The sequence below is a fragment of the Pseudoalteromonas rubra genome (genome assembly GCF_000967655.1).
Classification (GTDB): domain Bacteria; phylum Pseudomonadota; class Gammaproteobacteria; order Enterobacterales; family Alteromonadaceae; genus Pseudoalteromonas; species Pseudoalteromonas rubra_A.
This window is the reverse complement of sequence record NZ_JXYA01000020.1, coordinates 1-57,671: the sequence shown is the minus strand read 5'-3', so window position 1 is coordinate 57,671 and position 57,671 is coordinate 1. Positions and strand designations below refer to the sequence as shown.

At 47.1% G+C, this 57,671-nt stretch carries 46 protein-coding genes and 1 tRNA gene (1 of these 47 running past the window's edge); 43 read left to right on the top strand and 4 right to left on the bottom strand.

Features of this window, described 5'->3' with window-relative positions:
• Together TW77_RS09880 and TW77_RS09875 are read left to right on the top strand one after the other, a co-directional pair.
• A protein-coding gene (locus TW77_RS09880; RefSeq protein ID WP_046004818.1) for an NADP-dependent oxidoreductase crosses the window boundary here: on the top strand, window positions 1-165 show its final stretch. It extends 768 nt beyond the left edge of the window; 165 of the gene's 933 nt are visible here — the last part of the coding sequence; the start codon falls outside the window, past its left edge; its stop codon occupies window positions 163-165.
• Between the two features lie 207 nt (window positions 166-372).
• On the top strand, window positions 373-1,275 hold the full coding sequence (locus tag TW77_RS09875) for a DMT family transporter (RefSeq protein ID WP_046004817.1): 903 nt from the start codon (window positions 373-375) through the stop codon (window positions 1,273-1,275).
• Between the two features lie 54 nt (window positions 1,276-1,329).
• On the opposite strand, the gene TW77_RS09870 is transcribed toward TW77_RS09875, so the two are convergent.
• Window positions 1,330-2,250, bottom strand: a complete 921-nt coding sequence (locus TW77_RS09870) for a manganese-dependent inorganic pyrophosphatase (RefSeq protein WP_046004816.1) — start codon at window positions 2,248-2,250, stop codon at window positions 1,330-1,332.
• Window positions 2,251-2,478: 228 nt separating this feature from the next.
• Between TW77_RS09870 and TW77_RS09865 the strand changes: the two genes are divergently transcribed.
• Both TW77_RS09865 and TW77_RS09860 read left to right on the top strand, forming a co-directional pair.
• Window positions 2,479-3,672 carry a cation:proton antiporter gene (locus tag TW77_RS09865; RefSeq protein ID WP_046004815.1) on the top strand — a complete coding sequence of 398 codons (1,194 nt, stop codon included), beginning with the start codon at window positions 2,479-2,481 and terminating at the stop codon, window positions 3,670-3,672.
• Window positions 3,673-3,770: 98 nt separating this feature from the next.
• Entirely contained in the window at window positions 3,771-5,477 is a 1,707-nt protein-coding gene (locus TW77_RS09860) for an alkaline phosphatase (protein ID WP_046004814.1), read from the top strand.
• Between the two features lie 167 nt (window positions 5,478-5,644).
• On the opposite strand, the gene TW77_RS09855 is transcribed toward TW77_RS09860, so the two are convergent.
• Window positions 5,645-8,632: a bifunctional diguanylate cyclase/phosphodiesterase gene (locus TW77_RS09855; RefSeq protein ID WP_082078898.1), complete on the bottom strand. Its 2,988-nt coding sequence runs from the start codon at window positions 8,630-8,632 to the stop codon at window positions 5,645-5,647.
• 444 nt (window positions 8,633-9,076) lie between these two features.
• Between TW77_RS09855 and mraZ the strand changes: the two genes are divergently transcribed.
• From mraZ to lpxC, 16 genes are all read left to right on the top strand, one after another.
• Window positions 9,077-9,535 (top strand): division/cell wall cluster transcriptional repressor MraZ, encoded by a 459-nt coding sequence (mraZ, locus tag TW77_RS09850; protein WP_046004813.1) that lies wholly within the window; start codon window positions 9,077-9,079, stop codon window positions 9,533-9,535.
• A gap of 21 nt (window positions 9,536-9,556) precedes the next feature.
• On the top strand, window positions 9,557-10,492 hold the full coding sequence (rsmH, locus tag TW77_RS09845; protein WP_046004812.1) for a 16S rRNA (cytosine(1402)-N(4))-methyltransferase RsmH: 936 nt from the start codon (window positions 9,557-9,559) through the stop codon (window positions 10,490-10,492).
• Entirely contained in the window at window positions 10,492-10,812 is a 321-nt protein-coding gene (ftsL, locus tag TW77_RS09840; protein ID WP_046004811.1) for a cell division protein FtsL, read from the top strand. Before rsmH ends, ftsL begins: the two co-directional genes overlap by 1 nt.
• Window positions 10,809-12,623 (top strand): penicillin-binding transpeptidase domain-containing protein, encoded by a 1,815-nt coding sequence (locus tag TW77_RS09835; RefSeq protein ID WP_046004810.1) that lies wholly within the window; start codon window positions 10,809-10,811, stop codon window positions 12,621-12,623. Before ftsL ends, TW77_RS09835 begins: the two co-directional genes overlap by 4 nt.
• Window positions 12,613-14,103, top strand: a complete 1,491-nt coding sequence (locus TW77_RS09830; RefSeq protein WP_046004809.1) for a UDP-N-acetylmuramoyl-L-alanyl-D-glutamate--2,6-diaminopimelate ligase — start codon at window positions 12,613-12,615, stop codon at window positions 14,101-14,103. Before TW77_RS09835 ends, TW77_RS09830 begins: the two co-directional genes overlap by 11 nt.
• Window positions 14,100-15,503 carry a UDP-N-acetylmuramoyl-tripeptide--D-alanyl-D-alanine ligase gene (locus TW77_RS09825; protein ID WP_046004808.1) on the top strand — a complete coding sequence of 468 codons (1,404 nt, stop codon included), beginning with the start codon at window positions 14,100-14,102 and terminating at the stop codon, window positions 15,501-15,503. The genes TW77_RS09830 and TW77_RS09825 overlap by 4 nt, the downstream gene beginning before the upstream one ends.
• Window positions 15,497-16,579: a phospho-N-acetylmuramoyl-pentapeptide-transferase gene (gene mraY / locus TW77_RS09820; RefSeq protein ID WP_046004807.1), complete on the top strand. Its 1,083-nt coding sequence runs from the start codon at window positions 15,497-15,499 to the stop codon at window positions 16,577-16,579. The genes TW77_RS09825 and mraY overlap by 7 nt, the downstream gene beginning before the upstream one ends.
• Window positions 16,580-16,601: 22 nt before the next feature.
• A complete protein-coding gene (gene murD, locus TW77_RS09815; RefSeq protein WP_046004806.1) occupies window positions 16,602-17,927 on the top strand; it encodes a UDP-N-acetylmuramoyl-L-alanine--D-glutamate ligase in 1,326 nt (441 codons plus the stop codon).
• The gene (gene ftsW / locus TW77_RS09810) at window positions 17,921-19,096 is read left to right on the top strand and encodes a cell division protein FtsW (protein WP_046004805.1); all 1,176 of its coding nucleotides are present in this window, start codon (window positions 17,921-17,923) and stop codon (window positions 19,094-19,096) included. Before murD ends, ftsW begins: the two co-directional genes overlap by 7 nt.
• Window positions 19,093-20,157 (top strand): undecaprenyldiphospho-muramoylpentapeptide beta-N-acetylglucosaminyltransferase, encoded by a 1,065-nt coding sequence (murG, locus tag TW77_RS09805; RefSeq protein ID WP_046004804.1) that lies wholly within the window; start codon window positions 19,093-19,095, stop codon window positions 20,155-20,157. The genes ftsW and murG overlap by 4 nt, the downstream gene beginning before the upstream one ends.
• Window positions 20,158-20,195: 38 nt before the next feature.
• Window positions 20,196-21,605: a UDP-N-acetylmuramate--L-alanine ligase gene (gene murC, locus TW77_RS09800; protein ID WP_046004868.1), complete on the top strand. Its 1,410-nt coding sequence runs from the start codon at window positions 20,196-20,198 to the stop codon at window positions 21,603-21,605.
• Entirely contained in the window at window positions 21,602-22,510 is a 909-nt protein-coding gene (locus tag TW77_RS09795) for a D-alanine--D-alanine ligase (protein ID WP_046004803.1), read from the top strand. Before murC ends, TW77_RS09795 begins: the two co-directional genes overlap by 4 nt.
• Before the next feature lies 1 nt (window position 22,511).
• A complete protein-coding gene (locus TW77_RS09790; RefSeq protein WP_046004802.1) occupies window positions 22,512-23,291 on the top strand; it encodes a cell division protein FtsQ/DivIB in 780 nt (259 codons plus the stop codon).
• On the top strand, window positions 23,288-24,523 hold the full coding sequence (gene ftsA / locus TW77_RS09785; protein WP_046004801.1) for a cell division protein FtsA: 1,236 nt from the start codon (window positions 23,288-23,290) through the stop codon (window positions 24,521-24,523). Before TW77_RS09790 ends, ftsA begins: the two co-directional genes overlap by 4 nt.
• Window positions 24,524-24,543: 20 nt before the next feature.
• On the top strand, window positions 24,544-25,758 hold the full coding sequence (gene ftsZ, locus TW77_RS09780; RefSeq protein WP_046004800.1) for a cell division protein FtsZ: 1,215 nt from the start codon (window positions 24,544-24,546) through the stop codon (window positions 25,756-25,758).
• A gap of 96 nt (window positions 25,759-25,854) precedes the next feature.
• The gene (lpxC, locus tag TW77_RS09775) at window positions 25,855-26,778 is read left to right on the top strand and encodes a UDP-3-O-acyl-N-acetylglucosamine deacetylase (RefSeq protein ID WP_046004799.1); all 924 of its coding nucleotides are present in this window, start codon (window positions 25,855-25,857) and stop codon (window positions 26,776-26,778) included.
• Window positions 26,779-26,814: 36 nt separating this feature from the next.
• Here lpxC and TW77_RS09770 read toward each other — a convergent pair whose 3' ends face one another.
• Window positions 26,815-27,300: a DUF721 domain-containing protein gene (locus TW77_RS09770; protein WP_046004798.1), complete on the bottom strand. Its 486-nt coding sequence runs from the start codon at window positions 27,298-27,300 to the stop codon at window positions 26,815-26,817.
• 429 nt (window positions 27,301-27,729) lie between these two features.
• On the opposite strand from TW77_RS09770, the gene secA reads away from it, so the two are divergent.
• The 6 genes from secA (at window position 27,730) to TW77_RS25150 (ending at window position 37,680) form a co-directional block, all read left to right on the top strand.
• Window positions 27,730-30,438, top strand: coding sequence for a preprotein translocase subunit SecA (gene secA, locus TW77_RS09765; RefSeq protein WP_046004797.1), 2,709 nt, complete (start codon window positions 27,730-27,732; stop codon window positions 30,436-30,438).
• Window positions 30,439-30,514: 76 nt separating this feature from the next.
• The gene (gene mutT, locus TW77_RS09760) at window positions 30,515-30,922 is read left to right on the top strand and encodes an 8-oxo-dGTP diphosphatase MutT (RefSeq protein WP_046004867.1); all 408 of its coding nucleotides are present in this window, start codon (window positions 30,515-30,517) and stop codon (window positions 30,920-30,922) included.
• 40 nt (window positions 30,923-30,962) lie between these two features.
• Window positions 30,963-33,032 (top strand): M13 family metallopeptidase, encoded by a 2,070-nt coding sequence (locus TW77_RS09755; protein WP_046004796.1) that lies wholly within the window; start codon window positions 30,963-30,965, stop codon window positions 33,030-33,032.
• A gap of 175 nt (window positions 33,033-33,207) precedes the next feature.
• A complete protein-coding gene (locus TW77_RS09750) occupies window positions 33,208-35,793 on the top strand; it encodes a family 20 glycosylhydrolase (protein ID WP_046004795.1) in 2,586 nt (861 codons plus the stop codon).
• A gap of 198 nt (window positions 35,794-35,991) precedes the next feature.
• Complete coding sequence (nagP, locus tag TW77_RS09745) at window positions 35,992-37,278, top strand: N-acetylglucosamine MFS transporter NagP (RefSeq protein ID WP_428838744.1); 1,287 nt, start codon at window positions 35,992-35,994, stop codon at window positions 37,276-37,278.
• Window positions 37,279-37,530: 252 nt separating this feature from the next.
• The gene (locus TW77_RS25150) at window positions 37,531-37,680 is read left to right on the top strand and encodes a hypothetical protein (protein ID WP_156158644.1); all 150 of its coding nucleotides are present in this window, start codon (window positions 37,531-37,533) and stop codon (window positions 37,678-37,680) included.
• A gap of 143 nt (window positions 37,681-37,823) precedes the next feature.
• Here TW77_RS25150 and TW77_RS09740 read toward each other — a convergent pair.
• Window positions 37,824-37,899, bottom strand: a tRNA-His gene (locus TW77_RS09740).
• Between the two features lie 186 nt (window positions 37,900-38,085).
• On the opposite strand from TW77_RS09740, the gene TW77_RS09735 reads away from it, so the two are divergent.
• The 17 genes from TW77_RS09735 to TW77_RS09655 all read left to right on the top strand — a co-directional run bounded on the left by TW77_RS09735 (window position 38,086) and on the right by TW77_RS09655 (window position 57,635).
• On the top strand, window positions 38,086-38,901 hold the full coding sequence (locus TW77_RS09735; protein ID WP_046004794.1) for a mechanosensitive ion channel family protein: 816 nt from the start codon (window positions 38,086-38,088) through the stop codon (window positions 38,899-38,901).
• A 21-nt stretch (window positions 38,902-38,922) separates the two neighbouring features.
• Window positions 38,923-39,723 (top strand): DUF481 domain-containing protein, encoded by an 801-nt coding sequence (locus TW77_RS09730; RefSeq protein WP_046004793.1) that lies wholly within the window; start codon window positions 38,923-38,925, stop codon window positions 39,721-39,723.
• 115 nt (window positions 39,724-39,838) lie between these two features.
• Entirely contained in the window at window positions 39,839-42,454 is a 2,616-nt protein-coding gene (locus tag TW77_RS09725) for an SLBB domain-containing protein (RefSeq protein ID WP_046004792.1), read from the top strand.
• A gap of 92 nt (window positions 42,455-42,546) precedes the next feature.
• A complete protein-coding gene (locus tag TW77_RS09720) occupies window positions 42,547-43,497 on the top strand; it encodes a Wzz/FepE/Etk N-terminal domain-containing protein (RefSeq protein ID WP_046004791.1) in 951 nt (316 codons plus the stop codon).
• A 17-nt stretch (window positions 43,498-43,514) separates the two neighbouring features.
• Entirely contained in the window at window positions 43,515-44,504 is a 990-nt protein-coding gene (locus TW77_RS09715; RefSeq protein WP_046004790.1) for an exopolysaccharide biosynthesis polyprenyl glycosylphosphotransferase, read from the top strand.
• A 152-nt stretch (window positions 44,505-44,656) separates the two neighbouring features.
• Window positions 44,657-45,934 carry an oligosaccharide flippase family protein gene (locus TW77_RS09710; protein ID WP_046004789.1) on the top strand — a complete coding sequence of 426 codons (1,278 nt, stop codon included), beginning with the start codon at window positions 44,657-44,659 and terminating at the stop codon, window positions 45,932-45,934.
• Window positions 45,931-46,872, top strand: a complete 942-nt coding sequence (locus tag TW77_RS09705; RefSeq protein WP_046004788.1) for a glycosyltransferase family 52 — start codon at window positions 45,931-45,933, stop codon at window positions 46,870-46,872. Before TW77_RS09710 ends, TW77_RS09705 begins: the two co-directional genes overlap by 4 nt.
• 1 nt (window position 46,873) lies before the next feature.
• Window positions 46,874-47,941: an EpsG family protein gene (locus tag TW77_RS09700; protein WP_046004787.1), complete on the top strand. Its 1,068-nt coding sequence runs from the start codon at window positions 46,874-46,876 to the stop codon at window positions 47,939-47,941.
• Window positions 47,934-48,983 (top strand): glycosyltransferase family 4 protein, encoded by a 1,050-nt coding sequence (locus TW77_RS09695; protein ID WP_046004786.1) that lies wholly within the window; start codon window positions 47,934-47,936, stop codon window positions 48,981-48,983. The genes TW77_RS09700 and TW77_RS09695 overlap by 8 nt, the downstream gene beginning before the upstream one ends.
• A 3-nt stretch (window positions 48,984-48,986) precedes the next feature.
• Window positions 48,987-49,724 (top strand): glycosyltransferase family 2 protein, encoded by a 738-nt coding sequence (locus tag TW77_RS09690; protein ID WP_046004785.1) that lies wholly within the window; start codon window positions 48,987-48,989, stop codon window positions 49,722-49,724.
• Window positions 49,725-50,640: 916 nt separating this feature from the next.
• Window positions 50,641-51,831, top strand: coding sequence for a UDP-N-acetylglucosamine 4,6-dehydratase (locus tag TW77_RS09685; RefSeq protein ID WP_046004784.1), 1,191 nt, complete (start codon window positions 50,641-50,643; stop codon window positions 51,829-51,831).
• Between the two features lie 12 nt (window positions 51,832-51,843).
• Window positions 51,844-52,998, top strand: coding sequence for a LegC family aminotransferase (locus tag TW77_RS09680; RefSeq protein ID WP_046004783.1), 1,155 nt, complete (start codon window positions 51,844-51,846; stop codon window positions 52,996-52,998).
• A gap of 2 nt (window positions 52,999-53,000) precedes the next feature.
• A complete protein-coding gene (gene neuC / locus TW77_RS09675) occupies window positions 53,001-54,155 on the top strand; it encodes a UDP-N-acetylglucosamine 2-epimerase (RefSeq protein WP_046004782.1) in 1,155 nt (384 codons plus the stop codon).
• A gap of 7 nt (window positions 54,156-54,162) precedes the next feature.
• A complete protein-coding gene (gene neuB, locus TW77_RS09670; protein ID WP_046004781.1) occupies window positions 54,163-55,233 on the top strand; it encodes an N-acetylneuraminate synthase in 1,071 nt (356 codons plus the stop codon).
• Entirely contained in the window at window positions 55,226-55,876 is a 651-nt protein-coding gene (locus TW77_RS09665) for a NeuD/PglB/VioB family sugar acetyltransferase (RefSeq protein WP_046004780.1), read from the top strand. Before neuB ends, TW77_RS09665 begins: the two co-directional genes overlap by 8 nt.
• Window positions 55,873-56,931, top strand: coding sequence for a nucleotidyltransferase family protein (locus tag TW77_RS09660; protein WP_046004779.1), 1,059 nt, complete (start codon window positions 55,873-55,875; stop codon window positions 56,929-56,931). Before TW77_RS09665 ends, TW77_RS09660 begins: the two co-directional genes overlap by 4 nt.
• A gap of 2 nt (window positions 56,932-56,933) precedes the next feature.
• Window positions 56,934-57,635, top strand: coding sequence for a cytidylyltransferase domain-containing protein (locus TW77_RS09655; RefSeq protein ID WP_046004778.1), 702 nt, complete (start codon window positions 56,934-56,936; stop codon window positions 57,633-57,635).
• Window positions 57,636-57,671 lie beyond the last annotated feature (36 nt).

Here is a 57,671-nt window from a genome sequence, read left to right as displayed (position 1 = left end):
TTGGTCATGCCAGATGGTGATCAGCTTGCACACATCGGCACCTTAATTGACAGTGGCGAGATTAAACTTCCCGAGATTGTTGAAATGCCCTTTGCTCAAATCGCACAAGCTCATGCTCGCTCAGAAACGGAGCATGTCCGGGGCAAAATTGTTATTCGAATCTAATACCAATTTCACTTAATACCTGCTCAATTTGAGGGAGCAAATATGGCGCTAACGGTGTTAAAAATTTCTTATTTAGAACAACTAAATAGCAAAATTTTTGCCTTGTTATCCCCCTATTTTCTTGCCTCAAAATAGAACACTTAATTAAGCAAATTGGTATAACATGCAAGCCTGGTTGGTTACCCTAACCAATAAAAGGAGTGTTTGATGAAGTCTATAATGATGTTGATAGCGTGCGGATTGCTGTGGGGATCCCAGTATACCTTTAATGCTGTTGCGCTGGAGAGTATCCCGGCACTGTGGATAGCCGCGTTGCGTTCTGGTATCGGTGCGCTGGTACTGATTGTTGCCTGTTATTTTCTGGGTTTAAAGCGTGAACCCGGACACTGGCGTTTGTTGTTTGTCATTGGCTTGCTGGAAGCCACTTTACCATTTCTGCTCGTGGCCTGGGGGCAGCAAACAACGGCAGCTGCGCATGCCGCGGTCATTACGGGCATGAATCCTCTGCTGACGATTTTACTTGCCCCCTTATTGCTCAAAGACAGTGAGTTTAGCGTTAAAGGGGTTGTGTGTGGCCTGATTGGATTTGCCGGCTTGTTGTATTTATTTTTACCCCAGCTGCAAACGCAATCGACCTCTCAGTTTGTGGGAGCTGCGGCAATTTTTATTGCGGCGCTGAGCTTTGCCCTGAGTCTAATCCTGGTCAGAAAGCTTGCACATCTGCACCCTGTGGTTGTGGCTCGTGATGTGATTGCGATTTCTGCTGTGCAGTTACTGCCCCTGGCTGTGTTATTTTCGCCACTGGATGTGGCACAAATCAAACTAGACGCAGTACTCGCCAGTGGTTATCTCGGGGTGTTCTGTGGTGGAGTCGTGTATATCTTGTTTATGCAGCTGATCATGAGCAAAGGGCCGGCTTTTGCCTCATTCAGTAATTATCTGGTGCCAACCGTGGGGGTGCTATTATCTTATCTCATCAGCGATCAGGTATTTGACGCGCGGCTCCCGGTTAGCCTGGGCATCATCATGTGTGCCATTTTTGTTTACCAGTATCAGGGTAAACGTGATAACAAGAAAGAAAATGCATCGTCTGCCTTGCAGAGCAGCTAAAAACAAAAAAGCCCTGACAGGAGCAGGGCTTTTTCTGAGGTTTATCAGCCAGGTTTATGCGAATGCATCTTGCAGTGGCGGAACAACCTGCTTTTTACGGCTTAGTACGCCATCCAGCCATACTCGGCTATTTTCAGGGGTAACCTTATAGGCTTTGGCGACAATGCTTTCGTCGTCAGAAGCGATCAGCATTTGTGAGCCTTCTTGCATGATGTCGGTGAGTAGCAGTAATACTGAGTGACGGCCACCTTCTTCTTTCAGCTTAGCAATGTCAGCTTCCAAGTCGGCTTTGATGTCGTCGAATACAGACAGGTCGATCACTTCCAGCTGGCCGATACCAACCAGGTTGCCGTTCATGTTGAAGTCTTTAAAGTCACGCATTACCAGGTCGCGTGCCGGTGTGCCTTCAACCGCGGATTTGACTTTGAACATTTCCATGCCCAGTGCTTTAAAGTCTTCGATGCCGGCAATTTCAGCCAGTGCTTCTACACATTTAATGTCTGCTGTCGTGCAAGTTGGTGATTTGAAGATCACTGTATCGCTCAGGATGGCACACATCATCAGGCCTGCAATCCCTTGTGGGATTTCTACGCCATAAAAGTCGTACATCATTTTAATGATGGTATTGCTACACCCTACCGGACGGATCCAACACTCAAGCGGCGTTGAGGTAGTCAGGTCGCCCAGTTTGTGGTGGTCAACCACGCCAACAACAGTAGCCTCGTCGATGTCGTCTGGCGCTTGTGTTTTCTCTGTATGGTCAACGATATAGACTTCTTCACCGGCATAGCTAAGCTTAAGCTCCGGGGCTTCAAAGCCAAAGCGCTCCAGAATGAACTGGGTCTCGGGAGAAACATCGCCCAAACGTGTTGGAACTGCTTCTTCACCGATCTGGTTCTTCAGGTAAGCCAGTGCAATTGCACCACAAATTGAATCTGAGTCTGGGATCTTGTGTCCCACTACATACATTGCCATTGACGGTTCTCCAAAAAAATTTGTCGCCATTCTAGCAAAAATTAACCACAAGAAAACAGCATAAGCTGGGCTAATCGCAGCTTTTTCATGTGCCGCATAACATCCGCTTGCGCTCTGAGTTGTTATCCCGAATGTAACTGCAAGCTATCCGGGTATTTTCTTTGCTCTGTTAATACTGCAAGCGTAGTATAAAGTGGTCTTTGTTTAACTTAGCCAAGGAGGCGTTAAGTGGAAAAAATCTATCTGGTGCTGGCCTGGCTGGGGCTGGCCATTTTTTTATATTCCATTGCTATTCGTCAGCTGCAGCGGGCGGAATTTACCGGGCCGATGTGGTTTGTGCTGTTTGGCTGTGCCCTGGGTTGGTATTTTCAGGATTCACTGGCGCTGCGGCTGGAAACGCTGCGTGAGTTTTTGCCGCTGGTAGAATTGATCCTGGCCATTTTTTTGTTCTCTGATGCGGCAAAAACTCGTCTCAGAGTGCTGCTGCACTCCTATCAACTGCCGCTGTTACTGTTGCTCGCGCTGCCATTAACCATGGGGTTTGCGGCATTTGGGGCATATGCGCTGTTGGCTTTGCCCTGGCTAAGCTGTTTTATTCTGGCGATTATGCTGACACCCACCGATGCGGCCTTATGTCAGAGCTTTATTCAGCAAAAGCAGGTACCGGCTAAGCTTCGCGAGGCCATTAATGTGGAAAGTGGCCTGAATGATGGTTTATGTGTGCCGGTTTTTCTGTTCTTACTCAGCAGCAGTCTGTATACCCAGCAGCCCGCGCAGCGCTCTCTGGGAGCGCTATTTTTGCAGGAAGTCGGCCTCGCACTGGTTGTTGCATTAGTGTTAACTGCTATCGCCATTTACCTGATAAAGTTGACCTATCGTCATCACTTCTTTGCCGCCAAGAGCAGTCCGTTTTTGTTTATCGGGATTGCCATTGCGGTGTTTTCCGTTACGCAATTAGCTGGCGGCAGCGGCTTTATCGCGGTGTTTATCAGTGGCTTGTTGTTTGACTATGGTTTTCGTGATGCCCTGAAAGACAAACTCATTGAAGAAAGTGAGCACATTGCTGACCTGGCGGCTTATATTCTGTGGGTGATCTTCGGGATCAGCGCCAGTGTGCTGATGTTCACAACATTTGACTGGCTGGTGTGGGCCTATGCCCTGCTGGCAGTGGCTGTGTTCCGCTTCTTTCCTGTGATCTTACTATTACTGGGCACCCGGCTAAATTGGTACGAGCGAGTGGTGCTGGCCTGGTTTGGGCCAAAAGGTTTGGCGTCGGTGGTGTTAAGTCTGATGCTGCTGGGTTCTGAACTGCCAGACAGTCTGCTGATCACTAAGATCACGGCAGCCACCGTCTTACTGAGTATCTTTATCTTTGGGGTGAGTGGCCATCTGGCTGGCGCTTTTTTGATGAAAAAACAATAGTGCAATAACACAAAGTGTAATCCGGCTGAAATAAAAGAGTCATCAAGTGTCCCTAAACTGTGCCGCGGCTCAGATGATTACGTTTTAGGAACACTACAATGAAAAAAAAGCTATTAGCAGTGGCGGTATCTGCCGTCTTATTGACCGCATGTAATGATGACGATACCAAAACGGTAGAAGTCGTAAAAGAAGTTGAGGTTGTTAAAGAGGTTGAAGTTGCGCCTAAGCCTGTTACTCAGGTGAAGAATGTTATCCTGTTGATTGGAGACGGGATGGGCGCACAGCAGGTTGGATTACTTGAAGAGTATGCACGTCGTGCACCCAATTCTACGTATAACAATAAAAACAATGAAACCGCGCTGTCTAAACTTGCTGCCGGTGGTCATCTGGGTTTATCACTAAACGCACCACATGGCGAAAATGGCAAGCTGGTCGTTGACTCAGCCTGTTCAGCAACACAGCTGGCAACGGGCAAAGCCGCTGGCTCTGAAATGATTGGTCTGGATGACCAGGGTTATGTGATTGAAACCATTCTGGAGAAAGCTAAGAAAGCAGGCAAAGCAACAGGTCTGGTCTCTGATACGCGCCTGACTCATGCTACGCCAGCTGCCTTTGCTGCACACCAGCCTCACCGCTCTTACGAGCCGGAAATTGCCGTTGAAATGGTTGAAAGTGGCATGGTCGATGTCATGCTTTCTGGCGGAGCGCGTGCATTCTTACCTGAAGTGCTAAAAGCGGCGAAAGCCGAAGGTGCCTCAGAGGAAATTAAACAAAAAGCGGCTGAAGTTAAGCAGCAAATGGCTGCTCTGGGCATGCCTGAAAAGTCATATTCAGACTCAAAACGAAAAGATGAACGCAATGTTGTGGTAGAGGCAAAAGAGCAGCATGGCTATGAGCTGGCCTTTGACAATGCACAACTGAGTGCACTTAAAGGTGACAAAATCCTCGGTTTGTTTGCGAAGTCAGGTATGGCAGATGGGATTGCCTATAAAGCATGTAAAGCGGATAACAGCTGTACTCAGCCTTCTTTAAAAGACATGACACTGAAAGCGCTGGATATACTGTCTAAAGATGAAGACGGTTTCTTCCTCATGATCGAAGGTGGTCAGATTGACTGGGCAGGTCACGCGAACGACGCGGGCTGGATGCTCAATGAGCTACTGAAGTTTGACGAAGCGGTAGAAGCTGTTCATGAGTGGGCTAAAGAGCGTACCGACACTTTGGTTGTTGTGACTGCTGACCACGAAACAGGTAGCTTTGGTTTCAGCTATTCAAGCCACAACAAACCAGACGGTGTTGACCTGCCGGGCGACGGTATGCGCGGTAAACAATACAAGCCTAAGTTTAATTTCGGTGGTCTTGAATTACTGGATACGCTGTACGCACAAAAAGGTACCTTCTACGATGTGATTGGCCATGTAAATGGTGACTATGACTTCAGCAACTCAACGGATCAGGACTGGCAAGATGCCATCAAAATGTACACGCCGTATGAAGTCAGCATTGACGAAGCCGCTCGCATGAATGAATTTAAAGGCTTCAATAGCGACAATGTACCGCTGCCTAAATTTGATGACTTCTCTGACTTCTATGTGTACGGCACTGAAGACTATACAGCCAAAGTTGGCCGCATCGTGGCGAAACAGCAAAACGTAGTGTGGGGCACTGGTACACACACAGCTGCACCTGTTCCTGTCTACGCGTTTGGTCCGGCTGGCGTGACTGAGCAGTTCTCAACACTGCAACACCATGTCGACATCGGCACTAAGATGATTAAAGCGCTGGGCCTGGCAGAGGCTGAGTAAGACAGGTTTTTAAGGATAATCCATAATAACTAACATAAAAGATCTGCCGATCTTATTTAGGCCACAGCCAAACTGTGGCCTTTTTTGTTTTGAGCTGAAGGCGAGAAAAAGCTGTTCAAATACAAGTGCATGGCTCTGAGTGTTGGGTTGGTTAAAATGTGACACTCCTAACTGTTGTACAACAAAGCCTCTAAATCGGCCAGGCTCATAGGCTTGGCATAAAAATACCCCTGACCATAATCACACCCAGCTTGTTTGAGCAGCTCATGCTGCGTAGCGGTTTCAATGCCCTCAGCAATGACCTTAAGCCCTAGCTGATGTGCCATCATGATCATGGTTTCGCACAGTACCAGGTCGTCTTCGTTGTGTTCAATGCCATCAACAAAGCGTTTGTCTATCTTGATCAAGTCGGTGTCCATTTGCTTAAGATAAGCCAGGGAGGAGTAACCGGTACCAAAGTCATCCAGCGCAATTGAAAACCCTTGCTGGATGAGCTGACCAAGGCGTGCCTGACTGCGGCCTTCTCCTTGCATCATCAGGCCTTCGGTGATTTCAATGACCACGTCTTCGGGTTGCAAATTGGCGTCGTGGAGCTGTTCTTGCCACTTCAGCAGGCTGGTGTGTTTGGCGTTAAACTGCACTGGCGATACGTTCAGACTGATCTGGAACGCACCATGGCGTTGTTGCAGGTGGCTGAGTGTTTGCAGCGTTTGCTGGAAGGCAAACTCTCCCAGTTGATGGATCAGCTGGGTCTCCTCAGCAAGGGGTATAAAGTGACCCGGGCTGATCATCCCCTTGTCTGGATGCTGCCAGCGGATCAGGGCTTCGGCTTTGTGGATCTGCCGGGTTTGCATGGTCACTATCGGCTGATAGTACATCACAAATTGTGCGTCGGTTAATGCCTGACGCATGTCTCTGAGCATAACAAGCCGCTGCTCATTTTGCTGGCGCAGGGCCGAGTCAAAGCAGGCATACCCATTGCGGCCCAGGCTTTTTGCCTGGTACATGGCTTGATCGGCGGCCTTCAGTAACAGCTCGCTGCTATCACCGTCTCTGGGGCTAAGCGCAATGCCAATGCTGGCGCCTATCTGACAATGTTCACCTTCGAGGATAAAGTCTTGCTTAAATACCTTCAGGACACGCTCCGCCAGTGAAATGGCGTGCGCTTGCGTGCGACAGTGCTCGCAGATAATCACAAACTCATCGCCACCGATCCGCGATAACGTCAGGCCGGGTTGTTCCAGAGACTGCAGCGCTTTGGCAACCTGGGCCAGTAGCTGATCGCCATAATAATGCCCTAAGGTGTCGTTAATATCCTTAAAATGGTCGAGATCCAGCAGCAGAATGGCCAGCGATGTGCCAGGTGTTTCAAGCAAGGTATTGAGATGCTTTTTCAGGCTAGTCCGGTTGGGCAGATCGGTCAGTGAGTCATAGTGGCTTTGTCGCCAAAGTTGCTCATCTTTGCGTTTGTTGTCGGTAATATCCGTAAAAATGGCTACTCTGCGGTAGGGCGCGCCTTGCTCGTCATAAACTGTATCTATGGTCAGCCATTCGGTATACAGCTCACCATTTTTGCGTTGGTTAACTATCTCGCCCTGCCAGCGGCCGGTGTCGTTGAGTGCATGCCACATCTGGCGGTAAAAGTCGCGGTCGTGTTTGCCTGAGTTGAGAATCGCGGTGGTTTTTCCAATGGCCTCCTGCGCACTGAATCCGGTCACTTCAACAAATGCAAGGTTAACATCCAGGATATAACCATGTGCATCGGTAATGACCATGCCTTCACTGGAGTTGTTATATACCAGCGCCGCCAGATTCAGTGCTTCTTCCTGGCGCTTGCGGTGGCTGATATCTCGGATCACTATCACAGCTTCTTCGCCGTGGCTCATGCCCTGAACACGCACCTCATAGCCCTGCTGATTCTCGCCCTGGGTATATTCCAGCAGCAGCTGAGGCTGCTCTTTAAGGAGTGTTAGCGCAACCCGGATCCGTTTATGAATATGGTGTGGAAACAGCTCGCTCAGCGTATTGCCTTGTTGCACCAGGTTACCGTGTTTAGCCAGTACCTGCCCCTGTGTATCGACGCGCAGGTAGCTGTCGGGCAGCGCCGACAGCAGAGTTTGCAGTTCTGTGTGTTTATGGGTTAACTGTTGCTCGGTTTGCAACCGCACTTTGGCCATGTTTTCAAAATGTTCCCCCAGCACGGCCAGTTCCTGTGGCATGGTGTGGCGGGTGAGATCCAGTGTGCGTCCCTGTGCCAGGGCTGCAATGGCTTGCCTGAATTGCGTTAAGGGTAGCAGCAGGGTTTTGTTGAGACGATAACGGGCCAGCCAGATAAGCAGGCACAGCAAGATAAAAAAGCTGCTTAAAACCAGCGCAAAGTGGCGCTGCGTTTGTTGCCAGGCCGCTTCAAATGGGAAAGCGAAATAGATGCTCAGCTCACCGCGCGCGGCCAATAAAGGCAGGCGAATATACACATAGTGGTGACCATTGGCATCATTGAGTAGCACCGCCTGCTCGCTCAGACTCGCTGGCCAGTCTGAGCTAACAGCTCTGCCCAAAGGCTCAGTACTGTATGGGTATTCGGCGACAATCGCACGGGTGTGATCGGCAATCATCACGCGGGTGCCCTGAGGCAGCGTGAGTCTGGACAGTGAGCGGCTCCAGTGTGACAAGCGTTTCACGGCTATGATCACCATCACCAGCTGACCATGCTGATAAACCGGGTGGGCAAAGTTGAGTGTGGCACTGTCGATACTTCTGTCATGCTGATATTCACCAATACTAAAGGTGCCCTCATCGATTGCCTGCTGAAAGTAGGGGCGATCGGCAATGGAGATAGGGCCCGATATCTTAGATAAAGAGCAGGTGACGTTACCATCAGGCTTGGCCAGACCAAAGTTGGCAAAGCTGGGCGACAGATGCTGTGCATTGGACAGCAGTTGTGGGCAGCGACCACCATGGTGTTGCAAATTGTCTGGCTGATAGGCCAGTTGTTGCAGCAGCGTTTGTGTGGCGGCCACTTCGGCATGTTGTAATGTGGCAACCTGATTGGCATACATCAGGGCCTGTTGCTCCTGTAGTTGTAGCATGTTGCTGCGCTGCGCGAACAACAGAGCCAGGATCAGCAAAAAGCCAGGCAGACTGAGTATGAGCATCAATCGGTAAAATCGCTGTTTTATTGATATTTCTTTAATAATAAAAACTCGCCTGGGTTTAAGGTGGCGGCATGATACAAGCGCAGCGCGCTTTAACCAACCCGTTTAAGCTAAATACTAGTCGAGAGTTATTAATTTTTCGGCTTTTTGGTAACACCCCGGCGCGTAAAAATTTCATGAATGAAATATTCCACAGTTATCAAAAAAGGGACGCTTTTACGTAAAAAGATCCCACATTATTTGTCTGCCCACATTTTCCCACCGAATTCATGGAGTTCCGCAAAACCCGCGATTTTTCTGGCCTGTAGGCGAGTCAAGCCGTGTGATCCAACTTGACAAAAAGGCTTGTCAAGCCCTAGACTGTCATCCTGTGGGAAAATGTGGGTTAGAGTGGATCAAATTGGATCAAAGATTGGCTAATCGTATCAGGCCGAGCGGGTAGTTATGTTCCGCGGCGCAAGCTCATTGAGCCTGGATGACAAAGGGCGTTTTTCGATACCAACCCGGTATCGCCAGCCGCTGCTGTCTGAAGAACAGGGGGCCGTGATCTGCACTATTGCGATCAATGAACCATGTCTGTGGCTTTATCCATTGTCTGAGTGGCGCGAAATTGAATCCAGATTACAACGACTATCCAACACCAACCCCAGAGTCAGACGCTGGCAGCGCATGCTTTTAGGACATGCGGAAGAATACCAGCTCGACAAAAATGGTCGAATTTTACTGGCGCCCACGTTGCGTGCCCATGCTGGCCTTGGCAAAAAGCTGATGCTGGTCGGATTGCTCAATAAATTTGAGATCTGGGACGAAGCACGCTGGTATGAGCAAATGCAGGCCGATACCGAGATTGAGCGCAGTGGTGACGTAGAAGCGTGCCCTGAGCTGGATGACTTTTCTTTATAACTGGGGTGAAAACCAAATTTTATGGCGACAGAATGGCAACATATTTCAGTGTTGATGGCTGAAACGCTGGATGCATTGAATATCCAACCCGATGGCACTTATATCGACGGTACATTCGGCCGTGGTGGCCACTCGGGTGAAATACTTAAGCGGCTGAACGAGCAGGGCAGATTACAGGCCATTGATCAGGATCCGCAAGCGATTGCGGCGGCACAGAAGTTCGCCGATGATCCGCGTTTTAGTATTGCCCACAATCGCTTTTCGCACATTGAGAGTGTCGCCCGTGATGCCGGTCTGCTGGGCAAAGTTGATGGTATCTTACTGGATATTGGCGTGTCTTCACCTCAGCTTGATGACGCCGAGCGTGGCTTTAGCTTTATGAAAGATGGCCCGCTGGATATGCGCATGAACCCAACGGCTGGCCGCAGTGCCGCACAGTGGCTGGCAGAAGCCGAGCTCGAAGACATGGTGTTTGTGATCAAAAAATACGGTGAAGAAAAATTTGCCCGCCGCATTGCAACTAAGATCATTGAAACCCGCGAGCACACAGAGATCACCTCGACCAAGCAACTGGCAGATCTAATTGATGAAGCGGTGCCGGTCAAAGACAAGCATAAGCACCCGGCCACGCGCACCTTTCAGGCCATTCGCATTTACATCAATAGTGAGCTTGAAGAGATCCAGACAGCATTGCAGGCCGCACTGGCGGTATTAAAACCGGGTGGTCGTCTGGTGGTGATCTCCTTCCATTCACTGGAAGATCGCATTGTGAAACAGTTTATTAAAAAACAAAGTAAAGGGGAGGCTGTGCCACGTGGTTTGCCGCTGACAGACGCGCAGCTTAAGCAAAACCTGACACTGAAGGCGGTGGGTAAAGCCATTAAACCCAGTCAGGCTGAAATCGATGCCAATCCGCGTGCGCGCAGCTCGGTGCTGAGAATTGCCGAGAAACTGTAATGAAAAAGCATCAGCGTCAGCCCAAGTTATTTTTAGAAATATGCCAGTTACTACTGGCTAATAAGCTGACGTTTGTGTTGCTGGCGTTGACTTTAGGGTCGGCGCTTGCGGTGGTGCAGGTAACACACCTGACCCGCCAGCAGTTGATAGAGCAGGACAAGCTATTACAAAAACGGGATGAACTGGACCTGGAATGGCGCTACTTGCTGGTTGAGGAAGAGTTTTATTCTCAGCATGCACGTATTGAAGAAGTGGCCAGAACCCAGTTACAGATGAAGCGGCCAACCAGTAAAGAAGAGCAGGTGATCGTACTACCATGAGCCCGGCGAAAAAGACTTCTGTTAACTTAATCAGCTGGCGCTTTGCGCTGGTCAGTGTGATGCTGGTGTTGGTTTTTGCCGCATTGATCGCCCGTGCTGCCTATTTACAGGTGATTGAGCCCGACAAAGCCCGCTCTGAAAATGCCAAGCGCACAGTGCGGGTTGAAACCGTGCGGGTGCAGCGCGGGATGATCTTTGACCGTAATGGCAAAGAGCTGGCAGTCAGCGTGCCTGTGGTCAGCGTCTATGCCGACCCCAAAGCGCTGGATAAGGCATTGACTAAGAAGGTGCTGAGAAAGGCGCGTCGCAATGGGGAAGATTCTCAGGCGCTGGCCGATAATGCCGCCGAACTCAGTGCCCGTAAACAGGCTTTTTATCAGGATGAAGTACGCTGGCGTGAGCTGGCCGATGTGCTGCAAATCAAACAACAAAAAATAGACAAGCGCCTGCGCGACAATCCCGCGCGTCGTTTTGTGTATTTAAAACGCCAGGTAACGCCCGCGGTGGCCAACTATATTCGTCAGATGCGCCTGCCAGGGATCCATTTGCTCGACGAGTCTAAGCGGTATTATCCCAATGGTGAGGTGACGGCCCATGTACTGGGTGTGACCAACATTGATGGCATTGGCATCGAAGGCATTGAAAAGCTCTATGACAAGGCGCTGACAGGCACCGAAGGACGTCGCACTATTCGTAAAGATGCTCAGGGGCGTGAGGTTCAGGTGCTGGCAGAGGAAGAGCGGGTTGAGCCGGAAGACGTTCACCTGAGTATCGACTTGCGGATCCAGGCGATTGCCTATCAGGCGTTAAAATCGGCGGTGCTGACTTATCAGGCCACTTCAGGTTCGGCCATGGTGGTGGATGTGCACAGCGGTGAGATCCTCGCTATGGTCAACAGTCCGAGCTTTAATCCCAATGATATGAGTGATGCGGCGCCTTATAAGCGTCGTAACCGGGCCATTACCGATCTATTCGAGCCGGGGTCAACTTTGAAACCGTTGGCTGTGTTGGCAGGGCTAGATCATGGCGTTATTCAGGCGGATGACACCATAAATACCTACCCAGGCTGGATGCGCCTCAATGGCGGACTGGTTAAAGACGAGCGCAACCACGGTGAAATGACCTTGCGCGAAATTCTAAAGATATCCAGTAACATGGGCGTGGCTAAAATTAGTCAGATGCTGCCCAAAGAGTATTTTGTTGGCCTGTATCAGCAAGTTGGTTTTGGCGAAGACACCGGCACTATGATGATCGGCGAAAGCTCTGGCCTGTTTTATCCCAACCGCCGCTGGTCAGATTTTGAAATCGCCACTTTGTCTTATGGCTACGCGGTGTCGGTCAGTACCGCTCAGGTGGCCCGATTGTATGCGACCTTTGGCGCTGGTGGTATTTCTCGTCCGCTGACCATTATGAAGCAAAATGACCCCGTGCCGGGTGAGCGTTTGTTCCGTGAAGAAGATGCCCTGGCTGTGGTGGAAATGATGGAGTCGGTCTTTGAAAAAGGCGGTACGGCATCGAATGTGATTGTGGATGGTTACCGGGCCGCGGCGAAAACCGGTACTTCAGAAAAGGCCATTGCAGGCGGATATGGTGACGAATATGTGGGCTATTTTGCCGGCGTTGCACCGGTCAGCGATCCTCGCCTGGCCGTGGTCGTCATGATCAATGAACCCGGCGGGGATGTGTATTACGGCGGACACACGGCGGGGCCGGTGTTTGCCGAAATTGTTTCTAACGCACTGAGAATTTTAAATGTGGCACCGGACAAAGATCGGGTTGCTTATTTAAAGAGGCCGGATAATGACTCGTGATTTGAGCCAGGCACTGGCTGACATTGGGGTTTCACACCCAAGTATAGAGATTAACGCGTTGCGCCTGGACAGCCGAGAAGTGGGTCCGGGCGATTGCTTTATTGCGCTACGGGGTCATCAGCAGGATGGTGGCCAGTATGTAGGCTCTGCGCTTGAGCGTGGTGCGGCACTGGTACTGGCCGATGAAAACTGCGTTGTTGATGTGCAAGACTCACGGGTTGTCTCACGGATTATTAAGATCCGCGCACTGGCCGACAAAGTGGCCATGCTGGCTGCGACGTTTTATGGCGAGCCAAGCCGCGCGATGACGCTGGTAGGTGTAACGGGCACCAATGGTAAGTCGACCACCACGGCCATGATAGCGCATCTGGCCAGCGCCTGTGGACTACCCGGTGCGGTAATCGGCACGCTCGGTTACGGGGCACCAGACTCGCTAACGCCTTTGAATAACACCACTCCGTCTCACGTCGATCTGCAGCGTATTTTAAGCGAGCTGCGTGATAGCTATCCGCTGGCTGCGATGGAAGTATCATCCCATGGGTTGGTGCAGGGGCGGGTTGCGCAGTGCCAGTTTGAGGCGGCGGTATTTACCAATTTAAGCCGTGATCATCTGGATTATCATGGCACCATGGAAAACTATGCCGAGGCCAAGCTGCAGCTATTCAGCGCCTGTCAGCCAAATTACTCGGTGATCAATATTGATGACCCCTGGGCACAGCGTTGGCTAAAAGAAGGCAAGATAACGCGTCCGGTCGGCTTTGGCCGTATGCCTGCCGATGACACGCTAAGCGAGACTGTACAGCAGTTTGTTTATTTTAGTGACGCACGCTTTGACAGCCTGGGCATACATGTCAGATTACACACCAGCTGGGGCGATGCCGAAGTTAGCACACCTTTATTTGGCGAGTTTAATCTGTATAACCTGAGTGCGGCGTTTGCTGTGTTACTGACCCAGGGGGTCGCGCTGTCACAACTGGTTAAAGGTGCTGCGCAACTAAAGCCCGTCACCGGTCGGATGCAGGCAATTGAAGTAGCCGGGCAGCCAACCTGTGTGGTTGACTATGCCCACACGCCGGATGCACTGGCCTTGGCACTGCAGGCGCTACAACAGCATGTACCGGGCAAAGTGACCTGTGTATTTGGCTGTGGCGGCGAGCGCGATAAAGGTAAGCGTGCGCTGATGGCTCAGGCGGCGGAGCGATATGCGGATACTGTGGTGATCACCAGCGACAATCCGCGTGGTGAAGATCCACTCGACATTATTAACGACATTAAGGCTGGGCTCAGTAAGCCCGAGTATGCTCTTTGTCAGCCTGATAGGGCGAGTGCCATACGTGAGGCAATTCGGGGCGCTGATCAACATAGCGTGATCCTGATCGCCGGTAAAGGGCATGAAGACTATCAGATCATAGGTAACCAACGCCTGGCTTTTAGCGATATTAGCTGGGCTCAGAAAATATTATCAGGGGAAAGTGCATGATCAAGATGGATCTCTCTTGGCTTGCGGATGTACTGAAGGCCCCTTTTGACGGGCAAAACCGCAGTGTTTCAAATATAAATACAGATACACGTACAATTAGCGAAAACGAAGTGTTTCTGGCGTTAAAAGGACCTAATTTCGACGGTCATAAATTCGTTGCCCAGGCGCAGCAAAAAGGTGCGATTGCGGCGATTGTTGACCATCCGGTCGACGTGGATATTCCTCAACTGATTGTCAAAGATACGCGACTGGCACTGGGGCAACTCGGTCAGGCCGTGATCCGACAAGTATCACCCAAAACGCTGGCGATCACCGGCAGTGTGGGTAAGACCACAGTGAAAGAAATGTCGGCGGCCATTCTATCCCGACTGGGTAAAGTGCTGGCCACGGCGGGCAACTTCAATAATGACATAGGCGTTCCGCTGACCTTGCTGCGCCTGAGTGAAGACGATGAGTTTGCGGTCATTGAATTAGGCGCAAACCACATAGGTGAAATTGCTTATACCAGCGCGCTGGTTAAGCCAGATGTTGCGGTTGTATGTAATGTGGCACCGGCGCACATTGAGGGTTTTGGCTCGATAGAAGGTGTTGGCCAGGCGAAAGGCGAAATTTTCTCAGGCCTCAAAGACAACGGCGTTGCGGTGTTGAACTGCGACTGTCGCTTTGCCCCTATGTGGGAGCAAGGCTTAACGACGCAGCGCACCAGCCGCTTCTCTATGGCACAGCAGCTTGATTTATGGGTAGAGGATATTAGCCTGGATACACTGGGCCGTGCCACCTTTGCACTGTGTCAGGGCACGCAGCGCGTCACCATTACGCTTCCTCTGCCTGGCGAGCATAATGTCATGAATGCGCTGATAGCAGCATCTTGTACGGTACAACTGGGTGCGACCCTGGAAGATATCAAAGTTGCGCTGCAAAGCATGGCTGAAGTGAAAGGGCGCGTTAACCTGATTGAAGTGTCGGATACGCTGCGGGTCATTGATGACAGCTACAATGCCAATGTGCGCTCTGTCAAAGCCGCCATCGACCTGCTGGCCAGTATGCCGGGCTATCGGGTGTTTGCGCTGGGTGATATGAGCGAGCTGGGTGAAGAGGCGCGGCAATATCATGAGGAGGTGGGTGAGTATGCCAAAGAAAAAGGCATTGATGCACTGTTTTCTCTGGGGGTATTGAGCCGTTATGCCAGCGATGTGTTTGAAACTGCAAATCGTCACTTTTCGCAGCGCGAGCACATGTTACAGGCAATTGCACAACTCTTAGCGCAGCACGATGAAGTGTGTACTGTGCTGGTGAAGGGCTCGCGCAGTGCGCGTATGGAGCTGCTGGTGGCCGATCTGGTCGATGCCTCAAAAGCCCACAACAACGACGCAAATAGCGAAGAGGACAGCTCATGTTAGCCTGGTTAGCGGAATACCTGACGCAATATTACAGTGGCTTTAATGTTTTCTCCTATCTGACGCTGCGTGCGATCCTGGGGATCCTGACCGCATTAATGATCTCTTTGTACTTCGGACCTAAGCTGATCCGGGCCTTACAGAGAATGCAAATTGGCCAGACTGTCAGAGACGACGGTCCGGAATCTCATTTATCTAAATCAGGCACGCCGACGATGGGCGGACTACTGATCTTAGGGGCTATTTTTGCCAGTACTTTGCTGTGGGGCGACCTGGGCAATAAATACGTCTGGATCACTTTGTTTGTGATTGGTTCTCTGGGTATCGTCGGGTTTGTGGATGACTACCGTAAAGTTATTCGCAAAGACAGCAAAGGCTTGATAGCTAGATGGAAATATTTCTGGCAGTCCGTGATTGCCATTTCGGTCGCCGCCTTTATCTACTTCACGTCGACGGACCCTTCTGAAACCGTGCTGGTGGTGCCCTTTTTCAAAGACGTCCTGCCTCAGCTTGGGTTGTTTTATTTGGTGATGAGTTATTTTGTGCTGGTTGGTACGTCGAACGCCGTGAACCTGACTGACGGGCTTGATGGTCTGGCCATAGTCCCGACTATTCTGGTGGCATCAGCGCTGGCTATCATCGCTTATGTGACCGGCAATGCCGTGTTTGCCAACTATCTGCATATTCCGCATATCGCCGCTGCCAGTGAGCTGGTGGTGGTCTGTACGGCAATTGTTGGCGCCGGGCTTGGCTTCTTATGGTTCAATACCTATCCGGCACAAGTGTTTATGGGCGATGTCGGTTCACTGGCACTCGGTGGTGCCTTGGGGATCATCGCTATTTTGGTGCGTCAGGAGCTGGTGTTACTGATTATGGGCGGCGTCTTTGTCATGGAAGCACTATCGGTGATCTTGCAGGTTGGTTCTTATAAGCTGCGTGGTCAGCGGATCTTCCGTATGGCACCCATACATCACCACTATGAATTAAAAGGCTGGCCGGAGCCCAGAGTGATAGTGCGATTCTGGATCATTTCGATCATTTTGGTGCTGGCGGGACTGGCAACCTTAAAGATCCGCTAAAGCAGTACACTAAGGTTATGATATGGGTTATTTAGACACCTTAAAAAATAAACACATTACCGTGCTCGGACTGGGTGTCACCGGTCTGGGCATAGTACGCTTTTTGGTACGCCATGGCATTACGCCTAAGGTCGTCGACTCTCGCCCTGTGCCTCCTGGTGCCGACTGGATGAACCACAACTTGCCTGAATGCGAGGCGGTGTTTGGCCCACTCGCAGAGGCGGCACTGAGTGCAACCGACTTGGTGGTGATCAGTCCCGGTGTGCCTTTGTATGAGACCTGTGTGGCTCAGGCAATTGCAGCCGGGGTTGAAGTCATTGGTGACGTCGAATTGTTTGCTCGTCTGAATGACAAGCCCGTGATTGCGGTAACCGGTTCAAACGGTAAATCAACCGTGGTGAGCCTGGCGGCTGAGGTGTGTCAGCAGGCGGGTTTAAAGGTCGGGCTGGGCGGTAATATTGGCACGTCTGTGTTGGATCTGCTGGAGCGAGACTTTGATGTGTTTGTGCTGGAGCTGTCGAGTTTTCAGCTCGAAACCACCCACAGCTTGCACTGTCTGAGTGCCATGATCCTCAATATCACCGAAGATCACATGGACAGATATCCGGATTTTGCCGCCTACTGCGAAGCAAAATTACGCATTTATCAGCAGGTCGATTGTCTGGTGTATAACGCCGACGATCCGCGTACCTTCCTGCCTCATGATAACGCACTGAGTGTGGCGCTTGAAGGCGCGACTTGCAGCTTAACGCAAGACCATGGGCAAACTTATTTTTCTTTGCATGGCAAAATGTTGTGTCCGGTTGATACGCTGGCCATGCCGGGTAAACACAACCAGTTTAACGCTCTGGCGGTAATGGCACTGTTGTCGCCGCTGGCACTGCCAGACAGCGCCTTTATCGCGGCGTTTGGGGCGTTCAAAGGGTTACCGCACCGCTGTCAGTTGGTTGCTGATGTGCAGGGAGTGCGTTATTTCAATGACTCCAAAGCAACCAATGTTGGCGCGACAGTGGCGGCGCTGGAAAGCCTGGCCGGTGAACAAGGCCAGATTTTATTGATCGTGGGCGGCGATGCCAAAGGGGCTGACTTGTCGCCACTCAAAGCGCCGTTACAGCGTTATTGTAAAACCGTATTTTGCTTCGGTAAGGATGGCGCTGACTTTATGCCACTACACCCGCACAGCCAGATGGTCAACAATCTGAGTGAGGCCGTTGCGCTGGCTGCGCAGCAGGCTAAGCCCGGCGATCTGGTGCTGCTGGCGCCCGCTTGTGCAAGTATTGATATGTACGCCAACTATATGGCGCGTGGCGAGGAGTTTTGTCGCCTGGTTGAGGGGCAAATATGCTGAGCATGACCGCACTGCGGCGCACCTTCACCCCAACCCCTTCGGACTCTTTGTTCGATGTGCCACTGTTGTACGCCATGTTGTGTCTGGTGGGCGTTGGTTTTGTGATGGTCACCAGTGCCTCTATGCCTGTGGCTGAACGCCTGTACGATAACCCCTACCATATTGTGACGCGTCACGGCATGTTTCTGGTGATGGCGCTGGTGCTGTTTTGGCTCAGCACCTCCGTGCCTATGACCTGGTGGAAACGCTTCAACCCCTATCTTTTATTGCTGGGACTCGTGCTGCTGGCTGTGGTGCTGGTTGTTGGCCGAGAGGTGAATGGTTCCAAGCGTTGGTTACCTGTTGGCCCGATTGGCTTTCAGGTAGCAGAGGCCGCAAAACTGTTTTTCTTCAGTTATATCGCCGGTTATCTGGTGCGCAAACGCGATGAAGTGCAGGAAAACCTCAAGGGGTTTGCAAAACCCATTATTGTCTTTGCGGTTTATGCCTTTTTAATTCTGATGCAACCGGACCTGGGCACTGTGGTGGTGATGTTTGTTACTACCGTTGGGCTGTTATTTCTGGCGGGCGCAAAGCTCTGGCAGTTTTTTGCTCTGATGCTGACCGGGGTGTTGCTGGTGGTGATGTTGATAATCTTTGAGCCATACCGGATGGCCCGGGTGGTGGGTTTCCTGGAGCCCTGGGAAGATCCCTTTGGTAAAGGCTATCAGCTGGTCCAGTCTCTTATGGCATATGGTCAGGGCGGCTGGTTCGGCCAGGGTCTGGGCAACAGTGTTCAGAAGTTACAGTATTTACCGGAAGCACATAACGATTTTATTTTTGCCGTGGTGGCCGAAGAGCTGGGCTTTGTCGGCGTGATTTGTGTACTGTTGACGCTGGCGACTTTAGTGTTCAGGGCCTTGCTCATAGGTCAAAAAGCGCTTAAATCGGGCAAAGAATATGAGGGTTACCTGGCGCTTGGGATCGGCATCTGGTTCGCTTTTCAGACTGTAGTCAATGTCGGTGCGAGTGCGGGCATGTTGCCAACCAAAGGTCTGACACTGCCGTTTATCTCCTACGGGGGGTCGAGTTTATTGATCATGACCATTGCTGCGGGGTTATTACAGCGCATTGATTTTGAAACTAAGCTGTCGACCCGTCAGGCTACCTCCCGGGGAGGAAAAAAATGACCAAACGATTACTGGTTGTGGCCGGCGGCACCGGTGGACATATTTTCCCGGGTATCGCCGTGGCCAAAGCACTTGAGGCGCAGGGCTGGCAAATATCCTGGGTCGGCACCGCTGACAGAATGGAAGCGCAAGTCGTACCGGCACATGGTATAGACATCGACTTTATAGAAGTAAAAGGGGTGCGCGGTAACGGGGTAAAACGCTTGCTGACTGCACCCTGGATGGTGATAAAGGCCATTTTTGCTGCCAGAGCCATCATTCGCCATCGCCGTCCGGACGTGATCCTGGCGATGGGAGGCTATGTCACAGGTCCTGTTGGACTGGCTGCCAAGCTGGCTGGCGTGCCTTTGGTGATCCATGAACAAAATGCGGTTGCCGGCTTAAGTAATAAATTATTGGCGCGCATTGCCAGCAGAGTATTGGCGGCATTTCCGCAGGCTTTTGCCGAGCGTGCGCATGATGTTGTGGGTAATCCTGTGCGTGCAAGTGTGGCACAGCTTAAGCCAAAACAACCGGGGAGTGCCGTTAATGTGCTGGTTGTGGGCGGCTCTTTGGGCGCGAAAGTGCTCAACGATACGGTCCCTGAGGCCATAGCATTACTGACTGAGGCAACATCCTGCAACATACAGGTTTGGCACCAAAGCGGTAAGGGCAATCATGTTGCACTAGAAGGTGACTACCAGCGCTTAGGATTACAGGCCAAAGTGGCCGAATTTATTGATGATATGGATCAGGCTTATGACTGGGCCGATATGGTGATTTGCCGCGCGGGCGCACTGACGGTGAGCGAGATTGCCGCCGCAGGTAAGATGGCCATTTTTGTGCCTTTACCGCATGCGGTGGATGATCATCAGACGGCTAATGCACGATTTTTAGTAGACGGATCGGCAGCGTTGCTGGTTCCACAATCAGCATTATCGGCACAGCACCTGTGCGACACTTTGATACCTTATTGTCGCGACCGGGCACTGATCTGGGAAAAAGCAAATAAAGCAAAAGCTTGTGCGCAGCTGTCTGCAACCCAGTCAGTGGCCGCCATTTGCGAAGAAGTAACGAATTAAAAGAGAAAACAGTGAAAGAAATTAACAGACGCAGAGCCATGAGACGCATTAACACCATCCACTTTATTGGGATAGGTGGTGCAGGCATGGGAGGGATTGCTGAGGTACTGGCCTTTGAAGGGTATCGTATTACCGGCTCTGATCTCGCCCAGAATGCGATGACAGAACGTTTAATTCGCGCAGGGGCGGAGGTCTTTATTGGCCATGACGAGAACAACATAAAAGATGCCGACGTTGTAGTGGTATCCAGTGCCATCGACATCAGCAATCCAGAGATCCAGGCCGCCAAGCGTGCCCGGGTACCTGTGGTCAGACGCGCCGAAATGCTGGCTGAATTGATGCGCTTTCGCCATGGTATTGCGGTTGCCGGAACCCATGGTAAAACCACCACGACCAGTCTGATCGCCAGTATCTTTGCGGAAGCCAAATTGGATCCGACCTTTATCATCGGTGGTCTGCTGAACAGCGCGGGCAGCAATGCCAAGGTTGGCAGCAGCGATTATCTGATAGCGGAAGCGGATGAAAGTGATGCGTCATTCTTGCATTTGCAGCCCATGGTGTCGGTGATCACCAACATTGAAGCCGACCATATGGATACCTATGACGGTGACTTTGAAAAAATGAAAGACACGTATGTTGAGTTCATTCACAACTTGCCTTTCTACGGTTTAGCTGTGGTGTGTACCGACTCTGATGTGGCAAAAGAGCTGCTCCCCCGCTTTGCCCGCCCTGCTATCACCTATGGAGAAAACCCAGAAGCGGATTACCGCATGGTGGACTTTGAGCAAACGCAGAGCCGCAGCCGATTTAAAGTTGTGCATAATTCTGGTGAGCAGCTTGAGGTAACACTCAGCATGCCAGGAAAACACAACGCACTGAACGCCACCGCAGCCATCGCCGTGGCAAAAGATCATGATATCGGTAACGAAGCGATCTTATCGGCGCTGGAAAAGTTTGCGGGTATAGGTCGGCGTTTTCAGCATTATGGCGCGTTTGAAAATGAACGCGGCGAAGTCATGCTGGTTGATGATTATGGTCACCACCCGTCGGAAGTAGCCGTGACTATTCGTGCCGCGCGCGCCGGATGGCCTGATAAGCGTCTGGTTATGTTGTACCAGCCGCATCGTTATACGCGCACCCGGGACCTCTATGAAGACTTTGTGAAAGTCCTCAGTGAGGTCGATCAATTGTTGTTATTAGACGTGTATAGTGCCGGAGAAAGCCCCATTGTTGGCGCCGACAGTAAGAGTTTGTGTCGTAGTTTAAGACAGCGGGGTGTTGAACCCATCCATGTCACGGATGGTCATGATTTACAGGCGGTTCTGGCGGATGTATTACGAGATAACGATCTGGTGATCACCCAGGGTGCCGGTAATATTGGGCAAATCGTTAAACAACTGGCGGCCACTGAGCTGTCGGTCGAAAAGTTAAAGCAAGGTGCACTATGAGTGAGTTTGGCAAAGTTGCGGTATTGCTGGGTGGCTTGTCTGCCGAGCGCGAAGTGTCGTTGAAGTCGGGTCAGGCGATCATCAAGGCACTGCAAGAAGCGGGTGTAGAAGTCGTGGCATTTGACCCGGCGGAGCGTAACTTGTGGGAGCTTAAAGCACTCGAGGTTGACCGGGTGTTTATTGCCCTGCATGGCCGCGGCGGTGAAGATGGCACCGTACAGGGGGCGCTGGAGTTTATGGGCTTACCCTATACCGGCAGTGGTGTACTGGGCAGTGCGCTGGCGATGGATAAGATCCGCTGCAAACAGCTATTTGAATCTGCCAAATTAAGCACGGCACGTTACTGTGTGGTCAAAGCGTCTCAGGATATAGACGCCGCTGCGCTGATGGCTGACTTTGGCAAAGTGATGGTTAAACCCAGCCACGAAGGCTCCAGCATCGGCATGACTCAGGCAACGTCAGCGCAGGAGCTGCAAGCTGCCCTCAGTGAAGCGTTTAAATATGACGATGAAATTCTCATTGAACAGTGGATTGAAGGTCGAGAGTTTACTGTTGCTATGTTAGGAAACGAGGCCTTACCTGTCATTGAAATGCGCACGCCTCGGGGCTTTTATGATTACCAGGCAAAGTATCAGGCCAACAGCACTGAGTACTATTGCCCGGCAGATATCAGCACTGCCTACACTGAGCAGTTACAGGTGATGGCGAAACATGCGTTTGAGCTGGTGGGTGCAACGGGCTGGGGCAGAGTGGATGCCATGCAAGATAGCAATGGCCAGTTTTACTTGCTGGAAGTGAATACGGTTCCGGGCATGACAGAAAAATCACTGGTGCCGATGGCAGCAAAGCAAAATGGGTTGTCATTTAAGCAATTAGTTATTCGCATTTTGGAGCAAACCCTTTAATATGCGTGCTCTTTTGGGAAAAATCGCCCCGCTGCGACACAGTGTCAACTGGTCACTGCTATTTGGTGTGGGCTTTTTCCTGATTGTATTAATAGGACTGATACAAAGTGGGCTATGGGCGCGTGACTGGTTGACTCAGCACAGAGACACGCAGATCAAGACCCTGACCGTGCTGGGTAAGCCCTATTACACCGCCGAGCACGACATAGTAAGTGCGATAAGGCAAACAGATCTGTCGAGTTTTTTTGAACTGGACGTTAAGGCGGTGCACGATGCGGTACAAGCATTGCCCTGGGTCGCCACCGTTTCGGTCAGGAAGCAGTGGCCAGATGCCTTACAGGTGTACGTGGTTGAGCATAAACCGGTTGCTGTGTGGAATAGTGACCTGTTGCTCAATAGTGCGGGTGGGGTGTTTCAGGCAAGCAGTACGCGATTGCCGGAGACTTTACCTGAGCTGTATGGCCCGGAGGGCAGTGAAGTTGAAGCCTGGCAGACGTTTTTACAACTAAAAGAAATGCTGGCTGTGAACCAGTTTAACCTGATCAGCCTGGCGCTGTCAGAGCGCTTTGCCTGGCAGCTGTGGCTGGATAATGGTATTCGGCTCAATCTGGGCCGGGAAGATAAAGCACAGCGTGTGCAACGTTTTATAGATGTTTATCCGAGGCTGGAAAGGCCAGAGGGCGCTCAGGTCGATGTGATTGACCTGAGATATGATACGGGACTGGCGGTTAGCTGGAAGTTCAGCCAGAACGAAGACAATAAAGATAAGAGTAAAGCATGACCAAGTCGGCAGAGAGAAACTTAGTGATTGGACTGGATGTGGGCACCTCTAAGGTGGTTGCAACAGTTGGGGAGATCACCGCAGACAACCAGCTGAGTATAGTGGGAGTCGGGAATCAGGTTGCCCATGGTATGGACAAAGGTGGCGTCAACGACCTCAACCTGGTATCAGATTCCATCAAGCGCGCTGTTGACGAAGCGGAGCTGATGGCTGATTGCCGGATCAGCTCTGTCTATCTCGGTATTTCGGGTAAACATATTCAGTGCCAGAACGAGAGCGGCGTGGTGGCTATTAACAATAATGCAGAGATCACCGATGACGACATTGCCAATGTGATCCACATCGCGCGCTCAGTACCTATGTCTGCCGAGCGTAAGATGCTGCATTCGTTGCCTCAGGAATACAGTGTGGATATGCAGGAGGGCATTAAAAACCCCCTGGGCATGAGCGGTGTCAGAATGGAAGCCAAAGCGCACATTATCACCTGTTCAAACGACATGGCGAAAAACATTGAAAAGTGTGTTGAACGTTGTGGTTTGCAGGTCGATCAGTTGACCTTTACCGCGTTGGCATCGTGTTACTCGGTGCTGACGGAAGACGAGAAAGAGCTGGGCGTTGCGGTTGTCGATATTGGCGGCGGCACCATGGATATTGCGATTTTCGTCAATGGAGCGTTGCGTCATACCGCCGTTATTCCGGTTGCGGGTAATCAGGTTACAGGGGATATTGCAAAAATTTTCCGCACCCCTATTTCTCACGCGGAATCGCTGAAGGTACAATACGCCTATGCGAGCAGCCAGATGGCCAGCAACGAAGAAACGATTGAAGTACCCAGCGTAGGGGGACGACCTGCGCGCATTATGTCTCGACATACTTTATCAGAGGTAGTCGAGCCCAGATTTCGTGAACTGTTTGAGCTGGTGCTTGAAGAGATCCGACGTTCTGGATTTGAAGATCAGATTGCCGCAGGTATTGTGCTAACAGGTGGCAGTGCAAAAATGAAAGGTGCATTGGAAGTGGCAGAAGACATTTTCCAGATGCCCGTTCGTGTTGGTAAACCTGTAGGGATAACAGGATTAACCGATTATGTTGATGATCCGGCATACGCAACAGCGGTAGGTTTGTTACAATATGGCCGAACGCTGCAAGTCAAGAATGCACACAGGACGAAAGCGGATGCCGAAGATGGTTGGTGGAACCGAGTCACAAAATGGTTCCAAGGTGAGTTTTAAGCTCAAGTCGGAGAGTGAAGATGTTTGATATTATGGAACAACACGGCGAAGAAGCCGTTATTAAAGTCATCGGCGTCGGTGGCGGCGGCGGTAACGCTGTAGAACACATGGTAAAGCAGGAAATTGAAGGCGTTCGCTTCATCGTGGCGAACACCGATGCGCAGGCTCTGCGTAAGTCCTCTGCCGATGTGACTGTGCAACTGGGTACTCAGATCACCCAAGGCCTGGGTGCAGGTGCTAATCCAGAAGTGGGTCGTAGCGCTGCGGAAGAAGATGTCGATGCCATCAAGGCAAGCCTGGAAGGGGCTGATATGGTCTTTATCGCTGCCGGTATGGGTGGTGGAACCGGGACTGGTGCTGCACCGGTTGTGGCCCGTGTTGCCAAAGAGCTGGGGATCCTGACTGTGGCGGTTGTAACGCGTCCATTCGACCTGGAAGGCAAAAAGCGCATGGCGGCTGCCGATCAGGGGATTGGCGAATTGTCAGAAATTGTAGATTCACTCATCACAATTCCTAACAACAAGTTACTTAAAGTTTTGGGTAAAGGCACTACATTATTAGATGCCTTCGCTAAAGCAAACGACGTATTATACGGCGCGGTGCAGGGCATTGCCGAGCTGATCACCCGTTCTGGTTTGATCAATGTCGACTTCGCGGACGTACGTACAGTTATGTCGGCGATGGGTACTGCCATGATGGGTACCGCTGCGGCCAGTGGTCCAGACCGGGCACAGGAAGCAGCTGAAGCGGCCATTTCCAGCCCGCTGCTAGAAGATGTCGATTTAACCGGTGCTAAAGGTATCCTGGTTAACATCACAGCTGGTATGGACATCACAATCGAAGAATTTGAGATTGTGGGGAACCATGTGAAAGCATTGGCGTCTGAAAATGCAACTGTGGTTGTGGGTGCGGTTATCGACCCAGAAATGAGCGAAGAGCTGCGTGTGACTGTGGTTGCAACGGGTCTTGGTGGTGAGCGTAAGCCGCAATTCGGTATCGTTGACAACGGCCTTAAGAAAGCGGTTGGCTCTGACAGTGACGGCGGTAAAGGGCAGAATATGTTTGTTCCAAGCTTTACCCAGACTGCCAGCGAAAGCAGCGAGCCAGAGCAAAGCAATGTTGCACCTTCTGAGCCTAAACCGGCCAGTACATCTGCACCATCTGGCAATGCTGGTGGTAAAGAAAAAGGGGATTACTTTGATATCCCTGCGTTTTTACGCAAACAATCTGATTAATGTCAGGTTAAAAATTAAACGATTGGCAGCTGGTTCTATCTGTGATAGAATTTGCGGTCTTATTTAGTCATTAACCAGTCAGAAGCGGACGAACCTATGATAAAACAACGAACGATTGCTGAAGTCGTTAAAGCCACAGGTGTAGGATTACACAAAGGTGAAAAGGTCACGATCACTCTCCGACCTGCGAGCGTAAATACGGGGATAGTATTTCGTCGCGTAGATCTCGACCCGGTTGTCGATTTTGAAACAACCCCCGAAGCTGTGGGCGACACGCAATTGTGTACTTGTTTGACCAATAAAGACGGTGTTCGTCTGTCAACAACGGAGCATTTAATTGCAGCCGTTGCGGCACTGGGTATTGATAACCTGGTCGTTGAGCTCGATAGTGCAGAAGTACCGATTATGGACGGTAGTGCATTGCCGTTCATTTACTTGCTGCAAAAAGGTGGGATTGCAGAGCAGAACCTGGCGAAGCGTTTTATCCGCATTAAAGAAAAAGTGCGTGTAGAAGACGGTGACAAGTGGGCTGAAATTGAGCCTTACGACGGCTTCCACATCGACTTTGAAATTGCGTTTAACCACCCGGCGATTAACGCCAGCCGCCAACGTATTGGCCTGGACATTACAGCCCAGAGCTTTACTGAAGAGATCAGCCGCGCGCGTACGTTTGGTTTTATGAAAGACATTGAATACATGCACGCTAACAACCTGGCTTTAGGTGGCAGCATGGACAATGCGGTGGTACTGGATGAATTTAAAGTGCTTAATCCGAACGGACTGCGCTACAAAGACGAGTTCGTAAAGCATAAGATCCTGGACTGTGTTGGCGATATGTTTATGGCTGGACACAACATTTTGGGCAAGATCACTTGCTTCAAATCAGGTCATGGCTTAAACAACAAGCTGCTGCGTCAGATCATTGCCACTGAGTCTGCGTGGGAATGGGCGACCTTCGACGAGCCTGTCACTATGCCAGCACCTGGCATGGAAGTGGATACCAGTTTAGCAACCGCCTGAGTTGTTAGATGTGATAAAAAATGACGCCAAAGAGCGTCATTTTTTTTGTCCGCCATGTTTGGCAAGGCGTAACAGTTTTTCTTTCAAGCCGGCCGGGGCATGCTCGGCAAGCGCCATCAGATCCCCCGCTGTTTGCGCGCTCATTTGTCGCCCGTTATAACTGGTTTCTGGTGTTTTGACTTGGTTTTGCTGCGGTGTCAGACGCTGTTGCGCTTCCGGGTTGGTGCCTATCTTAATCTGGCAACAATCATGCAAGCCTGCGGCACGAAAACTGCTGAGGATCTCCATCTTCAGGTAATTTAATCGCGTTGCTAATGTTGCCGACGCAGCTTCAACGTACAAAGTACCATTCTGGTAATTGGCAACACGGCATTTTTTACTGAGGACCGGGCCAAGTGCATTGTGCAGGGGCTGCTGCAGCTCAGCGATGCCCTGGGCTTTTTGCATATAACCATGTAGTTTATCTGACCAGTTTCCAGCCAGTTCGTCGAGGGGTTTAGGGTCAAATCGGTTTTTACTCATAGCAACAACTCACTCACGCCTGCTATAGCAAGCATTTCGCCATCTCACCGACCAGTATAACGCGTGCGCGTCATTACAGATAGCAGATTACACACCCGGTTTAAGGCCTGCCTTGAAATTCCTCGATGGCGCCCATATGTATACGAGCAATGCCTCGAAAACCTTGTCTACTTTCTTATCTGGAAGCCGATAATACGGCGCTGCCGGTGTGTCATTGGATGGTTTGGGTGGGTTTCCCCAAACTTGTATGGTTAAATAGGAACAGATTACTTTTTGATGGTTTGCAGACGCGCATAGTCTGGTATGATAGGGCACAAATTTAACTCGGCACACAGCAAGGTCCGACTTTGTCGCCAACAGGACGAGCGAGCGTGATAACCGCGTTACCCCAGTAGGTGCTCGCAAATAGATGAGTGAAATGGTTTAAACATGATAACGAAAATTTTTACCAAGATTTTTGGTAGCCGCAACGACCGAATGATTAAAAATCTGAGAAAATCGGTCGCCCTGATCAACGCCCTAGAAGAACAATACAAGGCGCTGTCAGACGAACAACTGCAAGCTAAAACCGCGGAATTCAGACAAAGATTTGAGCAAGGCACCAGCCTGGATGACATGCTGCCAGAAGCCTTTGCCACGGTGCGCGAAGCATCGACACGGGTGTTTGGCATGCGCCACTTTGACGTGCAAATGATCGGCGGTATTGTGCTGCACCAGGGGCGTATTTCAGAAATGCGTACCGGTGAAGGTAAAACACTGACCGCGACCTTGCCTGCGTACTTAAATGGTCTGACAGGTAAAGGCGTACACGTCATTACTGTGAATGATTACCTGGCAAAGCGGGATGCTGAGAATAACCGCCCACTGTTTGAATTCTTAGGCCTCACCGTAGGTTGCAACGTGCCAGGCATGATGCCTGCCCAGAAGAAAGAAGCCTATGCAGCCGATATCACTTACGGCACCAACAACGAATTCGGCTTTGACTACCTGCGCGACAACATGGCATTCAGCATTGAAGAGCGCGTCCAGCGCCCATTGCACTATGCCGTGGTGGATGAAGTTGACTCCATCCTGATCGACGAAGCCCGTACGCCGCTGATTATTTCAGGTCCTGCCGAAGACAGCTCTGAGCTATACACTAAGATCAATACTATAGTACCTGAGCTGATCCTGCAGGAGAAAGAAGACGAAGAAGGGGTTGAAGGCGATGGCGACTTCACGCTCGACGAAAAGAGCAAGCAAGTCCACCTGACCGAGCGTGGTCAGGTTAAAGTTGAAGAGTTATTAGTTAAAAATGGCCTGATTGAAGAAGGCGATTCACTTTACTCTGCGGGTAACATCACCCTGCTGAGCCATGTTTATGCCGCCCTGCGTGCACACAAGCTATATCAAAAAGATGTCGACTACGTTGTTAAAGACAATGAAGTTATCATTGTTGATGAGCACACAGGTCGTACGATGGAAGGACGTCGCTGGTCAGAAGGTCTGCACCAGGCGGTGGAAGCCAAAGAGAATGTTCGTATCCAAAACGAAAACCAGACACTGGCCTCCATCACCTTCCAGAACTATTTCCGTTTGTACGACAAACTGGCGGGGATGACAGGTACTGCTGATACCGAAGCGTTTGAATTCCAGTCAATTTACGGACTGGATACCGTGGTTATCCCGACCAACAAGCCAATGATCCGTGATGATCGTGCTGATCTGGTTTACCTGACGCAGGACGAAAAGTTTGAAGCCATTCTGGCCGATATCCGCGACTGTCAGAAACGCGGTCAGCCAGTACTGGTCGGTACCATTTCAATCGAAAGCTCTGAGTATTTGTCACATTTCCTGCGCAAAGAAAAAATTGAGCACAACGTACTGAATGCGAAATTCCACGCTCAGGAAGCGGATATCATTGCGGATGCGGGTTTACCGGGTAAGGTGACCATTGCCACTAACATGGCGGGTCGTGGTACGGACATTATGCTGGGCGGTAACTGGCAGAATGACGTGTCTAAGCTGGACAACCCAAGCGATGCGCAGATTGATGAAATTAAAGCGCAGTGGCAGAAACGTCACGATGATGTACTAGAAGCGGGTGGTCTGCATATTATCGGTACTGAACGTCATGAATCTCGTCGTATCGATAACCAGCTACGTGGTCGTTCTGGTCGTCAGGGCGACGCCGGTTCGAGCCGTTTCTACCTGTCAATGGACGATGCGCTCATGCGTATCTTTGCTGGCGAGCGCATGACCAATATGATGCGTAAACTGGGTATGCAACGCGGCGAAGCCATTGAGCACCCTTGGGTTAACCGTGCCATTGAAAATGCACAGCGTAAAGTAGAAGCACGTAACTTTGATATTCGTAAGCAGCTGCTTGAGTACGATGATGTAGCCAACGACCAGCGTCGCGTGGTGTATGAACAGCGCAACGAACTGCTGGAAGAAGGTGACATTTCAGAAACTATTTCTGCTATCCGTGGCGATGTGATCAATGCTGCCATTGATCAGTACATTCCGCCGCAGAGCCTGGCCGAAATGTGGGATATCCCAGGTCTGGAAGAGCGTCTGAAGAACGACTTTATGGTTGAGTTGCCAATTGCCAAATGGCTTGAGGAAGACAACAAACTATACGAAGAGCGTTTGCGTGAGCGCATCGGCGAAGAGATTGATGCCGCTTACAAGCAAAAAGAAGAAATGGTGGGTGCCCAGGTACTGCGCCAGTTCGAAAAGGCTGTGATGCTGCAAAGTTTGGATCAGCACTGGAAAGATCACCTTGCTGCGATGGACCACTTACGTCAGGGTATTCACCTGCGTGGTTATGCACAGAAAAATCCGAAACAGGAATACAAGCGCGAGTCGTTTGAGCTGTTCTCTGAAATGCTTGAAAACCTCAAAGTGGACGTGGTTGGCGTACTGAGCAAAGTACAGGTGCGCGCTGAAGAAGATGTTGAAAAAGTAGAAGAGCAACATCGTCGCAGCGAGCAGGCACCGCGTCAGTATCAGCATGAAGAGTCAGCGCCGGTTGGTGGAGAAGCCCCCCAGGGGGCAGCGGTCGCGGCGCGCACTGAGCCTAAAGTTGGCCGTAATGAGCCATGTCCATGTAAATCGGGCAAAAAATATAAGCAGTGTTGCGGTAAACTGTCTTAAGTTTGCAGCGACATTATTAAAAAGCGACCTTGTGTCGCTTTTTTTATCTCAGAAAAACAGATTATTTGAGTTAGATATGACAAAAAAAGTGGTGAATGTAGCTGTGGGTGTCATCATTCGGGATGCACAGTTCTTTGTATGTAAACGCGCTAAAGAGCAGCATCAGGGCGGTCTGTGGGAGTTTCCGGGTGGCAAAATTGAAGCACAGGAAAGCGTAACCCAGGCACTGGCCAGAGAGTTGAAAGAAGAGATAGGTATTGACGTTCACGGCTCTGAACATTTACTGACAATTGAACATGACTATGGCGACAAACAGGTTAAACTGGAAGTGCATAAGGTCGAAGATTTTTCGGGACAAGCAACAGGGCTGGAAGGGCAGCCGAGCCAGTGGGTCAGCTGGTGTGAGTTAAAGCAACTGGCTTTTCCCGCCGCCAACGAGGCGATTCTGGACGCACTGGCGCAACAATATGATGGGCACCAGTAGCAACGGCCATTGAGCAAAATTACCAGTAAGGATGATAAAAATGAAGAAAATAGCAGTCACTGCCACAGCGGTTGCGCTGGCACTGGGTCTGACTGGGTGTAGCGAGCAGGTGAAAACAGACTCGCAAGCCGAAGTAATGCAAGCAAAGAGTACCCTGAATTCAGGGATCGCACTGGACAACATCGATAGTGCGGTAAGGGCGCAGGATGATTTCTATTACCATGTGAATGGTAAATGGTTAGCACGCACCGAAATACCAGCAGATAAGTCTAATTATGGTTCATTCACTGAGCTGTACGACGCATCACAAAAAGCGCTGCGTAAAACCCTCGAGCAGGCTGCCAGTAACGATCAGGCCAAGCCTGGTTCAGACGAGGCCAAACTGGGCGATTTCTATCGCAGTTACACCGATGAGCTGGCACGCGAAGAGCTAGGCACTACACCATTGCAATCTTACCTGGCGCCTTTCCAGGCATTACAAAGTAAATCTGAACTCCCTGCCTTATTTGCTCGTGCCTTGTCTCAGGGGGGCACCACCCCATTGAGCTGGTATGCAAATAATGATGCCAAAAACTCCACCATGAATACGCTTTATTTATGGCAGTCGGGTTTGGGTCTGCCGGATCGGGATTTCTACCTTCAGGATACAGAAAAGTTCACCCGAATTCGTGCTGAGTATCGTCAATATATTGAGCGCCTGATGCAGGTGATGGGCTATGATCAAACGAGTGCAGAGCAGGCGACCAAGCATATTATGGCACTTGAAACCGCTTTAGCTGAAATTCAGTGGTCACGGGTTGAAAGTCGCGATGCGGATAAAACCTATAACAAGTTTCAGGTTGATACGCTCAATGTACAGCTACCACATTTTGATATGGCGGCGTATCTGAAAGCGTTTGGCCTCAATACCAAAGAGCTTGTCGTGACTCAGCCTAGCTATCTGGAAGGGTTGTCGGAACTGATTGGTAAAACAGATGTAGCCGCCTGGCGCGATTATCTGACCTTTCACTTCGCCAGCGATTATGCGCAGCTGCTGCACAAGACGGCGGTTGATCTGAAGTTCAACTTCTATGGCAAGACGCTGCGTGGCCTCGAAGAGCAAGCGCCAGTTTGGAAGCAAGCCGTGAATGCCAGTAACGATGTACTGGGCGAGCTGCTGGGTAAAATTTATGTTAAAGAGTATTTTCCGCCAGAAGCGAAAGCACGCATGGGAGAGCTGGTCGATAACTTGATCAAAGGGTTTGAGCAGTCTATTGATGAACTGGAGTGGATGAGCGCAGAAACTAAGCAGGCTGCGAAGGTAAAACTCAGTAAGTTTACGCCTAAGATTGGTTACCCGGACAAGTGGCGGGACTACTCAGGATTACAGATCAATGCTGATGACCTGGTGGGTAACTACGTGCGCTACAATGAGTGGGCCTATCAGGATATGGTGGGTAAAGTTGATAAGCCTGTCGATCGCAGTGAATGGTTTATGACACCGCAAACCGTTAACGCTTACTACAACCCGGTGAATAACGAAATAGTCTTCCCTGCAGCGATATTGCAACCGCCATTTTTCAACCTGGAAGCCGACGATGCCGTCAACTATGGTGCCATTGGTGCCGTTATAGGTCATGAACTGGGCCATGGGTTTGACGATCAGGGCGCCAAGTATGACGGTGATGGCAACTTGCGTAACTGGTGGAGTGAGCAAGACCTGGCTCAGTTTCAGGCGCGCAGCCAAAAACTGGTTGAGCAATATAATCAGTACCAGCCTTTTGAAGATGCCAGTGTAAACGGTGAGCTAACATTAGGCGAAAACATTGGTGACCTTGGCGGTTTAAGTGTGGCGCTTAAAGCGTATCAGCTGTCTCTGCAAGGTAAGCCGGCTCCGGTAATTGATGGTTACACCGGAGAGCAACGCTTCTTTATGGGATGGGCGCAGATCTGGCGTAGACAATACCGTGATGAAGAACTGCGTAATCGTTTGATGACGGATTCGCACTCACCCAGTCACTATCGTGTTATTGGTGTACTGCCCAATATGCCAGCGTTTTACGATGCGTTTGATGTCAAAGAAGGCGACAAAATGTATCTTAAACCGCAAGAGCGGGTCAAAATCTGGTAAGTGTTTACTGCTATCATGGCCGCCAGCTTCTGGCGGCTTTTTTGTATTAACTCTCTGATAAAAAAGGCGATAGAGATCTTGTAAGGAAAAATTGATAGCGCTGTCATTTTTTCTTCTATATGATGGTATTTACAACAATTTGAAGTTTGCGCTCAGCGCAGGTTAAGGAGCCGGAATGAAAATACAGAAAAAACTGCTCACCCGGGCCATCGCGGCCACGCTTTTAGTCCCGATGATGGCTAAGGCCGCCTGGGATAATGCTCAACTGCAGACCTTTACTGACAACACCACCTTCACATTTGCGGTCGAAAGCAATCATCACAATGGCAGCAGCAGCTTTCTGGCTTCTATCACCTTAAAAAATGACTCAAAGTTAGCGCTACCAGCTGGCGAAAGCGACTGGCAGATCTACTTTCATTCAATCCGAAAAGTGGCCACTGAGCAGGCAAGTGGATTGAAGTTTGAGCATGTGAATGGCGACTTACATCGTTTAGTCCCGACTAAAGAGTTTGCCGGACTAAAACCGGGCGAAACGCTGACCATTCCCTATGAAGCTGCCGCCTGGATAGCCGCTTATACCGACTTTATGCCGCGCGCATTTATGGTCAGTGGTAATTCAAAGCCGGCCGTGTTCGCCAACACAGACAGCGAAAACATGCTGGACTTTGTCGCGCCGATTGTGCGTGATAACCAACTGGATCGTCACGGCGAGCCAAAAGACTTATCACCGCGTGCAACCGCGGCTTGGCGTTATGAACAAAACCAGCAGACAGGCAAGCTGTCTCGCGAAGACGCGCTGAAACGTATTATCCCTAAGCCGATGGATGTTGATTTCAATCGAGGTTATGCGGACTTGTCCAGTCAGTGGCAGATCCGATACGCGGGCAGATTAAAAAGTGAAGTCGCCGTATTTCAGGAAGATTTGGCCGATTACGGCCTGACATTGGAGGCAAAGCCGGATCATATCAGTGCCGGCAAAACCAAAACAATCTATTTGCAAGTAGCGGACCTGAGCGATTTGGGCAGCGAAGGCTACCAGCTGGAAGTAGACGACAACAAAATTGTGATCACAGGCCATGACAATGCGGGCGTATTTTACGGTATTCAGAGTTTGCTTGCGTTATTCCCGGCCGATCAACAAGGCCAGATACAAGTGCCTAATGTAGAGATTAAAGATGCCCCGCGTTTTGGTTGGCGTGGCATGCACTATGACAACGGCCGTAACTATCATGGTAAAGAGGCGCTGTTCAAACTGGTTGAACAGATGGGCCGTTACAAGTTGAACAAGTTCCACTGGCACTTTTCTGAAGATGAAGGCTGGCGACTTGAGATCCCAGGCTTGCCAGAGCTGACGGATATTGGCGGCTATCGCTGTTTTGATTTGCAGGAGCGTGAGTGTTTACTAACTCAGCTTGGTACTGGCCCGCATAAGTCGGGATCGGGCAATGGTTATCTGACTCGGGATGAGTTTGTTGAACTACTCAAGTTTGCCAAGGCGCGTCATGTTCAGATAATTCCAGAGATTGAAGGTCCGGGCCATGCTCGTGCTTCAATTAAGGCAATGGAAGCGCGCTATCACACACTGATGGAAGCGGGCAAACCGGAGCAGGCAAAAGCCTATTTGCTCAGCGATCCGCAGGACACCTCAAAGTACATCACAGTACAGAATTATACCGATAACTCTATGAATGTGTGTCAGGACTCGACCTATGCATTCATTGAAAAAGTGACCTATGAGCTACAAGGCATGTATCGTGAAGCGGGCACGCGTCTGACCAACTTGCACTTTGGTGGTGACGAAGTGGGCGCCGGCTCCTGGGTAGATTCGCCCGTGTGTCAGGCATTATTTGCCGAACCGAACAATGGCATTGCCGGTCCGACCGATCTTAAGCCCTACTTTACCCAGCGAGTTGCCACTTTGCTGGCAAAGCGGGGCATTGCACCGGGTGCCTGGGAAGATGGCCTGATGTACGACAAGGTTAATCCGTTTAACCGCGATGCATTTCCCAATGAGGTCTTTACCGCCAATGTCTGGGACAATATCTGGGAGTGGGGTGTGGCTGACAGGGCGCATCGCCTGGCCAATGATGGCTACCAGGTAGTGCTGTCCCATGGTACGCACTTGTACTTTGACCACCCTTATGAGCCTCACCCGGCTGAGCGCGGCTATTATTGGGCTGCCCGCTACACAGACAGTAAGAAAACCTTTAGCTATATGCCGGATGATGTTTATGCCAATGCCGACTTTACTCGCAGTGGCGAGGTCATTGAAAATTTAGAAGCCCTGGTTGGGCGTCCGCTGCCCGAGCTGGAAAAGCCGGAAAATATTCTCGGTATTCAGGGGCAGGTCTGGAGTGAAACCATTCGTACCGAAGACCAGATGCAGGCGATGGTCTTTCCACGTTTGCTCGCGATGGCAGAGCGCGCCTGGCACAAAGCGGGCTGGGAAGGGGAACGCCTGGATAAGAAGCGCTTTGCGCAGGACTGGCATGGATTCTCCGCTGCTCTGGCACTAAAAGAGCTGACTAAGCTGGATAAAGCCGGTGTGAATGTGAATCTCCCCGTGCCGGGCGGTAAGATCATTGATGGTCAGCTTCATGCGAACAGTGCATTCCCGTACTTAACCATTGAAGTGAGTCTTGATAATGGTAACAACTGGCAAACTTACACAGCTCCGATGAGTGTAAGCCAGTCTGGTGGCGTATTATTACGTACCCGTTTAGGCGATAAAAAGTTCAGTCGTACTACCGGGTTAGACTAATTCACCCCATAGTGCCACCTTGGGGAGGGAGTCCCTTTTCCCCAAGGTGAGGACATTTGATTACAAAACTAACTAGAAAAAGGCCAAATTTTAACGTAAAGTTAAATGTCAGCGCTGTCATTTTTGTGTTGAGACGAGCATGATGGCAGATCACTTGCTCAACTGACATAATTAAACCTTAACAACGAGAACAAGCTTATGGAAGCCACTGTGTCGAACACTACTAATCGAAGCAACGCCATTCCTTTGGCAATTGTTGCTGCTATGTTTTTTATATTGGGCTTTGTGACCTGGCTCAATGGCTCATTAATGCCTTATCTTCAGCAGGTCTTTGAGCTCAGCTCAATACAGGCTTCATTGATCCTGTTTTCTTTCTATATTTCAGTTACAGTAACTGCAATCCCATCGGCAAAAGTGATCAGACGTGTGGGATATAAAAACGGGATGGCGATGGCAATTGCAATGATGATGGCCAGCGCACTTTTATATATCCCGGCTGCAAAAGCGCAGTTATTTATTTTATTCATTATTGCTCAGTTCACTATGGGTATTGCTCAAACCCTGCTACAAACCGCAGTTAACCCTTATATAGTGCGCCTTGGTCCGGAAGAGTCGGCCGCGGCAAGGGTCAGCCTGATGGGGATCCTGAATAAATCTGCCGGTGTAGTCGCTCCGATAGTGTTTACAGCCCTGGTGATGGGTGGATTTAGTGAAATTGCTGAAGGTCCACTGACGCAAGCTGAAAAAGACAGCATGGCAGAGAACCTGATCTTACCTTACCTTGGACTTGCCGCATTTATCGGGCTATTCGCATTGGCTATTAAATTCTCACCGCTACCGGAGATAGAAGAAAAAGAAGAGTCGGAGTCTCATGGTACTGTGCGTGAAGCGCTGGCACACCCTAACTTGGCGCTGGGTGTAATTGCTTTGTTCTTGTATGTTGCAGTAGAGGTGATCGCAGGTGATACCATAGGTTCGTTTGCACTTGCCTATGGTCAAGAAAACTTCAGTGTTATGACCTCTTATACCATGACCTTTATGGTAATAGGCTATATCTTGGGGATCATTCTGATACCGCGACTTATTTCGCAGCAAACAGCACTGAGTGTGTCAGCTTTGTTAGGCTTAGCTTTGACCTTGGGCATCGTTTTCTCTGACCCTGGTAGTACAGTGAACCCATTAGGGCTGGGCAGTATGCCTATGGCCGTATTCTTGTTAGCTATGTGTGGATTGGCAAATGCGATTATGTGGCCTGCAATTTGGCCTCTGGCTTTGTCTGGACTTGGTAAGCTAACCAGTGTAGGCTCAGGCTTATTGGTAATGGGAATTGCAGGCGGTGCTTTTGGACCACTCTTCCTTGGGATAGCAAAAGGGGCCGAAGCTACCGTTGCATCCAGCCAGAACGCTTATTTAATACTGTTTCCGTGCTATGTATTCATTTTATTCTATGCCCTGAAAGGCCATAAGATGAGAAGCTGGAAATAGCGAAAAGAATTTCTATCTGTAAAGTAGAAATAATCCCGTGTGTAATGCCACCGCAAGGTGGCATTTTTTATGCCATTCCGTACCAGTTAAATGTCTCTCCCACCCTTAACTTGAGTTTGCTGACGTATCCCGCTGTCTATCCGTTATGTTGAAAATTGCGTAGAAAATTTCTCAATATTCTTACTGTGACGAAAATGTTACTTTAGGTGTGCGTTAAATAAACGCTAACTTAACTTTTAAGGAATAATAGATATGAAACTTCAAGTAAAAAAGAAAACGCTTAAAAAGATGTCTCTGGTGAACTCAGAGTTAGATATGAAAGAAACCCTTAAAGTAGCCGGTGCGGCGGCGAGTGCCACGCATACTGTGTACAGTGTTGGCACAAATTGTGTAACCAACTAACCTGACAATATCCCGAGTCTTGCGGTAGTCGTTGAAGTTCTTTAAATGCCGCAGTTATAGCATGACCATTGATTATATAAAAACAGAAATAAAACGAATTTGTAATTTAGCTTGATGAATGGAAAGATAGAATAAGAAAGAAGTGGGGCGACTGACGAGGCTTGAACTCGCGACAACCGGAATCACAATCCGGGGCTCTACCAACTGAGCTACAGCCGCCACAATAGATAAGAACACCTTTGTTGGTGTGGCGCGCATAATACATAAAAACGCGGGCTTTGCAAAGGGTTAAATTAAAAAAATCTTAAAGAAGTTCGTTGAGTATCCCCGAGTTGTACAGCTAATATTCATACTGGCTGGGTAAAATCGCCCCGCTATCTCACTCAAGTGCTTACAGGAGTCACTATGGAAACGATTGTTCATTGGGTCGATGATAACTCATCTCTTATCATACACCACCTTTTTCAGGGGCTGCTGGCCCTCATCATATTCTTCATTGGTATGAAGCTGGCAAAGCTTGCAGCAAACCTGACAGAAAAAGCGTTTAGTAAACGCAAAGTGGACAAGGCGGTTGGCGCGTTTGTTGGTAACATTGCTTACAGCATTGTGTTTGCCGCTACGTTGTTGATGGCACTGTCTCAGGTTGGCATAGAAACGACCTCCTTTGTGGCTATCCTGGGTGCCGCCGGTCTGGCAATAGGCCTGGCCTTACAAGGCTCCTTATCAAACTTCGCTTCAGGCGTTTTGATCATTATTCTGCGTCCCTTTAAGTCTGGTGATTATATCGAGGCCGGAGGGAAAGCGGGCAGCGTACAGCGCATCGAGATTTTCTCAACTGAATTAAGAACGCCAGACAACAAAGTCATCATTATGCCTAACTCGGCGATTATGTCAGGTGCGATCGTGAATTACTCTCGTGAAAAAACACGTCGTATCGATTTAGTTATCGGGGTGAGTTATGAAGCGGATCTCCGGGAAGCGAAAAATGTGTTAAAATCCGTGCTGGACAAAGAACCGCGGATCCTGAAAGAGCCGGCTTATACGGTCGCTGTATTAGAAATGGCAGACTCCAGTGTTAATTTTGTTGTGCGCCCCTGGGTTTCAACATCAGACTACTGGCCGACTTACTTTGACCTTGTAGAGAATATAAAATTAGCATTAGACGATGCTAATATCGAAATTCCATTCCCACAAATGGATGTTCACCTTCACAAAGACTAATTAATGACAGGTTTATAGGCAATGAAATTACAACTTTTATCTCTGTGCGTATTGGCAGCCATCAGCTCGAATGTTGCTGCACAAGAAGCTCCTGCAAAGAAGCCAAAACAGCAAAAAACCTGGGATATCACCAGTGAAGTGGGGGCAATTATTACCAGCGGTAATACTGAAACCACGACACTTAAAGGCGCACTTAAGGCCAAGCATAACCTTAAAAACTGGCGCAATGAGTATAAGCTGGATGGTATCTACAAAGAAGACGAGATAGAAAACGACGATGGTGAGCGAGTCAGTGAACGTACTAATGAGAAGTACTCAGTGTCGATGCAAGGTAACTATAAGCTAAACGAAGATCACAGCCACCTGTTTATCTACGGCGCCTACGATTCGGATTACTTTGGTGCCTATCGCAGTGAAACGGTTGTCTCAGTCGGTTACGGCTTACGTCTGCTTAATCTGGATACTATGTACCTAGACGCAGAAATCGGTCCAGGTATGAAGCGCTTTGAGTATCAGGATGATAGCACCGAGGTAGATGAAAATGGCAACCCGCTTGCTGGCACGACGGATAACGAAGTGATTGGTGTCGCTAAAGTTGATTTCGAATGGCAAGTGTCGGATAACGCGCGCTTCACTCAGGTGGTGGGTGTCGAGTATGGTGATACCAACACGAAAACGACATCTGAGTCAGCATTGATGACGAAAATCAACGGCTCATTACAGATGAAAGTGGCGTACAATATTACCCATAACTCAACAGTGGACGAAGGTAAGGAAAATACCGATACGGAAACATCCCTTACGCTAGTTTACAGCTTTTAACATAATTAACTAAAGATATATCAAAAAAAGGGCGATAAGCCCTTTTTTTATGGCGTCATTTTTATGTAAAATACGCAATCTTTTTGGCTTATCGTAAAACAGGAATCAAAACCGGATGTCGTTTAAACGTATTTTTGCAGCAACCATGCTGGTGTTTAGTGCGGTTTCAATTGCTTTTACACCGACCGCGCAACAAATAGAACAGTTTAAAAAATTGCCAAAAAGTCAGCAGCAAGCGCTGGCAAAGCAATATGGCTTTGATTTGTCAGCGTTGTCAAAATCCAGTTTTTCAAATTCGACTGATATGAATTCTAATACGCCTAGCGTATATCCGCGTCAAAGCGAACATAGCAATGAGGCGGAAGTTGATCCTATGGCACCGAAAGAGCCCAAACTTAAGCCATTTGGGTATGAGTTATTTGCGGGCGAGCCAACCAGCTTCGCACCAAATGAAATGCGCTCAGTGCCAAGTGATTACATTATATCTAGCGGCGATGCTATCACGATTAGTTTTTACGGTAAGGAAACAGCTACACACACCGTCACTGTTGATAGAGAAGGGCGTTTGAGCATTCCAGACTTCGCACCAATTAATGTTGTTGGCCTGACCTATTCTGAACTCAAACATCTGATTGAAAACAAAATTAAGAGCGAAGCGATTGGTTTAAATGCATTTGTATCAATTGCTGAATTGAGAAGTATTCAAGTGTTGGTTGTGGGAGAGGCTTATCGCCCGGGAAGTTACACACTTTCACCTTTGTCGAATGTTACTCATGCGCTTTTTGCCAGCGGTGGGCCAACGCAGATCGCGTCACTGCGTAATATTGAGGTCAAGCGACAAGGGCAAACGGTTTCTGTGTTGGACTTATATGACCTATTACTGAGAGGTGATAGCAGTAATGACGTCACCTTACAGTCTGGAGATGTCGTCTTTTTACCATCCGTAGGCCCTCAGGTTACAGTAACCGGCCAGGTGAAACGGCCGGGTATCTTCGAAATGAAACAAGGCGATACTGCTAAAGAGCTGATCCACATGTTTGGTGGATTTGCAGAGGATGCGTTTATTGAGAATGTCCAGGTCAATAGGATCTTCAATAATAAGGCGAAGTCGGTAACATCCATCGACTTTAGCGATAACAGTGCCGACTATACACCTAGAGGCGGTGATGAAATTAATGTCCAAGCTATAAATGATGAGATCGTAAACTCTGTTACGCTCATTGGTGCTGTAGCTAGGCCAGGATACTATGAATGGTATGAGGGAGCCACTTTAGACTCTTACATTACTAGTTTGAAAACAGACCTTCTGCCTCAAGCCGATTTGTCTTACGCAATCGTGGTTCGAGAAAAAGAGCTGCCTGGGCAGATCGAAGTATTGCAGTTTGTGCTAAGCGAAGCTCTGTCTGGTGTGCCTGTACCTTTGGAAAGAAACGATGAAGTTTACATTTTCAGCCGTTTTAATTCTCTACTTGAAGAAGAAAAAGCCCTAGAAAATTTAGCGATTACAGCTGAAGAACGGGAGCTTCAGGAGAAAGTGAAGCTATGGCATTTGTACGAACGTCGCCAGTTTGATAAGAAAGTTACGTTCGATGAGGCCATTAGTAAGGCAAAGAACCCGCCAACTACAACTGAACAGGAAGAAGAGCTCGCAGACTATACGCCTGCTGTATTTTCACGTGAAAATTTACTTGCTCCTGTATTATCGAAACTTGATTATCAAGCCTCTACCGTAAAACAGAATTTAACAATCAACGTAACCGGCCAGGTACGTTTTCCGGGGCAGTACCCTGTATCACGAGATATGAGTACGATTGATGCTATTCGAGCCGCTGGCGGTTTATTGGAATCTGCCTATACTGAGTTCGCAGAAGTGACAAGAATTAATGACAAAGGCGAGGTGCTCCACGCTAAATCATCATTGATCAAAGGGGCAGACCAATACAACATTAAGTTGATAGGGCGCGATACGCTGAATATCTTGATGCAACCAAACTGGCAAGATAGCTTCAAAGTTTCTCTAATTGGAGAGGTGCGTTTTCCTGGGGAGTATGTGGTCAAGCGCGGTGATACGCTAATAGATGTACTTAACCGAGCCGGTGGCATTACAAAGTATGCTGATGAAAATGCAGCAATATTTACTCGTGAATCGATCAGAGAACAAGAGCGTGAGCAATTATCTAGATTGTCTGATGAGCTCAGAAAAGACATGGCTGCTAGGAGTTTTCAAAAGTCAATAGGGGTCAATAATTCACTTAGCTATAATGAGACGGATAAATTGCTTAGAGATCTCGCAAAAGCTGAGGCGGTAGGAAGACTAGTAATTGATTTGCCTTCTATCTTGTCTCGCTCAGATTCTTTAACACTGCAAAAAGGTGACAAGCTGTACTTACCTGGTAAGCAGGATTCAATTTCAATTATTGGTGAGGTTAATTATAGCTCCTCTCATCTTTTCAAAGCCGGAAGAACAATCGATGAGTATATTAGCCTGAGTGGCGGGATACGAGATCGGGCTGATGAAGATAAAGTCTATGTGATCAAAGCGAATGGAGAGGTACAAATACCGAACCGAGGCTCTTGGTTTGCCGTAAATAACAGGGTTGAATTAGAAGCGGGTGATACCATTGTGGTGCCTATGGACTCTTCTCATATGGATAATTTGACCTTATGGAGTACTGCAACACAGATCTTTTATCAGTTAGGGGTGGGTATAGCCGCTATTGCAGCACTTTAAGTTAAACCACCAAGCGTGCAGTAATTCGTAACGGAAAGTTTGAATTGAGATCTGTTAAGTTAAATAAAGTAAATTAACATAAAGCTATAGAGATGAATAATAGACACCTAGTTTGTTCAGATGACGATATATATGATAAGGAAATTAATTTCCTCCAGTTGTTTAAAGTTATTTGGAAAGGAAAATTAATAATACTTCTGAGCACAATTGCCTTTTCTCTCTTAGCAGTGGTTTATGCATTGAGCTTGCCCAATATATATCGCTCAGAGGCACTACTGGCACCGGCTGAGCATGCCCAATCTGGTGTTGGTTCATCACTTGGTGGTCAATTGGGGGGGCTTGCCTCGCTTGCAGGGGTTAATCTGGGAAGTAACCAGATATCTAAGGTACAGTTAGCTATAGCAACACTTCAGTCTAGAGCGTTTGTCAAAAAGTTTGTAGATAAATACTCATTGTTGCCAGACCTAATTGCCGCTGAGTCATGGGATGCGTCAACAGGCAAAGTACAATATGACCCTGAGCTATATGACGAACAAAGTAAAGAATGGATCAGGGAGGTTAGTTTCCCACGCACAGTGATACCCTCTGATCAGGAAGCTTATGAGTCGTTTAGTGATATGTTGCGTGTAAACGTCTTGCCTGATAATGGCATGATCGTTCTCTCAATCGAGCATGTATCTCCCTTAGTTGCAGAACGTTGGGTTTCTTTATTGATAGAGGAAATTAACAAAGAAATAAAAGAAAGGGACATCAAAGATAGTCATGAGTATAGCGAATATCTTGCCAAAGAGCTTGAAGTAACTAAAGTGGCTGAAATGCAAGTTATTCTGAATAACTTACTAGAAGAGCAAGCAAAAACGGTTATGTTTGCCAGTGTTAGAAATGAATATGTTTTTAAAGTAATTGACCCAGCATTGGTACCTGAGTCGAAAGTCGCTCCGAAAAGAGCGGTCATATGTGTAGTTGGATTTTTGATAGGCTTATTTATTGGGGTATCCATAACCTTTGTGATGGCTTTTAATCAGAAAGAGTTTGATAATTAGTAAGGTTTATGTGTGAAATGAACAACGCAACGGAAGGTCTTGAAAAAGACACTCTTGATATCTCTACTTTTGTACTTAATAAACGCTTCAAATCTAAAAAAGAAGTAATGAGTCAAAAGGTTATTTATGTTTATTGTCCATCAGACTTTCAAGATGAGCTAGCTACGATATTAAGTGATTATAACTTTGAAATAGTCTTAAATGACTACAGTATTAGAGACCTATCTAAGAAGGTATTCTGTCACTATAAAAGTGCAGCCCTGACAGAGGAGCAGCGAGACTACCTCGTTAAAGCGACGGAGCGTGGAGCATGGGTTGAGCCTTTAGTTAGCTATTTAGATGAAAGGCACAACTATACAGATATCAGGCTTCTGCATAGCAGTTACTTCTTACACCAGAAGGCCTTTACTATTCTTTCGAACAAGCGCACTCAGATTATGAAGCGAGTTGCAGACGTGCTCGGCTCCTTGGTGATTTTGTTAATGACACTGCCAATCTCAATATTGTTTGCTGTGCTAATAAAGCTGGAAAGCAAAGGGCCTATTTTTTACAAGCAAAGGCGGACTGGACAGTACAATGAAGAGTTCGAGATTATTAAGTTTCGCTCAATGGCACAAGATGCTGAAAAACATGGTGCAAAATGGGCCTCTGCACACGATTCTAGGGTTACCAGAGTGGGTAAATTCATTCGAAAAACCAGAATTGATGAAATCCCTCAGTTAATTAATGTACTAAGGGGTGAAATGTCGCTGGTAGGGCCTCGTCCAGAGCGAGAGATATTTATAAAAGTATTGGAAGAAGAGATCCCTTATTACAGGTTCAGACATGCAGTGAAGCCTGGTGTTACTGGGTTAGCTCAAGTTAGCTATCCATATGGCGCTTCTATTGAAGATGCGGTTTGGAAGCACAAGTATGATATTCATTATATAAAACACCATTCTTCACTACTGGATATTAGCATTCTATTCAGAACTGTTAAAACGGTATTGTTTGGCATGGGGCGCTAGCCGAGCTTTAGTGTTTTCGCTGTTACTACATATGACATGTTACTAAGGCACTCACCACTTTATATGGCAAGTGCCTTATGTAATTTATGAGTTTGTTTAGCCTTTGCTGAGCAGACTTATTCGCATTTAAAAATCAACTAGCTAATAAGGGAATGATGAAAAAGTCTCTTATAAAAGGTTCTTTGGTGTATTTTATCGCAAATATGATAAATGCCCTGATCCCTTTTTTATTATTACCAATATTAACTAGGGTTCTGACCCCTGAAGAGTATGGTCAAGTTGCAATGTTCTCCCTGTTTATTGCAGGGTTATCTGCTTTTGTAGGTTTAAATGTTGTAGGCGCTGCTGCGCGTCATTTCTATAATGATGATAGCTCTCATGCGTCAATCAGACAATATAATTCAGCTTGTTTATGGATACTGCTCTTCTCAACCTTCTTGATCTTCATTATCACTTATATTTTCAGTGAGGCTTTGTCTGACTTTCTATCTTTACCGGTGAGTTGGTTATATATTGCTCTTATGTCTTCTTTTTTCTCTTTCCTGCTCCAGTTTAGATTGAGTCAGTGGCAGGTAAGAGAGAACCCAGTGAGTTATGGAGTGCTTCAGGTCTTGTGTAGCGTGTTAAACGTAGGTGCATCTCTATACCTAGTGTTATACGCTGATAATGGTAGTGAGGGCCGTATAGCAGGAATTGCATTTTCATTTTTGGTATGTGGGCTTGTTGCAACTTTCTTGCTATACAAAGAAGATTTACTTGGTTTTTCATTTTTAAACAAAGCTTATTTGAAAGATGCTTTGAACTTTGGTGTCCCTTTGATCCCACATATCTTTGGGATATTCCTTCTGACTTCAATTGACCGCTTTGTTATTAATACAGAACTAGGGCTTGCTCATGTTGGTATATACTTACTTGCATATCAACTCAGTTCTGCTATATCAATCGTTTTTGACTCTCTGAATAAAGCATTACTACCTTGGCTATACCGCTCTCTATCTAGTGGTTGTACAATTATTCGAGAGAAAATTGTTAAGAGAACCTATCTTATTTTTATATCTTTAATCTTTCTTGCATTACTCAATTTTGTAATTTCACCTATTGTACTGTTATTTGTTGCAGGAGATGAGTATGCAGAAGCAAGTAAGATTATTAGTTGGCTTGTACTAGGCCAGATTTTTAGCGGTATGTATCTGTTTGTAACTAACTACATATTCTTCTCTAAGCAAACCGCAGCTCTGTCTGTAGTGACAATTTGTGTAGGTGCAGGTAATTTATTATTACTATTCATGCTTATACCTAAGTATGGATTGTTAGGTGCAGCCTATGCATTCAGTATTTCAATGTTTTTCAGGTTTTTATTCACTTGGTACCTTGCTGCAAAAAAGGTTGAAATGCCTTGGCTATACTTTGTGAAATCGAGGGTGTTATGAAAAATCAACTTGTTTGTTATACAACGTTGCAATTGATGATTGCTGAAAGAGTCGTTGCGGAGCTTGGGCTTTCTGATGTGGTCTTTTCATTTGTCACCAAAAAACCTTATGACAGCTCTACTAACTTTATTAGTACGCTTAGGGGTAGAGGTTATTCTGTCAATGAATATTACTATGATGGAAAAGTGCTTGAAACAGCATTCGAGTTAGTTAGAGTCTTTTCAAAAGTCAGAGCCGATTCGATTTATATTGCATCAATAGATAACGTTTTTATGCACTTAATATTGTCAAAGGCGTCTTATGATTCGCTATATACATTTGATGACGGGAGTGCCAATGTCATTAAAAGCAGTGTGTACTATAATTTAGAGAAAAGAAGTTTTAAGTTTAAATTGTTTTACTTTCTTTTCTTTATAAATTTTGATGCGAGCAAGGTCAAGAGACTAAGTAAAGCTCATTACACAATTTACCCAAATCGTTCTAATATTATAGAAAAAACAGTTCCTGTTACTCTTTTTGATTACAAGAGTGAGGGGATGAAGAATGGTAAGTCTATTAATGTACTAGTTGGTGCTTGTTATGATGAGATCTTTGTTGAAGATTGTTCTACTCTAATCGATAACGTATGTGCTTTTCTAGATGATACAGGTTTAGAAACTGTATATGTAAAGCACCCAAGAGAGTTCTCTTCTAAAGTAGCAAACAAGTTTAAAATGCTGGACTCTCGCCAGGTTGCAGAGGTTCATATTTCTAATCTTTTAGATGAGTATGAGACGGTTAATATATATAGCTTTTTAAGCACGTGTCAGCTAAATTTGAGCTCTATACCTAGGGTGAATAACTTTGTCATTTATAGTGAAAAAATGACGTCAACTTTTAAGTCTTGCATTAAAGAGTTTTCTGATGAAGGCTTTTTCACGACATTAGAGCTGGACTAAGATGGTTTTCCTTCTGTCGAAGACAAGTTTTAAACTTGGTAATTTGATTTTTTTAGTGCTTTCTTTACCCTTTGTCTTGTTCGTTGGGTTTAGGGGTGGCACGCCTGACACTCAAATATACTATAATGTATTGGCGAACATAGATAAGCTTGATTTGCTTAATCCTTTCGTGTTTTATCAACAAACCGGAATGGAAATTGGCTTTGGTTGGTATGCCTGGGCTATTAGTTTGTTTACAAGCTCGAATGTCTTACTTTTTTCCATTTTCTCTATTCTGAACTTTTACTTTTTATATAAAAGCTCTAGATTGTTAAAAGTAAACTACTTGTTTGTTTTGGTTTTTTATCTTCCATCTGCATATTTCTTCTTACAGCAGCTTATGCAGATGAGGCAGGGATTAGCTATTGCTATTACCTTATATGCTATCGTTCGTTTTATTTATAAAAGAGAGCTGCTGGTTTCATTTCTGCTATTTGTCGTTGGTTTTTTATTCCATCAGACCGCATTGTTTTTGCTTGTATTCTCTGTGTTCTTTTACTTTGCTGATAGTTTTTCAAAGCGGTCTAGGATTGACTTTTTTCTTTTGAACTTTTTCTTTCTAGTCGTTTTTATTATCTTTTTTAAGTTTTTCCTATTGGATTTTTTAATTGGTTTATCCCCTCGTTTGCAGGCTTATGCTTCTAGCGATAACTTTTCCAGCTCTGTGAGTGTTATAAACCCTCAGGTAATAAAAACGATACTCATTATCTTCTTTGTGGGCCTTTGTGCTGGACCTGCATTGCGTAGGAAGAAAGCATATAGGTACTTCCTTTATTTAGAGTTTTTATCATTGGCCATTCGGATCGGCTTTTCTGATTTCGCGATAATGAGTGGAAGGCTGTCTACTGTATTCTCACATGCTGAAGTTTTTATTTTGCCACTTGTATTCAGGGATAGAATTAGCGCAGTTGCTAAATTATTTATATTGCCGGCTTATATTGCATTGCAATCTGTGATTACATTGCAAATGCAAGCTCCCTATTTACTTGAGTTTTACTCCAAACCATTGAGCCTGATGAAAAATGTTTAAAAAGTCAATTCTGATTGTTATTAATGATATTACATCTTCTGGTGGCACTGAACGAGTTGCTGCTTTTTTAGCTAATAATTTTGCAAGTTCTGGTTATAAGGTAACATTATTGACATTACTGTATAGCGGAAGCTCTCCGTATTACAGTTTAAATAAAGATGTTAATTTAAAAGTTCTTGATAGTGGTAACACGATTAAAATTGCGTCTTATCTTTACTCCAATAAATATGATGCAATTATTCCCGTTTCTATGGGGCGGTTATCATTTAAAGTTGCAATTGTACATCGTGCGTTAAGACTAAAATCTCAGTTAATCTTGAGTGAGCATGTGGGTTTTGAAACGTCTTCATCAATGGTACGAAAGCTGAAGTTACTAAGCTATAACCTTGCAAGCGATTTGGTACTTCTGACTGATCATGACTACGCCTTGTTACATTCCAAGACATCAGCAAAAGTGTCAGTCATTCGCAATGCGACCAGTTTTGAGTCGATACGCCCGACTGAGCTTAAAGACAAAGAAAAAGTGGTTCTTGCCGTTGGAAGGCTAACTTATCAAAAAGCGTTTGAGAAGTTAGTAGATATCTGGGCTGAATTACCCAATCATCACGGATGGAAATTAAGAATTGTAGGTGATGGTGAGGACAGGGATACGCTGCAGCAACTGATCAGACACAAAGGGGTAGAGGACACTGTTGAGTTGAAACCAGCGTCAAAAGACATTGCTTCGGAATACAGAAATGCTAGCCTTTTTGCTATGACATCTCGTTATGAAGGTCTGCCTTTAGTGCTGATTGAATCTAAGTCCTTTGGGCTTGCGGCTATCTCTTTTGATTGTAAGACCGGCCCGAGAGAGCTCATACGCAATAATGTCGATGGCTATGTTATCGATGAGGATGACGACGAGACGTTTAAGGCCCGACTACTCAGTCTTATCAATAACGATGAGCAGCGCGAAACCATGCAATTGGCGGCCTTGTCAGACTCACAAAACTACTCGAAAGATGTTGTATTTGAAAACTGGTTAAATTTACTAAGCAGATAAGTTATGGCTAAAGTTTCTATTATTATGCCTGCATACAATGCAGAGAAGACAATTGCGCAGAGTATTGAATCAATCCAGGCACAAACTTATGAAGACTGGGAGTTGTTGATATCTGATGATAAATCCCAGGATAAGACAAAAGAAATTATTCAGCACTTTATGAGTTCTGATAACCGAATTAAGTATTTTTATAATTCAAATCCGTCGGGTGCCTGGTCTGCAAGAAACAACAGCTTGAGAAAAGTGACGGGTAAGTATGTCGCTTTTCTCGACAGTGATGACCTGTGGTTACCGAAGAAGCTGGAAATGCAAATTGCCGCGATGACGGAAAGTGGTAAGGCTGCTTCCCACACTGCGTATTTTAGAGTCGATAACCAAAATAGAGAGCTTGGTCTAAAAAGTGTAGCTAAAACTGTAAGCTATCAGGATATGCTGAGAAAGAATCACATTGGGAATTTAACGGGGATTTACGATGTAGATCAGGTTGATATTGTATTTCAGCAAGCTATAGGCCATGAAGACTATGATATGTGGCTGAAGATATTAATGAAAACAGACTCAGTAGGTATATTAGAGCCAATGGCTCGCTATCGTGTGCATGCGGGGGGGCTTTCAGCAAATAAAATGCAAGCCGCGCTCTGGCATTACAAAATACTGAGAAGCCAACCCCAGGTAGGGTTTTTCAGATCTTTATATCTTTTTATCTGCTACTTCGTCAGCGCAGTGAAGGTCCGTATATAAACCCAACATATCACAGCCGCTAAGCTGTGCGTTCAATCTCTGGCTATGCGTATCTAATTTGGGTTTATTCTTGAAGTTTTAATTGTGTTAATGATGTTCTCTGCTGAGTGTCTATCCAGAAGCTTGCAACCTCGCCTGCCTGACTGTATATAGTTGATATTTTTGATTATCTGATGGTGCGACAAGATGACTAAGTTTATTTGTACTGTGATGCTGACATTCCGGCACTTTTGTGCCATATAAATACTCATAGTGTACAGCGTGTGGCCCAAAGTATCAGCCCAGAAAATGTAACAATTATTAGCTGATTTTTCTACCTGTTTGCTATGAAGATTTTGGCGAGGCTTGTTCAGTAAAAAACCTCACAGTAGCGCCTATTCTTGCTCTGTGACAGGGCTGTGCCCAGTAGATGAGAGAGCTAGACTCACTTATCAAAAATAGTATAATGGTGTTCGAGATACCTGCATACATAAGCTAAATGCAATAGGGTAATGGTGTGAGCAATTATCCGGCGAGCAGAAGCGCCTTGATGAGGCAATAGAAGAGGGCCATATGGTTGACTAATATGCGACGATTCGGGGCTTTGGCTACAAAATCCTTCATAGCGCTTAGTACATAAACTCTTATCTTTAAGATAAGTGCACAATACAAGTAGTACGTATAGCTACATCATCAAGCCTTTGTCAAAACAACTTGCATAATTGAATAGTACATGGACTACTACGTTTTTGTTCAATAGGCTAAACAAAGTGGTTTGTCATGAGGTTACTCCTTATAAAGGTGTAAGTATTTTTTAGACAAAGATGTCTAAGGCTTGCTGTTAAAACCCCTGAAACGCATATCGTTGTTATGAGCAATATCACAGTGTGATATATATCAGATAATTACTGTTTTTATTAAAAGTTCGAGATTATAAATGAGCAAAATACTAAATTTAATAGGTAGACAAAAGCAGCTTTTTTTGCAAGATATTGAGTCTGCTGAACAGGCGCTGAAAAAAGAAGTGTCTAACTCTCGATTTCTGATCCTGGGTGGCGCAGGCTCGATTGGTCAAGCAGTGACTAAAGAGATTTTTAAGCGCAACCCAAAAAAACTTCACGTTGTGGATATTAGTGAAAACAATATGGTGGAGCTAGTTAGAGATATTCGCAGCTCCTACGGTTATATCGATGGAGATTTCCAAACCTTTGCTCTGGACATAGGTTCAATTGAATATGATGCCTTCATCAAGGCTGATGGCCAATATGACTATGTACTTAATTTATCTGCGCTTAAGCATGTCCGCAGTGAGAAAGACCCTTATACTTTGATGCGTATGATTGATGTCAACGTATTTAACACGGACAAAACGATTCAACAGTCTATCGATGCAGGTGTTAAAAAGTACTTCTGTGTTTCAACAGACAAAGCAGCAAACCCGGTTAATATGATGGGCGCTTCGAAGCGTATTATGGAAATGTTTTTGATGCGTCGCAGTGAGGAAATAGCGATATCAACGGCGCGATTTGCGAACGTTGCCTTCTCCGACGGCTCCCTGCTGCACGGGTTTAACCAGCGTATAGAAAAACAGCAGCCGATAGTTGCTCCAAGTGATATTAAACGTTACTTTGTAATCCCACAGGAATCAGGCGAGCTTTGCCTAATGTCTTGTATTTTTGGTGATAATAGAGATATTTTCTTCCCGAAGCTGAGCGAATCATTACATTTGATTACCTTTGCTGATATCGCAGTAAAATACCTTGCTGACAAAGGTTATGAGCCGCACCTGTGTAGCACCGAAGAAGAAGCGCGTGAGTTGGTTAAGACGCTACCCGCTAAAGGGAAATGGCCTTGCTTGTTTACTAAGAGTGATACAACCGGTGAAAAAGACTTTGAGGAGTTCTTCACGGATAAAGAAACCCTGGATATGGAGAGGTTTAACAACCTGGGGATCATAAAGAACGAGTTGCAGTATGACGCGGAAAAAATCGCATTGTTTGAGAATACAATTAGCCAACTGAAAGAGCAGAAGTCTTGGACAAAAGAAGAGATTGTTGAGCTATTTTTCACTATGATCCCTGATTTTGGTCATAAAGAAACTGGCAAATACCTAGACAGCAAGATGTGATTTGAGGCTGTAATGACACCACAAAAAATTAATGAGTTTGTCAGAGCTCTATATCAGACTGATGACTTTATACCGCTTCATGCTCCGACATTTAGCGGAAATGAAAAAGAATATGTTTTACAGACTATTGACAGCACCTTTGTATCAAGTGTTGGTAAGTTCGTCGACGAATTTGAGCAAAAAATAGAAAGCCTCACGGGTACGGCTAAAGCGGTTGCAACGGTCAATGGTACTGCCGCTTTACATGCCGCGCTTTATATGGCGGGAGTGAGAGCAGGTGATCTTGTTATAACCCAAGCTCTTACGTTTGTTGCGACTTGCAACGCCCTTCATCACATGGGGGCAGAGCCTGTATTTGTAGATGTGTCACAAGTGAGCCTTGGCCTGTGTCCTAAAGCATTGGAAACCTATTTAGAGGACAATGCAATATTGACAGAGCAGGGCACTATTCATCGCGGCACGAAGCAGCGTATTCAGGCTGTAGTGCCAATGCACACATTTGGCCACCCTGTTGAATTGGACGAGCTCGTTGCATTGTGTAAAAAGTGGCAGATTAATTTAGTCGAAGATGCAGCGGAAAGCCTTGGTTCATATTACAAAGGTAAGCACACCGGGACATTTGGAGAGTATGGCGCGGTAAGCTTTAACGGTAATAAAATTATGACTACCGGTGGCGGAGGCGTTGTCTTATGTCAAACGGTTGACTCTGGCGCTCGTACTAAGCATGTCACCACGACTGCGAAGGTTCCCCATCCATATGAATTTTTTCACGATGAGGCTGGGTTTAACTACCGTATGCCAAATCTGAATGCTGCGTTAGGGTGTGCACAGCTTGAGATACTACCTACTTTTATTAAGCAAAAAAGGGCGTTAGCACAACAATATCAAGACTTTTTCGTTGGCAGTGAGTTTAAATTTGTAGCTGAACCTGCTTACGCGCAATCAAATTATTGGCTCAATGCGGTGATTTGTGAAGATAAAGCTGCGCGAGAGCAGTTATTAAAGGAAACGAATAGTCAAGGGGTTATGACCAGGCCGATTTGGCAATTGATGCACCGTTTGCCCATGTTCAGCAACGCACTGAGAGGAGATCTGACATATTCTGAATATGTTGAAGCGCGTCTTGTAAACTTACCGAGTACACCAACGACTAAATTAGGTGTCTGATTATGAGTAAAAAAATAGCTGTTTTTACAGGAACGCGTGCCGAATACGGGTTGCTTTACTGGTTGATTAAAGACATACATGATGATCCTGAATTGACATTACAGCTGCTCGTCTCTGGTATGCATTTGTCTCCTGAATTCGGTAATACTTACAAGCAGATAGAAGATGATGGTTTTAATATTGATGAAAAAATTGAAATCTTACTCTCTTCTGACACGGCGGTCGGTACCGCTAAGAGTATGGGGCTCGGTGTTTTAGGCTTTACAGACGCACTGAGTCGACTGAAGCCAGATGCCTTAGTGATTTTAGGAGATAGATTTGAGGCATTGGCTGCTGCTCAGACAGCCATGATTCTGAGAATTCCTATCTTGCATCTTCATGGTGGTGAGATCACAGAGGGGGCTTACGACGATGCAATCAGGCATGCAATTAGTAAACTCAGCTATCTTCACGGTACTTCGACAGAAGAATATAGGCAGCGTGTAATTCAACTTGGAGAGTCACCAAGTCGGGTTAAGAATATTGGTGCGATTGGCTTAGATCACTTAAAAAGAAGTGATTTTATGACAGTGGATGAGATTGCTGAGTCTCTGCAGTTTGACTTAAAGTCGCCCTATTTTTTAGTAACTTACCACCCTGTGACACTGGGAGAAGAACCTCCTGAAGAGAGTTTCAATGCGATTTTATCAGCACTAGATGCTTATCCTGACCACCAGGTAATTCTAACCTATCCTAATGCTGATGATGGTGGGAGAAAGATAATCCCTATTCTCGAGCACTACGCACAGGCGAATAGTGAGAGGGTTTTTGCTATACCCTCTTTAGGGCAACAGCGTTATTTGAGTACGGTGAAGCACGCTTCGGCGGTGATTGGTAATTCTTCGAGTGGTATTATTGAAGTGCCTTCTTTTGATGTCCCAACCGTAAATATTGGTGTGCGGCAGAAGGGGCGTTTAGCTGCGAAAAGTGTACTGCATTGTAGTGCGCAAGCCCCAAGTATTGAACGAGCGATAAAAGCGGCACTATCTCGTGAATATCAAACTGAAGACGAGATAATTTCAAACCCATATGGTGCAGGCAATGCAAGCAAGCAAGCAATTCAAATGCTAAAAGAGCTTGACTTTCAACCAAGTAAGCCGTTTTACGATTTAAAATGAGAGTATTATGACATTAATAATTGCAGAAGCCGGCGTTAACCACAACGGTAGCGATGAATTGGCTTTTAAACTGGTCGATGCTGCACACGAAGCCGGTGCGGATATTGTTAAATTTCAAACCTTTAAAGCTAAAAACCTGGTAACGGAATCGGCTAAGCAAGCGGATTACCAAGTTGCCAATACAGGAAAGCAAGAGTCCCAGTTCAGTATGCTCAAACGTTTAGAGTTGAGCTATGAAACACATCATAAGCTAGTAAAATATTGTCAGGAGCTGGGCATTGAATTTTTATCGACGGCGTTCGATTCTGAAAGCCTTGACTTTTTAGTTAACGATTTGGGTATTACTAGGCTCAAGTTACCTTCAGGAGAGATAACAAACGCACCGCTTGTTTTAGAGCATGCCAGAACAGGATGTGATCTAATTGTCTCAACAGGTATGGCAACACTGAGTGACATAGAATATGTGTTATCTGTAATTGCGTTTGGATATCTACATCCTAATGGTGACCCAACGGATGAGTTGTTAATAGAAGCGTATTTTTCAGAGCAAGGCAAAGCACTACTGAAAGAGAAAGTGACCCTGTTGCATTGCACCACGGAATATCCAGCACCTTATGATGACATCAATCTGAACGCTATGGATACGATGAAAGACGCGTTTAAACTATCCGTTGGCTACTCAGATCACAGTGAAGGAATTGTTGTGCCAATTTCCGCTGTAGCTAAAGGCGCTGTTTTGATTGAAAAGCACTTTACGACAGATAAGTCTTTACCAGGACCCGATCATAAAGCGTCGCTGGATCCTGTAGAGTTGAAGGCCATGGTTGATGGGATCCGCATCGCGCAAAGAGTGCTGGGTGATGGTATTAAGGGACCTCGCCCTCTGGAAATTAAGAACAAAGAAGTGGCTAGAAAAAGCCTGGTTGTAGTGCAACCACTCAAAGCTGGAGAAGTGATCACTCCAGAGCACATTACTGTTAAGCGTCCGGGTGATGGTATGCCGCCTTCATTATATTGGAAAGTGCTCAAAACCAAGGCTTCTCAAGATTATCAAGTTGGTCAATTGCTAGATGAATAAATTGCCAGTGGTATTGATCGGTGGGGGAGGACATGCTGCCGGTTTGGCTGAGATCTTGATCCAACAAAACCGGCAGATTTTGGCTGTAGTTGCACCTGAACTTTCCCCAAGCTTGAGACAGTTAGCAGAGTTCACGCACCACGCAAGTGATGAAGATGTTCTGCAATACGACAAGCACCAGGTAGAGCTAGTCAATGGGATTGGTGCGATGCCATATAAATCATTGAGGCAAAAAATATATAAGCGTTTTAAAAAGGATGGTTATAAATTTGCACAAGTGATTGCAAACAGTGCCAATATCTCTGCTAATGTTCGATTAGCAGAGGGCGTGCAGATCATGCAAAATGCGGTGGTTTGTATTGGCAGTTCGGTTGGAGAAAACTCAATTGTAAACACATCCTCTACAATTGATCACGACTGCTCAATTGGTATGCACTGCCATATAGCGCCAGGTGTTACAATGAGTGGACAGGTTCGAATTGAAGACGGTGTGCACGTGGCTACCGGAGCAAGTATAATCAATAACATTACAATTGGTGAGAACGCTATTGTTGGTGTTGGAGCATCGTTGACAAAAAGCCTAGCTAAAAAATGTATTGCTTACGGACCAAAGACAACAGTTAAAGTACAGGGTGCCAAATGACGAGCAAGTGGAAAAACTTAATAATCTCGCCACAGACCAGCATTAGAGATGCTATGGAAGTTATTGACCGGGAAGCGCTTCGGGTCGCGTTAGTGATTGCTGATGGGGATAAACTTGCCGGCATAGTGACGGATGGCGATATCCGCAGAGGGATATTGTCTGGCGTTGACTTATCGGACCAAGTCGAGAAAGTGATGAATTCATCACCGATAGTAGCTTCAGAGCACAATACATCTTCAGAGTTAAAAGAGATCATGCGTAACAGTAGTAGCTTATCTCTGCCTATTGTAGATGAAAGAGGTAGTCTTGTTGGGTTGAAAACCTTGCATGAAGCGCTAGAAGTTGAGAAAAAAGACAATCCGATCTTTATTATGGCTGGCGGCTTTGGAACAAGACTAAGGCCTTTAACTGATAACTGCCCTAAGCCAATGCTTAAAGTTGGTGATAAGCCGATGCTGGAAACCTTGATCCGACATTTTAAGTCTTTCGGCTTTTATAATTTTTATATTTCTACCCATTATCTACCAGAAGTAATTACAGAGTACTTTAAAAGTGGTGAAGAGTTTGGCGTCAACATTACTTACGTAAATGAAGAGGAGCCACTTGGAACGGCTGGAGCACTATCTCTGTTACCAGATAATTTGCCGAATAAGCCGTTAATAATGATTAATGGCGATATTCTGACAAACATGAATTTCACAAAAGTATTGGACTTTCATGAATCGCAAAAATCTGATGCGACAATGTGCGTCAGAGATTATGAAATTAAAGTGCCTTTTGGAGTAATTGAAGGTGACGGGCATGTCATTACTGATATCGTTGAAAAGCCTACTTATAGGTACTTTGTTAATGCAGGTATCTATGTTATATCACCTGATATCGTTCGCTCTGTACCCAAAAATCAGTATCTAGACATGCCGTCTTTGTTTCAGAAAAAAACAGAAGACAGTTATCGAGTGCTGAAGTTTCCAATCCATGAATACTGGTTAGATATAGGTAGACATGACGATTTTAAACGAGCACAAAATGATATTCATGATCTAGGGTTGTTTTGATTATGATAAAAGTACTGGCGATTGTTCCTGCTAGAGCTGGCAGTAAAAGATTACCTCAGAAGAATATCAAAGTCCTCGGTGAGCTGCCTCTTGTCGCACATACATTTGAAGCGATTAAGGGCTCTCAGTATATTACCCATACATTGGCGACTTCAGATTGCCCAACAGTACTGGAGATCGCTGCTACCTATGAGCGCACTACTGCGGTATTGAGACCTGCGGAGTTAGCGAGTGATACAGCCTCTTCATTGGATGTCGTTCATCATGCAGTCGAGTATGCTAATAACAGCGGGATAGCGTTTGACGTAATCTGTTTGCTCCAGCCAACAACGCCGCTGCGGACATCAAAGGATATTGATGCAGCGATCGAGCTATATGTCGAGAAAAACGCAAAAGGGATCGTCTCTATGACGGAATGCGCACATTCTCCATTGTGGAGCACGCGCTTGAAAGAGGAGCATGATTTTAAGCAATTTATCTCAGGTCTGACTAACACCAGATCTCAGGATTTGGACCCATACTATCAATTGAATGGTGCCATATACTTGGTAGATAAGGCTGAATTCAAAAAGTCAGGGAAGCTCTTCCTGGAGCAAGATTATTACCCTTATATCATGTCTAACGAAAACTCGATTGACATTGACACAGAGGTTGATTTCCTAATTGCAGCGGCTGTGCTTCAGCATAGGACCGAAACCCCCTGAGTCAGCGCCATCTTCTTTGCCTTGAGTACTCTGTAA

Excerpts from the sequence above, each read along its gene's own strand:
- neuB (WP_046004781.1), top strand. The coding sequence starts at position 54,163 with ATGACATTAATAATTGCAGAAGCCGGCGTTAACCACAACGGTAGCGAT.
- TW77_RS09655 (WP_046004778.1), top strand. The coding sequence starts at position 56,934 with ATGATAAAAGTACTGGCGATTGTTCCTGCTAGAGCTGGCAGTAAAAGA.
- TW77_RS09795 (WP_046004803.1), top strand. The coding sequence starts at position 21,602 with ATGAGTGAGTTTGGCAAAGTTGCGGTATTGCTGGGTGGCTTGTCTGCC.
- TW77_RS09735 (WP_046004794.1), top strand. The coding sequence starts at position 38,086 with ATGGAAACGATTGTTCATTGGGTCGATGATAACTCATCTCTTATCATA.
- TW77_RS09715 (WP_046004790.1), top strand. The coding sequence starts at position 43,515 with ATGAACAACGCAACGGAAGGTCTTGAAAAAGACACTCTTGATATCTCT.
- TW77_RS09665 (WP_046004780.1), top strand. The coding sequence starts at position 55,226 with ATGAATAAATTGCCAGTGGTATTGATCGGTGGGGGAGGACATGCTGCC.
- TW77_RS09860 (WP_046004814.1), top strand. The coding sequence starts at position 3,771 with ATGAAAAAAAAGCTATTAGCAGTGGCGGTATCTGCCGTCTTATTGACC.
- TW77_RS09830 (WP_046004809.1), top strand. The coding sequence starts at position 12,613 with ATGACTCGTGATTTGAGCCAGGCACTGGCTGACATTGGGGTTTCACAC.
- TW77_RS09705 (WP_046004788.1), top strand. The coding sequence starts at position 45,931 with ATGAAAAATCAACTTGTTTGTTATACAACGTTGCAATTGATGATTGCT.
- TW77_RS09875 (WP_046004817.1), top strand. The coding sequence starts at position 373 with ATGAAGTCTATAATGATGTTGATAGCGTGCGGATTGCTGTGGGGATCC.
- TW77_RS09730 (WP_046004793.1), top strand. The coding sequence starts at position 38,923 with ATGAAATTACAACTTTTATCTCTGTGCGTATTGGCAGCCATCAGCTCG.
- murC (WP_046004868.1), top strand. The coding sequence starts at position 20,196 with ATGAGACGCATTAACACCATCCACTTTATTGGGATAGGTGGTGCAGGC.
- rsmH (WP_046004812.1), top strand. The coding sequence starts at position 9,557 with ATGGCGACAGAATGGCAACATATTTCAGTGTTGATGGCTGAAACGCTG.
- TW77_RS09750 (WP_046004795.1), top strand. The coding sequence starts at position 33,208 with ATGAAAATACAGAAAAAACTGCTCACCCGGGCCATCGCGGCCACGCTT.
- TW77_RS25150 (WP_156158644.1), top strand. The coding sequence starts at position 37,531 with ATGAAACTTCAAGTAAAAAAGAAAACGCTTAAAAAGATGTCTCTGGTG.
- mutT (WP_046004867.1), top strand. The coding sequence starts at position 30,515 with ATGACAAAAAAAGTGGTGAATGTAGCTGTGGGTGTCATCATTCGGGAT.
- neuC (WP_046004782.1), top strand. The coding sequence starts at position 53,001 with ATGAGTAAAAAAATAGCTGTTTTTACAGGAACGCGTGCCGAATACGGG.
- ftsZ (WP_046004800.1), top strand. The coding sequence starts at position 24,544 with ATGTTTGATATTATGGAACAACACGGCGAAGAAGCCGTTATTAAAGTC.
- ftsA (WP_046004801.1), top strand. The coding sequence starts at position 23,288 with ATGACCAAGTCGGCAGAGAGAAACTTAGTGATTGGACTGGATGTGGGC.
- TW77_RS09710 (WP_046004789.1), top strand. The coding sequence starts at position 44,657 with ATGATGAAAAAGTCTCTTATAAAAGGTTCTTTGGTGTATTTTATCGCA.
- TW77_RS09680 (WP_046004783.1), top strand. The coding sequence starts at position 51,844 with ATGACACCACAAAAAATTAATGAGTTTGTCAGAGCTCTATATCAGACT.
- murG (WP_046004804.1), top strand. The coding sequence starts at position 19,093 with ATGACCAAACGATTACTGGTTGTGGCCGGCGGCACCGGTGGACATATT.
- TW77_RS09755 (WP_046004796.1), top strand. The coding sequence starts at position 30,963 with ATGAAGAAAATAGCAGTCACTGCCACAGCGGTTGCGCTGGCACTGGGT.
- nagP (WP_428838744.1), top strand. The coding sequence starts at position 35,992 with ATGGAAGCCACTGTGTCGAACACTACTAATCGAAGCAACGCCATTCCT.
- secA (WP_046004797.1), top strand. The coding sequence starts at position 27,730 with ATGATAACGAAAATTTTTACCAAGATTTTTGGTAGCCGCAACGACCGA.
- TW77_RS09825 (WP_046004808.1), top strand. The coding sequence starts at position 14,100 with ATGATCAAGATGGATCTCTCTTGGCTTGCGGATGTACTGAAGGCCCCT.
- mraY (WP_046004807.1), top strand. The coding sequence starts at position 15,497 with ATGTTAGCCTGGTTAGCGGAATACCTGACGCAATATTACAGTGGCTTT.
- ftsW (WP_046004805.1), top strand. The coding sequence starts at position 17,921 with ATGCTGAGCATGACCGCACTGCGGCGCACCTTCACCCCAACCCCTTCG.
- mraZ (WP_046004813.1), top strand. The coding sequence starts at position 9,077 with ATGTTCCGCGGCGCAAGCTCATTGAGCCTGGATGACAAAGGGCGTTTT.
- TW77_RS09790 (WP_046004802.1), top strand. The coding sequence starts at position 22,512 with ATGCGTGCTCTTTTGGGAAAAATCGCCCCGCTGCGACACAGTGTCAAC.
- murD (WP_046004806.1), top strand. The coding sequence starts at position 16,602 with ATGGGTTATTTAGACACCTTAAAAAATAAACACATTACCGTGCTCGGA.
- TW77_RS09725 (WP_046004792.1), top strand. The coding sequence starts at position 39,839 with ATGTCGTTTAAACGTATTTTTGCAGCAACCATGCTGGTGTTTAGTGCG.
- TW77_RS09695 (WP_046004786.1), top strand. The coding sequence starts at position 47,934 with ATGTTTAAAAAGTCAATTCTGATTGTTATTAATGATATTACATCTTCT.
- TW77_RS09770 (WP_046004798.1), bottom strand. The coding sequence starts at position 27,300 with ATGAGTAAAAACCGATTTGACCCTAAACCCCTCGACGAACTGGCTGGA.
- ftsL (WP_046004811.1), top strand. The coding sequence starts at position 10,492 with ATGAAAAAGCATCAGCGTCAGCCCAAGTTATTTTTAGAAATATGCCAG.
- TW77_RS09835 (WP_046004810.1), top strand. The coding sequence starts at position 10,809 with ATGAGCCCGGCGAAAAAGACTTCTGTTAACTTAATCAGCTGGCGCTTT.
- TW77_RS09700 (WP_046004787.1), top strand. The coding sequence starts at position 46,874 with ATGGTTTTCCTTCTGTCGAAGACAAGTTTTAAACTTGGTAATTTGATT.
- TW77_RS09660 (WP_046004779.1), top strand. The coding sequence starts at position 55,873 with ATGACGAGCAAGTGGAAAAACTTAATAATCTCGCCACAGACCAGCATT.
- TW77_RS09870 (WP_046004816.1), bottom strand. The coding sequence starts at position 2,250 with ATGGCAATGTATGTAGTGGGACACAAGATCCCAGACTCAGATTCAATT.
- TW77_RS09855 (WP_082078898.1), bottom strand. The coding sequence starts at position 8,632 with ATGCTCATACTCAGTCTGCCTGGCTTTTTGCTGATCCTGGCTCTGTTG.
- TW77_RS09720 (WP_046004791.1), top strand. The coding sequence starts at position 42,547 with ATGAATAATAGACACCTAGTTTGTTCAGATGACGATATATATGATAAG.
- TW77_RS09685 (WP_046004784.1), top strand. The coding sequence starts at position 50,641 with ATGAGCAAAATACTAAATTTAATAGGTAGACAAAAGCAGCTTTTTTTG.
- TW77_RS09690 (WP_046004785.1), top strand. The coding sequence starts at position 48,987 with ATGGCTAAAGTTTCTATTATTATGCCTGCATACAATGCAGAGAAGACA.
- lpxC (WP_046004799.1), top strand. The coding sequence starts at position 25,855 with ATGATAAAACAACGAACGATTGCTGAAGTCGTTAAAGCCACAGGTGTA.